This window comes from Pseudanabaena yagii GIHE-NHR1 (assembly GCF_012863495.1).
Classification (GTDB): Bacteria; Cyanobacteriota; Cyanobacteriia; order Pseudanabaenales; family Pseudanabaenaceae; genus Pseudanabaena; species Pseudanabaena yagii.
In genome coordinates this window covers 3,078,187-3,135,388 of the sequence record NZ_JAAVJL010000001.1, presented here as the reverse complement: position 1 = coordinate 3,135,388, position 57,202 = coordinate 3,078,187, and the positions used below count along the sequence as shown (strand labels likewise).

Annotated in this window: 59 protein-coding genes (2 of these 59 running past the window's edge); 30 read left to right on the top strand and 29 right to left on the bottom strand. The window is 42.8% G+C overall.

The genetic code is table 11. The annotated features are described in order from the left end of the window. Positions 1-99, bottom strand: partial view of a hypothetical protein gene (locus HC246_RS14375; RefSeq protein WP_169363972.1) — the 5' portion only. 168 nt of this gene lie to the left of the window's left edge; the window shows 99 of its 267 coding nt (coding positions 1-99); its start codon is at positions 97-99; the stop codon falls past the left edge of the window. Between HC246_RS14375 and HC246_RS14370 the strand changes: the two genes are divergently transcribed. Beyond that, positions 98-313 carry a hypothetical protein gene (locus tag HC246_RS14370; RefSeq protein ID WP_169363971.1) on the top strand — a complete coding sequence of 72 codons (216 nt, stop codon included), beginning with the start codon at positions 98-100 and terminating at the stop codon, positions 311-313. The two genes, HC246_RS14375 and HC246_RS14370, sit on opposite strands and share 2 nt — an antisense overlap. Here HC246_RS14370 and HC246_RS14365 read toward each other — a convergent pair. The 3 genes from HC246_RS14365 to HC246_RS14355 all read right to left on the bottom strand — a co-directional run bounded on the left by HC246_RS14365 (position 304) and on the right by HC246_RS14355 (position 2,967). Beyond that, positions 304-690, bottom strand: coding sequence for a type II toxin-antitoxin system RelE/ParE family toxin (locus HC246_RS14365; RefSeq protein WP_225902960.1), 387 nt, complete (start codon positions 688-690; stop codon positions 304-306). The two genes, HC246_RS14370 and HC246_RS14365, sit on opposite strands and share 10 nt — an antisense overlap. Further along, positions 638-913: a hypothetical protein gene (locus HC246_RS14360; RefSeq protein ID WP_169363970.1), complete on the bottom strand. Its 276-nt coding sequence runs from the start codon at positions 911-913 to the stop codon at positions 638-640. The genes HC246_RS14365 and HC246_RS14360 overlap by 53 nt, the downstream gene beginning before the upstream one ends. Positions 914-1,161: 248 nt before the next feature. Continuing rightward, entirely contained in the window at positions 1,162-2,967 is a 1,806-nt protein-coding gene (locus HC246_RS14355) for a reverse transcriptase domain-containing protein (protein ID WP_169363969.1), read from the bottom strand. A 389-nt stretch (positions 2,968-3,356) separates the two neighbouring features. On the opposite strand from HC246_RS14355, the gene HC246_RS14350 reads away from it, so the two are divergent. The 3 genes from HC246_RS14350 to HC246_RS14340 all read left to right on the top strand — a co-directional run bounded on the left by HC246_RS14350 (position 3,357) and on the right by HC246_RS14340 (position 4,161). Beyond that, entirely contained in the window at positions 3,357-3,569 is a 213-nt protein-coding gene (locus HC246_RS14350) for a hypothetical protein (protein WP_169363968.1), read from the top strand. A gap of 6 nt (positions 3,570-3,575) precedes the next feature. Further along, positions 3,576-3,800 carry a hypothetical protein gene (locus HC246_RS14345; RefSeq protein ID WP_211167713.1) on the top strand — a complete coding sequence of 75 codons (225 nt, stop codon included), beginning with the start codon at positions 3,576-3,578 and terminating at the stop codon, positions 3,798-3,800. Positions 3,801-3,906: 106 nt separating this feature from the next. Then, the gene (locus HC246_RS14340; RefSeq protein ID WP_169363967.1) at positions 3,907-4,161 is read left to right on the top strand and encodes a hypothetical protein; all 255 of its coding nucleotides are present in this window, start codon (positions 3,907-3,909) and stop codon (positions 4,159-4,161) included. Positions 4,162-4,271: 110 nt separating this feature from the next. Here the strand turns inward: HC246_RS14340 and arsB are convergent, their stop codons facing one another. Further along, positions 4,272-5,336: an ACR3 family arsenite efflux transporter gene (arsB, locus tag HC246_RS14335; RefSeq protein WP_211167712.1), complete on the bottom strand. Its 1,065-nt coding sequence runs from the start codon at positions 5,334-5,336 to the stop codon at positions 4,272-4,274. 87 nt (positions 5,337-5,423) lie between these two features. Here arsB and HC246_RS14330 point away from each other — a divergent pair, with 87 nt between their 5' ends. Next, on the top strand, positions 5,424-5,750 hold the full coding sequence (locus HC246_RS14330; RefSeq protein WP_169363966.1) for an ArsR/SmtB family transcription factor: 327 nt from the start codon (positions 5,424-5,426) through the stop codon (positions 5,748-5,750). Between the two features lie 245 nt (positions 5,751-5,995). Here HC246_RS14330 and HC246_RS14325 read toward each other — a convergent pair whose 3' ends face one another. Continuing rightward, entirely contained in the window at positions 5,996-7,024 is a 1,029-nt protein-coding gene (locus tag HC246_RS14325) for an anthranilate phosphoribosyltransferase family protein (protein ID WP_169363965.1), read from the bottom strand. A 112-nt stretch (positions 7,025-7,136) separates the two neighbouring features. Next, positions 7,137-8,066 (bottom strand): LysR family transcriptional regulator, encoded by a 930-nt coding sequence (locus tag HC246_RS14320; protein ID WP_169363964.1) that lies wholly within the window; start codon positions 8,064-8,066, stop codon positions 7,137-7,139. Positions 8,067-8,183: 117 nt separating this feature from the next. On the opposite strand from HC246_RS14320, the gene larB reads away from it, so the two are divergent. Beyond that, positions 8,184-8,933, top strand: coding sequence for a nickel pincer cofactor biosynthesis protein LarB (gene larB / locus HC246_RS14315; RefSeq protein ID WP_169363963.1), 750 nt, complete (start codon positions 8,184-8,186; stop codon positions 8,931-8,933). 138 nt (positions 8,934-9,071) lie between these two features. Here the strand turns inward: larB and HC246_RS14310 are convergent, their stop codons facing one another. Further along, positions 9,072-9,737 carry a 4'-phosphopantetheinyl transferase family protein gene (locus HC246_RS14310; RefSeq protein WP_169363962.1) on the bottom strand — a complete coding sequence of 222 codons (666 nt, stop codon included), beginning with the start codon at positions 9,735-9,737 and terminating at the stop codon, positions 9,072-9,074. Between the two features lie 110 nt (positions 9,738-9,847). Here HC246_RS14310 and HC246_RS14305 point away from each other — a divergent pair, with 110 nt between their 5' ends. After that, a complete protein-coding gene (locus HC246_RS14305; RefSeq protein ID WP_169363961.1) occupies positions 9,848-10,159 on the top strand; it encodes a hypothetical protein in 312 nt (103 codons plus the stop codon). 42 nt (positions 10,160-10,201) lie between these two features. Here the strand turns inward: HC246_RS14305 and HC246_RS14300 are convergent, their stop codons facing one another. Then, on the bottom strand, positions 10,202-10,477 hold the full coding sequence (locus HC246_RS14300; RefSeq protein ID WP_169363960.1) for a MoaD/ThiS family protein: 276 nt from the start codon (positions 10,475-10,477) through the stop codon (positions 10,202-10,204). Between the two features lie 150 nt (positions 10,478-10,627). After that, a complete protein-coding gene (locus HC246_RS14295) occupies positions 10,628-11,077 on the bottom strand; it encodes a hypothetical protein (RefSeq protein ID WP_225902959.1) in 450 nt (149 codons plus the stop codon). A 151-nt stretch (positions 11,078-11,228) separates the two neighbouring features. On the opposite strand from HC246_RS14295, the gene HC246_RS14290 reads away from it, so the two are divergent. Together HC246_RS14290 and HC246_RS14285 are read left to right on the top strand one after the other, a co-directional pair. Next, on the top strand, positions 11,229-11,366 hold the full coding sequence (locus tag HC246_RS14290) for a photosystem II reaction center protein K (protein ID WP_009627037.1): 138 nt from the start codon (positions 11,229-11,231) through the stop codon (positions 11,364-11,366). 201 nt (positions 11,367-11,567) lie between these two features. Then, positions 11,568-11,807, top strand: a complete 240-nt coding sequence (locus tag HC246_RS14285) for a hypothetical protein (RefSeq protein WP_126388071.1) — start codon at positions 11,568-11,570, stop codon at positions 11,805-11,807. 42 nt (positions 11,808-11,849) lie between these two features. Here the strand turns inward: HC246_RS14285 and HC246_RS14280 are convergent, their stop codons facing one another. Beyond that, positions 11,850-12,860: a 2OG-Fe(II) oxygenase gene (locus HC246_RS14280; RefSeq protein WP_169363959.1), complete on the bottom strand. Its 1,011-nt coding sequence runs from the start codon at positions 12,858-12,860 to the stop codon at positions 11,850-11,852. Positions 12,861-12,936: 76 nt separating this feature from the next. Further along, complete coding sequence (gene sppA, locus HC246_RS14275) at positions 12,937-13,947, bottom strand: signal peptide peptidase SppA (RefSeq protein ID WP_169363958.1); 1,011 nt, start codon at positions 13,945-13,947, stop codon at positions 12,937-12,939. 119 nt (positions 13,948-14,066) lie between these two features. On the opposite strand from sppA, the gene bchM reads away from it, so the two are divergent. After that, positions 14,067-14,777, top strand: a complete 711-nt coding sequence (bchM, locus tag HC246_RS14270) for a magnesium protoporphyrin IX methyltransferase (protein ID WP_169363957.1) — start codon at positions 14,067-14,069, stop codon at positions 14,775-14,777. Positions 14,778-14,984: 207 nt separating this feature from the next. After that, a complete protein-coding gene (gene hemC / locus HC246_RS14265; protein ID WP_169363956.1) occupies positions 14,985-15,935 on the top strand; it encodes a hydroxymethylbilane synthase in 951 nt (316 codons plus the stop codon). A gap of 167 nt (positions 15,936-16,102) precedes the next feature. On the opposite strand, the gene rpsI is transcribed toward hemC, so the two are convergent. From rpsI to metG, 9 genes are all read right to left on the bottom strand, one after another. Beyond that, positions 16,103-16,516 carry a 30S ribosomal protein S9 gene (gene rpsI, locus HC246_RS14260; protein ID WP_126388060.1) on the bottom strand — a complete coding sequence of 138 codons (414 nt, stop codon included), beginning with the start codon at positions 16,514-16,516 and terminating at the stop codon, positions 16,103-16,105. 12 nt (positions 16,517-16,528) lie between these two features. Next, complete coding sequence (rplM, locus tag HC246_RS14255; protein WP_169363955.1) at positions 16,529-16,996, bottom strand: 50S ribosomal protein L13; 468 nt, start codon at positions 16,994-16,996, stop codon at positions 16,529-16,531. 67 nt (positions 16,997-17,063) lie between these two features. After that, positions 17,064-17,915, bottom strand: a complete 852-nt coding sequence (gene truA / locus HC246_RS14250; protein WP_169363954.1) for a tRNA pseudouridine(38-40) synthase TruA — start codon at positions 17,913-17,915, stop codon at positions 17,064-17,066. Positions 17,916-17,932: 17 nt separating this feature from the next. Further along, positions 17,933-18,367, bottom strand: coding sequence for a 50S ribosomal protein L17 (gene rplQ, locus HC246_RS14245; RefSeq protein WP_169363953.1), 435 nt, complete (start codon positions 18,365-18,367; stop codon positions 17,933-17,935). 91 nt (positions 18,368-18,458) lie between these two features. Then, positions 18,459-19,412 carry a DNA-directed RNA polymerase subunit alpha gene (locus HC246_RS14240; protein ID WP_169363952.1) on the bottom strand — a complete coding sequence of 318 codons (954 nt, stop codon included), beginning with the start codon at positions 19,410-19,412 and terminating at the stop codon, positions 18,459-18,461. 108 nt (positions 19,413-19,520) lie between these two features. Beyond that, the gene (gene rpsK / locus HC246_RS14235) at positions 19,521-19,916 is read right to left on the bottom strand and encodes a 30S ribosomal protein S11 (protein WP_126388052.1); all 396 of its coding nucleotides are present in this window, start codon (positions 19,914-19,916) and stop codon (positions 19,521-19,523) included. 20 nt (positions 19,917-19,936) lie between these two features. After that, positions 19,937-20,320 carry a 30S ribosomal protein S13 gene (rpsM, locus tag HC246_RS14230; protein WP_169363951.1) on the bottom strand — a complete coding sequence of 128 codons (384 nt, stop codon included), beginning with the start codon at positions 20,318-20,320 and terminating at the stop codon, positions 19,937-19,939. A gap of 397 nt (positions 20,321-20,717) precedes the next feature. After that, on the bottom strand, positions 20,718-21,350 hold the full coding sequence (locus HC246_RS14225; protein WP_169364602.1) for a LabA-like NYN domain-containing protein: 633 nt from the start codon (positions 21,348-21,350) through the stop codon (positions 20,718-20,720). A gap of 433 nt (positions 21,351-21,783) precedes the next feature. After that, the gene (metG, locus tag HC246_RS14220) at positions 21,784-23,358 is read right to left on the bottom strand and encodes a methionine--tRNA ligase (RefSeq protein WP_169363950.1); all 1,575 of its coding nucleotides are present in this window, start codon (positions 23,356-23,358) and stop codon (positions 21,784-21,786) included. 73 nt (positions 23,359-23,431) lie between these two features. Between metG and tadA the strand changes: the two genes are divergently transcribed. Further along, a complete protein-coding gene (gene tadA / locus HC246_RS14215) occupies positions 23,432-23,896 on the top strand; it encodes a tRNA adenosine(34) deaminase TadA (protein ID WP_169363949.1) in 465 nt (154 codons plus the stop codon). 29 nt (positions 23,897-23,925) lie between these two features. Here the strand turns inward: tadA and HC246_RS14210 are convergent, their stop codons facing one another. Together HC246_RS14210 and HC246_RS14205 are read right to left on the bottom strand one after the other, a co-directional pair. Further along, a complete protein-coding gene (locus tag HC246_RS14210; protein WP_169363948.1) occupies positions 23,926-24,579 on the bottom strand; it encodes a Uma2 family endonuclease in 654 nt (217 codons plus the stop codon). Beyond that, entirely contained in the window at positions 24,567-25,016 is a 450-nt protein-coding gene (locus HC246_RS14205; protein WP_169363947.1) for a hypothetical protein, read from the bottom strand. The genes HC246_RS14210 and HC246_RS14205 overlap by 13 nt, the downstream gene beginning before the upstream one ends. A gap of 89 nt (positions 25,017-25,105) precedes the next feature. Here HC246_RS14205 and ilvD point away from each other — a divergent pair, with 89 nt between their 5' ends. After that, positions 25,106-26,791, top strand: coding sequence for a dihydroxy-acid dehydratase (ilvD, locus tag HC246_RS14200; protein ID WP_169363946.1), 1,686 nt, complete (start codon positions 25,106-25,108; stop codon positions 26,789-26,791). Positions 26,792-26,928: 137 nt separating this feature from the next. Here ilvD and HC246_RS14195 read toward each other — a convergent pair whose 3' ends face one another. Continuing rightward, positions 26,929-28,194 (bottom strand): endonuclease NucS domain-containing protein, encoded by a 1,266-nt coding sequence (locus HC246_RS14195; protein ID WP_169363945.1) that lies wholly within the window; start codon positions 28,192-28,194, stop codon positions 26,929-26,931. Between the two features lie 266 nt (positions 28,195-28,460). Here HC246_RS14195 and HC246_RS14190 point away from each other — a divergent pair, with 266 nt between their 5' ends. The 3 genes from HC246_RS14190 to HC246_RS14180 all read left to right on the top strand — a co-directional run bounded on the left by HC246_RS14190 (position 28,461) and on the right by HC246_RS14180 (position 34,900). Beyond that, a complete protein-coding gene (locus HC246_RS14190) occupies positions 28,461-31,211 on the top strand; it encodes a phycobilisome rod-core linker polypeptide (RefSeq protein WP_169363944.1) in 2,751 nt (916 codons plus the stop codon). 159 nt (positions 31,212-31,370) lie between these two features. Then, positions 31,371-32,384: a type I glyceraldehyde-3-phosphate dehydrogenase gene (locus tag HC246_RS14185; protein WP_169363943.1), complete on the top strand. Its 1,014-nt coding sequence runs from the start codon at positions 31,371-31,373 to the stop codon at positions 32,382-32,384. A gap of 563 nt (positions 32,385-32,947) precedes the next feature. Further along, positions 32,948-34,900: a CHASE2 domain-containing protein gene (locus tag HC246_RS14180; RefSeq protein ID WP_169363942.1), complete on the top strand. Its 1,953-nt coding sequence runs from the start codon at positions 32,948-32,950 to the stop codon at positions 34,898-34,900. 55 nt (positions 34,901-34,955) lie between these two features. On the opposite strand, the gene HC246_RS14175 is transcribed toward HC246_RS14180, so the two are convergent. Beyond that, complete coding sequence (locus tag HC246_RS14175; protein WP_169363941.1) at positions 34,956-36,848, bottom strand: hypothetical protein; 1,893 nt, start codon at positions 36,846-36,848, stop codon at positions 34,956-34,958. 177 nt (positions 36,849-37,025) lie between these two features. Between HC246_RS14175 and trpC the strand changes: the two genes are divergently transcribed. Next, the gene (gene trpC / locus HC246_RS14170; RefSeq protein WP_169363940.1) at positions 37,026-37,895 is read left to right on the top strand and encodes an indole-3-glycerol phosphate synthase TrpC; all 870 of its coding nucleotides are present in this window, start codon (positions 37,026-37,028) and stop codon (positions 37,893-37,895) included. A 14-nt stretch (positions 37,896-37,909) separates the two neighbouring features. Here the strand turns inward: trpC and HC246_RS14165 are convergent, their stop codons facing one another. Continuing rightward, complete coding sequence (locus HC246_RS14165) at positions 37,910-38,557, bottom strand: hypothetical protein (RefSeq protein ID WP_169363939.1); 648 nt, start codon at positions 38,555-38,557, stop codon at positions 37,910-37,912. A gap of 127 nt (positions 38,558-38,684) precedes the next feature. Between HC246_RS14165 and HC246_RS14160 the strand changes: the two genes are divergently transcribed. Further along, the gene (locus tag HC246_RS14160) at positions 38,685-39,275 is read left to right on the top strand and encodes a type I restriction endonuclease subunit R (protein ID WP_169363938.1); all 591 of its coding nucleotides are present in this window, start codon (positions 38,685-38,687) and stop codon (positions 39,273-39,275) included. Between the two features lie 27 nt (positions 39,276-39,302). Next, a complete protein-coding gene (locus HC246_RS14155) occupies positions 39,303-40,181 on the top strand; it encodes an alpha/beta hydrolase (protein WP_169363937.1) in 879 nt (292 codons plus the stop codon). Here the strand turns inward: HC246_RS14155 and HC246_RS14150 are convergent. Further along, entirely contained in the window at positions 40,178-40,648 is a 471-nt protein-coding gene (locus HC246_RS14150) for a DUF29 domain-containing protein (RefSeq protein ID WP_169363936.1), read from the bottom strand. The genes HC246_RS14155 and HC246_RS14150 overlap by 4 nt on opposite strands. A gap of 149 nt (positions 40,649-40,797) precedes the next feature. Here HC246_RS14150 and ruvX point away from each other — a divergent pair, with 149 nt between their 5' ends. From ruvX to recA, 4 genes are all read left to right on the top strand, one after another. After that, entirely contained in the window at positions 40,798-41,199 is a 402-nt protein-coding gene (gene ruvX, locus HC246_RS14145; protein ID WP_126388608.1) for a Holliday junction resolvase RuvX, read from the top strand. 252 nt (positions 41,200-41,451) lie between these two features. Then, positions 41,452-41,901: a photosystem I reaction center subunit II PsaD gene (locus HC246_RS14140; RefSeq protein ID WP_169363935.1), complete on the top strand. Its 450-nt coding sequence runs from the start codon at positions 41,452-41,454 to the stop codon at positions 41,899-41,901. A 304-nt stretch (positions 41,902-42,205) separates the two neighbouring features. Further along, complete coding sequence (locus HC246_RS14135; RefSeq protein WP_169364407.1) at positions 42,206-43,498, top strand: NF041680 family putative transposase; 1,293 nt, start codon at positions 42,206-42,208, stop codon at positions 43,496-43,498. 318 nt (positions 43,499-43,816) lie between these two features. Continuing rightward, the gene (gene recA, locus HC246_RS14130; RefSeq protein WP_126389526.1) at positions 43,817-44,971 is read left to right on the top strand and encodes a recombinase RecA; all 1,155 of its coding nucleotides are present in this window, start codon (positions 43,817-43,819) and stop codon (positions 44,969-44,971) included. A gap of 40 nt (positions 44,972-45,011) precedes the next feature. On the opposite strand, the gene HC246_RS26745 is transcribed toward recA, so the two are convergent. Continuing rightward, positions 45,012-47,174, bottom strand: a complete 2,163-nt coding sequence (locus HC246_RS26745; protein WP_169363934.1) for an IMS domain-containing protein — start codon at positions 47,172-47,174, stop codon at positions 45,012-45,014. Positions 47,175-47,574: 400 nt separating this feature from the next. Further along, on the bottom strand, positions 47,575-48,831 hold the full coding sequence (locus HC246_RS14120) for a TetR/AcrR family transcriptional regulator (RefSeq protein ID WP_225902958.1): 1,257 nt from the start codon (positions 48,829-48,831) through the stop codon (positions 47,575-47,577). 123 nt (positions 48,832-48,954) lie between these two features. Here HC246_RS14120 and HC246_RS14115 point away from each other — a divergent pair, with 123 nt between their 5' ends. The 7 genes from HC246_RS14115 to HC246_RS14085 form a co-directional block, all read left to right on the top strand. Then, positions 48,955-49,818 (top strand): acyl-CoA desaturase, encoded by an 864-nt coding sequence (locus tag HC246_RS14115; RefSeq protein ID WP_169363932.1) that lies wholly within the window; start codon positions 48,955-48,957, stop codon positions 49,816-49,818. 243 nt (positions 49,819-50,061) lie between these two features. Then, a complete protein-coding gene (locus tag HC246_RS14110; RefSeq protein WP_169363931.1) occupies positions 50,062-50,532 on the top strand; it encodes a GNAT family N-acetyltransferase in 471 nt (156 codons plus the stop codon). 174 nt (positions 50,533-50,706) lie between these two features. Beyond that, complete coding sequence (gene phoU / locus HC246_RS14105; protein ID WP_169363930.1) at positions 50,707-51,378, top strand: phosphate signaling complex protein PhoU; 672 nt, start codon at positions 50,707-50,709, stop codon at positions 51,376-51,378. A 193-nt stretch (positions 51,379-51,571) separates the two neighbouring features. Further along, the gene (locus HC246_RS14100) at positions 51,572-52,402 is read left to right on the top strand and encodes a carbon-nitrogen hydrolase family protein (protein WP_169363929.1); all 831 of its coding nucleotides are present in this window, start codon (positions 51,572-51,574) and stop codon (positions 52,400-52,402) included. A 206-nt stretch (positions 52,403-52,608) separates the two neighbouring features. Then, the gene (locus HC246_RS14095; protein ID WP_169363928.1) at positions 52,609-53,772 is read left to right on the top strand and encodes a GNAT family N-acetyltransferase; all 1,164 of its coding nucleotides are present in this window, start codon (positions 52,609-52,611) and stop codon (positions 53,770-53,772) included. A gap of 268 nt (positions 53,773-54,040) precedes the next feature. Continuing rightward, positions 54,041-56,629: a cyanophycin synthetase gene (gene cphA, locus HC246_RS14090; RefSeq protein ID WP_169363927.1), complete on the top strand. Its 2,589-nt coding sequence runs from the start codon at positions 54,041-54,043 to the stop codon at positions 56,627-56,629. A gap of 21 nt (positions 56,630-56,650) precedes the next feature. Next, positions 56,651-57,202: the 5' portion of a carbohydrate kinase family protein gene (locus HC246_RS14085; RefSeq protein ID WP_169363926.1), read on the top strand. It continues 426 nt past the right edge of the window; only the first 552 of its 978 coding nucleotides appear in the window; it begins with the start codon at positions 56,651-56,653; its stop codon lies off the right edge, out of view.

Sequence of the window (57,202 nt, the reverse complement as noted above, 5' to 3'; positions counted from 1 at the left end):
GAGTTCAACGGGGACAATTACATCGATTGTTTCGCCTTCGGTGTTGGTGACGTAGCGGATACGGTTATCTGTTAGTGCGTTTGGTGTTGCGATCGCCATGAAGATCATCCTCTTATCATTGTTATATTTTATATCGCTGATCGCTAAATCTAGAGTGCGATCGCCTCTCATCAAACCCAAACAAAATCCAACGATTGCATTGGAACTAAACAATCGGCGATCGCTCTTGCTTGAGGATGCTGATGATGATTTGCCTTCGCTGTCAATGTTACAGAAAATTGCTGGCGCTCTCAATCAGAAACTTTATTCATAGTTAGCCAGAATACGGCGAATCTCTGCGGCTGGGATGTTTGACTGCTCAGATTTTGAGTAAATCGTAACTAGAAAAACCGATGTAGCTGTTTTGACGTAGTAAATGACTCTGTAACCTGCGCTTTTACCTTTTTTGTTGTCTCGATTCTTAATCCGCAATTTGAAAACCGTATAGCCAACGTTAGCTATTTGATCGCCTTGAAAATTTCCTGCTTGGAGGTCGTCAAGAACTGGCTGTAAGTCTGCGCGAATATTACGATACTTTTTTGATAAATCGCGAAGTTTATTTTTGAACTCTTCTGAGAATTTAAGTTCAACTAATGGATCAATCGACATCAATCCCATCCCAAAGATCTGAAATTGGTCTAGTTCTGCCATTCATTACGTCATCCCAACCACGTCGAAAACTTTCTATCGCAGGTTCGAGTTCCTGATAGGTTTCTTGTGAAGGTAGGTTTTGAGATTTTTGTTGAGTTTTGGCAATATCTCGATCTAATAGTTCTCGCAGCTTGATTTTCTCGCGTAGTTCTAGGGAACTCATCATTTCTACGAGAGCTTTGAAAGGAAGAGATAGATTTACTTTTACTTGTGTACGTTTCATATTTATCAGTATCTCTACAATCAATATTTTAGAGTATGGTGATCGCTAAATCTACAATGAGATCGCCTCTCATCAAACCCAAACAAAACCCAATAATCGCGTTGGAACTAAACAATCGGCGATCGCGCTTTGTTTGAGGATGTTGATTATGATGGGCGTTCACTATAAATGTTGTAAAAATTGCTAGTTGTGTCAATCACAAAGTTGTGATTAAGTTCTCGGAAAATAACTTGAGGAGTACTTAATTACTAATGAGTTATATGTTCAGATTTGATATTCTCTTCATGATGTTTAGAAATTCTATTTATAACCTCAAAAATTTCTAAAAATGGATTGAAATCAAAGTCGTTAAAATTAGCCGACTCTTGCAATATATAATTCGCGAAATTATCTTTCGATAATGCTACATTTGTATCATTAGAGTCAAACACATTACTATCGATTATTTTTATCTCATTCTTTTTGATTTTCTTAGTCTCTTGAGTTACCAAATCTCGATCAATAATATGTCTACCGCTAATGGGATTAAACTCATTGCTTAGAAATAACCTTCTACCATCATTATCATGTCTTTTGATTTCTTCATCTTTGTAGTAAAATTCAATACAGATAGAATGATTATCTTTCCGATGTTGAGGAATTGGTATAGCAAATGAATAAACTCCATTATTCCAAGATTTGAAGCCTGTAGTTTCATTATGAACCTTTCTAATTAGGTCAGGTTCATCGCGATCAAAAATTGCAATTATGGGGTTATTTCGTTTTTCTTTACAGAACTGCTCACACATTTTTAGTAACTCAGGACTACCTTGTTTCTGATCATCTAAATCATCTTTGAACTTTATCTCAATTTTATATCTAGTTGTTTTATTATTCTGTAACCACCTATGTGCAGATCTAAGATGTTTTATATCTGTTTTTCCCTCCGTCCAAATAATAACTTGCGGTAAATCCTTTTGCTCCTCAGATGATTCATTTATATTTGCAATATCGAACTTTGTTTTATTTACCAGATCTGGAGCAAGTTTACTTAACCATCTCAAAAGCTTCAAATAAAGATGATCATCTTTTCCTCTTACTGAACCGACATACTCGATTCTACCCCTGATAACTTGCCTAAAAGAATCTGGATTAAATTCCGTATGTCGATGCTTTTCATACTTTTGCCAAAAAATCATTTCAGCATTCTCAAGACCGTATTTTTCCCAAGCATGAAGCACAGCACGAATCTGACGAATATATTTACGTTTAATGTTTAATTTTTCATTTACAGTAATTCCAGTAACTTCTTGATGATTATATCTATTTTGTAATCTAACTTTTGATTCATTAATCTGAAATCCATTCCCTTCAATAATATCTTTTAGTTCGCTACCTATATTTAATTTTTCTGAATCTCTGGAAAACCAAGCTAGATGAGAAGGAAACCTTGAACGTGAGGTAGAAAAAGTAATATCGTCAGCATACCTAGAATAAATACATTGATATTTCTTGGCTAACCTTTGTAGTTGAGTGTCCAACTTTGCACAGATCATGTTTGATATAGTTGGTGAGCTTGGTGCGCCTTGAGGCAACTGTTGGTTATGGCAACAAATTTGTGCAAAAACTGTTGCCACTTCCTCAGTACAATTGTATGGATTTGCCATGAGTAGACCTCTCACTCTTCCAAAGTTAATGGAGGGAAAGAAATCTTTAAGATCGAGGTTTAAGACATATCGCTGTCTAAGATGTTGTTTCGCATTGGTAACAATACTTTTGTTTGATGTAAACCCATGTGTAGAAGGTTTTGGTTTATATACACTTTGAAATAGTTGATTAGATTTATGTTGAATAATTTTAAGAGCAGTTTTAGGTGCTGAGATAGATCTTATCCCTCCAGATTTTTTCTTGATTTCAAATATTACATATGCTTTCTGGGAAGGATTAACATACAAATGATAACGAAGTTGATAATCACTAATTTGAAATAATTTTGCTATATCTTCACGAGTTCTTAACCTGCAAAATTCTTCTCTTAATTCTTCTTCTGAAAGATTTAAAAAGGTCGTATTCATACCAATTAAGCACGATTTTAAAAGCTAAGTACTCGTACCAGATTCTAACTTACTACTAACAGTTCGTAAGGTTGCGTAACAGTGTTATAACGAGGTATATATCGTACCCCTTGATGCATTACCGTCGCAGGATCAACAACGGGAATCAATTTTGCACGAATACCTAGCTTTCAAAATTATAACGTAGTAGTGATAGCATATTCAGGAATTTGTGAATATTGAGATTGCTTGCCATTCATCTTTTTGACTTTACTAGAAAACTTGAGATCGCTTGTTGGTGTGTTTGAGATGATCTCACTTGTAGTTAGATTGGTTAGAGATCGCGTAAATTTACACTTGCAACCATCTTGCTATAATAGCCGCATCACCTTAGCTCACCAAAAACTTCTATGCTCTCTCAACAGCTTGAAGACAAATCTCAACATCTAGAAACTAGAGTAGCCGCATTAGAAACAGAACTCGCACAAATGCGACAAGTGCTATCTGCATTTGTTCAGAAAAAAACACCTTGGTGGTTAAAAGTCGCAGGTAGCTTTGAAAACGATCCCACCTTTGACGAAGCAAATCGCCTCGGTCAAGAATGGCGCAAATCTGCTGAATAGAGCATCATGTATATTTTTGACACCGATCATCTCAGCCTCATTCAGCGCAACGGACAAGAAGGTAAGCGAATCTTAGCCAAACTTGCAGAGATAGAAGATCCTGAAGTTGCCGTTACCGTCATTACCTACGAAGAACAGATTAGAGGAAGACTCGCTTTTTTAGCTAAGGCAAAAACATTAGACGAACAAATCTTTGCCTATCAAGGATTACAGCAACTAGCAATCAATTGATGATTGGTCATGATTTAGCTGTCCAGATCCTACTCAAACCCCAAAATGTCGAGTAAAATCATCATCAATCGGTCTAAGGAAAACTTGCCATGCAAGTAGAAACATTATGACAACTGCCACCGCCCAAATTAACATCCACTTTGATCTACTAGCCGAAGCCGTCACCACCCTAAATATTGAACATAAAATCAAACTATGGAAATTACTAGGTCAAGAAATTGCTGAAGCCCAAAGAGTTAACCGAAATAATGTTGATACCAACGCCATAGACTCTCTCGATCGCTCAGTTGAGAAAATTCTATTAGAAACTGGCATGACCGAAGATGAATTAGTAGAAGCATTTGTCAATCAAGAATCATGATGATATTGATTATTGACACAAATATCCTAATTGCTGAATTACTTCGTCAGCGCGGACGAGAGCTATTGCGTAACCAACAACTGGGTGGGATTAGAGGCGATCGCATCAATTTACTTAGTTCGATCTGCACTATCAAAGAAATTTCGTTTAAACCAAAAAGATAGATTGACAAGACTAATTAAAACGGGAACTTCGATTAAGGGACCAACAACCGCTACAAAAGCTGCTCCCGAATTAATGCCAAATACCCCGACGGCAACAGCGATCGCTAGTTCAAAATTGTTACTTGCTGCTGTAAAAGCAACACTTGCCGCTTTGTCGTAATCCGCCTTGATGAGCCAAGCAAAATAAAAGCTGATTACAAACATCACAACGAAATAAATCAATAATGGAATCGAAATTCTGAAGACATCTAAAGGGATTTTTAACATCAAGTTACCCTTAAGACTGAACATCACCACAATCGTAAACAGCAGTGAAATGAGAGTGATCGGGCTGATTTTGGGAATGAATATGTTCTGATACCAAGTTCTCCCCTTAGCTTTGCTTAGGAAAAAGCGTGTCAAAAATCCTGCGATAAAGGGAATACCGAGATAGATCGAAACAGTCTGTCCAATCTCGATGATGCTCACGTTGACTACAGTGCTTCTTAAACCAAATAGCGGCGGTAATACCGTAATAAAAATCCAAGCATAAAAACTATAGAACATGACTTGGAAGATGCTATTAAAGGCAACTAACCCTGCCGTATATTCGGAATTCCCCTTAGCGAGATCGCTCCATACCACTACCATCGCAATACAGGGCGCAATCCCAATCAACATCAAGCCCACCATATATTCGGGTGAGTCTCGAAAAAAGACGATCGCCAAGAGAAACATGAAACTCGGTGCAACGATCCAACTCTGAAATAGAGCTAGCGCTAAGATTTTGCCATTGCGGAAGACATCGCCTAATTTTTCGTAACGTACCTTGGCGAAGGGTGGATACATCATCAAAATTAAGCCGATCGCGATCGCAATATTCGTAGTGCCAACTTGAAACTGATTGATCACGCGATCAACCGCAGGAAAAAGTGCGCCGATGGTCACACCGATCGCCATCGCCAGAAAAATCCAGACAGTCAAAAAGCGATCGAGTATAGAGAGTTTTTTAATCGGCTGTATATGTGCCATGATTGATTTACCTGATATTGATTAATATCAATATTTATAATAATCGATATTTTGTCACCTCGCATTAATTCATGGCACTATAAGTTTATGAAGCCAAATCAATCGATTACCTGTTGTCCTCCCTTACTAGAAGGTCGCCTCACCTCTGACGATGCCAACTATTTAGCGGCTATATTTCGAGTATTGGGGGAACCTGCACGTTTACAAATCTTGAGCTTAATTGCTGCTCAACCGAGTCAGGAAGTATGTGCCTGTGAATTAGTGGAAACTTTGGGTCTAGCTCAGCCAACGGTAAGCCACCATCTTAAGGTTTTATATGAATCTGGATTACTCACCAAAGAGCGTCGGGGAACTTGGATTTACTATCGCATTTTGCCCGAAAAATTAGCGATGTTACGGGATGCGTTGTCATAAAAAAGCTCTGGTAAGTTAAAGTGTGCGATACTCGTGCAAGCGAGAATCTTCCCCCAAGTAAATCAAAAAGATGGAAAGTAATATAGCAATTTCAAATAACTCCTAGAGGATAGAAAATCTTTTAATTTTTGATTTATGCTATCTACGAATTAAAATCCTCTAGGTTTTAATTGAATCTACTATAAAGAATCGTCTAAATATAGTAATCGCTAATCTATGGTTCTTAATCTTTTCAAGAAAGGAACTTAACCTCGTAAATCCTCTAATTTTTGCAATGCTGCGCCACTGCTGATAATTTCTTGAGCATAGGCGATCTCCTCTGTAATATCTCCATGCAGTCCATAGAGCCAGAGATAAAAGCCACAGTTCCACAATACTGAGTTGAGATATTCGGAAGGTTCATTTTTGAGGGCAGAGATGATTTTAGCAGCAATTTCAGAAGCATCTGCGATCGCAGGATCTTCTGAACTAAAGCCGTAATTTCTTGCCGATAAAGTCAAACGTTCAAAGCGATCGCCTCGGTTAATACCGATAATTGCTGTACGCGATCGCGGTAAATCGATGCTTCCTTCCCAACCTTTTACTGTTGCAAACTCAGTAATGCCATGCTTTGCAAAGGCTTCTCGAATATTTGTCTCAGTGGGTGGATGCACAAATCCCGACACGATTAATTGTTGCCCTTGGTAGGGAGACCACATTAGCTCAATGGTGGCGAAGGGTGGACGTTTACCAATTTGTTCGCGATAGGGAACAATACTTTGAGCAAGGGGAAAATGTTTAGGCAAATAGACAAATCCCAAATGATGCTGTTCTAGATTTTGCTGTACTTGGGCAAGCTCTAAACTTTGCCAATTCAGTCCCAATTCATGCCAGATCTCAATCAATGGCAGCCCTTCCTTGGTAGGCATCCGATCGCCCCCATGCATTAACACAGGAATTCCTGCTGCTGCCAACACAATTGCAGTTGCAGGATTAATAGGCGCAGTCTTTGATCTCCCGTCGTAGGGCAATCCCAGTACTAATACCCTTTTATCAGTAGCGATCGCTGCGACCTTAGCCCCCAAAAATTTATAGGCATCCAGCATTCCCGCCAACTCATCACTAGTTGGACGCTTAATCCGATGGGCGATCATAAATGCCCCGATCTGTGCAGGAGTTGCTTCTCCTTGCAACATCATCACTGTGGCGCGTTCTGCCTCTTGGCGCGTTAAGCTTTTGCTGGTATGTGTACCGCTACCAACTTTACGCAAAAATTCGCGAAATTCTTTACTCATTACTCTTTGGGTGAATTTAATGCAAAAGTCGGTTAGATGTTGAATTATCTCACAGGCTCGCCATTTAAAAAAATGATAATAAGTAGAGCAAAGCTTTACCCATTAACATTTTTTAAGAACTCAAAGCACTTTTTAAGATGACGGGAATTTCCTGTTGCACCATTTCGGCAGCGAGCTTACAAAAATATTGAATCGGCGGAATTTGAATGCGATCGATGGTCGTCACTAACACAATCTCGCGAGTTAAGTTGGGTTCACTGAGCGATCGCACCACCAAGTCAGAATCATAATTTAACTCCACTAAAAAAGTTTCAGGCAACAGCGCAATCAAACTCCCTTGCTTCACCACTCCTCGAAAAGCTTCAAGAGCATTTAGTTCCAAAGCAGCATTCAAGCGAATTCCCTGACGATTGAACTGATCTTGTACTAGGCGCTGTAACCCATAGCCATCCTTAAATACTGCCTGCGGAAAGTTATCGAGATCTCTCCAAGTTATAACCTCTTTTTTGCTGAGTGGATGCTGAGCAGGTAGCAATAATTGAATCTTTTCTTCATATAATCTTGTGATTACCATTTCCGAACTTGCGGTCAAAAATGGATTATTCATCACGATCGCAATATCAATCAAACCGTCTTTGAGAACCTTAAGAGCGCGATCGCTTCCTAATGTCGTTACCCGCAATTGTACGTTTGGATAAGTCCGAGAAAATTTTTGTAATATCGGCGGTAATTGATAGGCACAGGCAGAAGGAATTCCTGCTACACAGAGTTCTGTTTGCTTACCCGCTTGCAAATCAGTTAGCTCCTGCTCGGCAGTTGCCCAGATCTGACAAATTTTCTTGGCATGAGGTAATAGACGATCGCCCCCCAAAGTAAGCTTGGCATTGCCCTGACGATGAAACAACGATAAGCCCACAGTTGCCTCAAGAGACTGCACCTGTCGGCTGATCGTTGATTGACTAACGCCGCACTTCTGGGCTGCCTGTTGAAAGTTTCCCGTTTCTGCCACTGCCAAAAAAGCCTGTAACTGTTCCAAACGCATGAGAGATTAACGCTATTCTAGTTAAGTCTCCCATCATTAAGCCGCTTCTAGGTTTTCGGAAAAGTAGCATCGGTAACAAGCTAGATTAAAAGGTAAACCCACTATTTCTTAATTTCTATGCATGACAACTTAAGGCAACTATTAGAAACAGTTGCAACGGGGGAACTAAGCCCAGAGAAAGCTTTAGAAAAGTTGAAATATCTCCACTATGAATCAGTGGGAGACTTTGCCAAAATTGATCATCATCGCAATTTACGGACAGGCTTTCCTGAAGTAATTTTTGGATTGGGCAAAACCCCTGAACAGATTGTGCAAATCATGCGTGTAATGGAATCCAAAAATCCTCTTGTCATGGCAACTAAAATTTCGGCAGCAGTTTATGCTCAAATTCAGCCATCTTTGCGCGGTTTGCGATATTTCCCCCTCGCCCAAATTTGCTGCCTCGGCGAATCAACGATGAAAAAAGAAGGGACAATTACAATTCTCACCGCAGGTACTGCCGATCTTCCGATCGCCGAAGAAGCTGCGATTACATCAGAACTCTGTGGCTTTACAGTTAAGAGACTTTGGGATGTGGGTGTCGCAGGAATTCATCGCTTACTCAGTCATCGGGATGCGATCGCTAATGCTGATGTGATTATTGTCGTCGCAGGAATGGAAGGAGCATTAGCAAGTGTTGTCGCAGGTCTGGCAGATTGTCCGATAGTGGCAGTTCCTACCAGCATCGGTTATGGCGCAAGTTTTAACGGATTAGCTCCATTACTCACCATGCTCAATTCCTGTGCTACAGGTGTAGGTGTAGTGAATATCGACAATGGTTTTGGAGCCGCCATGCTAGCAGGAAAGATTTTACATCGACATCAATAGAATAAGAACGGCAAGAATCAGTGGTAAGTAGCTAGAAGTAAACTAAAAACCGAGAGTTTTGTTCCGCCCGCGTAGCGGGCGGAACAAAACTCTGGTTTGGGTTTTACTTATGTCTAGCTACTTACCACTGATTCTTGACTAGGAAGAGTGTTGATTAATGCACAAAGCGGCAGCATAACTTGTGCCTAATTCTAATTCTGTACTTAGGAGTTTTAAGTTCCAATCTCCAATCTGCAAAGTTGCACCGATCGCTATTTCTAGTAATGGCGAAACATCTAAACCTTCAAGAATATTGGCAATTCCCTGTCCAGTCGCCTTTCCATAGGCTTCCTTAAGCGTCCATGCTTGATAAAAAGCCTGAATTGCCAAAGATGGATCGCGATCGCCAAGTCCTTTAATTACCTCATACTCTGACGGTGAGAAATATCTCTGGGCAATTCCCTCAATGTCACATTGAGGATTGATATATTCCAAATCGATGCCTACCTCGCGATCGCTACTGACACCATAAATTGCGAAATCTTGAGAATGGGCAAGATTAAAATAAATGCCCTTAGGATTTTGAAGATAGGGTTTACCGCGATCGCTATAGCTGAAATGAATTGCTTTGGGTTTACAACCTAGCCATTGCGCCAAGATGATCCTTAAATTTCCCCTTGCGGCTACAAAATTGCGTCTCAGATTTTCTCGCTTAAACCGATCCGCTCGCGATCGCTCATCCTCAGATAAAAGTTTCCAGAGGCGATCGCACTCAATTTCAGAGATATCAAGCCTCGCTTGATATAGTTGCAAATCTATAGTCATTTGTGAGATTAAATAATTTGGGAGACTGCGCCCCAAAGGGGCGCAGTCTCCCAAATAACTACAGATTTGCTATAGACTCTTGGAATTTGAGATGAATTGAGAAAAACTCTATGAACTTGCCTTTAGTAATCGGAGCATTAGTCGTATCGCTGCTGCTGTTGTGGTGGTTGCTCAGCGTGATTAAAGCTAGTTTTAAAACCGCCTTTCTGGTAGTTGCCGTTATTTTTAGTATCCAAGTGTTAACAGGTATCGGTCCCCAACAAATTTTCGCGCAGGTGGGGCAGTGGTTTAGTGGATTCTTTGGTGGATTGGGCAACTGGCTCCAAAACTGGGGCGGTAAGGGCAAAGTTGACGCTGATCCCAAAAAGCAATCAGCAATTTGGTTATTTCAACTCGCTGTGGAAATGCTTAGCAATATCTAATCTTTTTGGTGTCGCGGCTTGCCGCGACACCAAAAGCTAGGTCTAGCCCCCTGCGATCGCAGGAATGATGCTTACTTCATCGCCATCCTTGAGAGCTGTATCTGCCCCTTCGAGAAAACGAATATCTTCGCTGTTGACATAAAAATTAACAAAGCGGCGAAGATTTCCTTGCTCGTCACAAATACGAGCCTTGATCCCCGGACAATTGTTTTCCAATGAGTCGATGATTTCTTTAACCGAAGCACCAGCACATTCTACGGTGGCTTGGTTATTGGTTAATTGTTGTAGAGGAGTGGGAATTAAAACTTTGACAGCCATATTTTTGTATCGATATCTGAGAACTTTAGACTTGAACTTTAGGGTCGGATTTTAGATTTTGCCATACTGACCGATTTACATTTTAACGCGATCGCTTCCATAAAACAGAGGCAGCGCATTGCGCTGCCTTTGCTTACTTGTGATTCACGATTAACGCCTGACCTTACCTGCAAATCCTGATGCTTTAAATTGTTTTAGCTCTAGTGGTTCAGGTTGATCGGCAGGAACAGCAACCATAATCTGAAAATTACTTGTACCTGTGGGGATCTCTTCAACTGCACCTAGCCTTGCGCGTTCGGGCATAGCATCATTACCATTAGCATCATAAATGCGCCCAAAAATGTCGGCATTGTAAACAACTTTACCTGAAGTATTGTTGGCTTCTCCTTTGATGATGTAGCAGTTAGCCGACATCACCCCGCCGCCTAGCACCATATGCTTACCCACATCACCTGTACATGGCTCATAGGTAACATTAGTCAGCTTGATTTGCACATTTGCCGAAGCGGGATTGCTAAAAGCAAAGGTACAGAGGCAAAGTATCAGGGATAAAGCGCTAACTTGAAAGATTTTGAGCAGTTTTTGCCAAGTTTTTGTCAAAGGTATAAATTGCTCATTTGATATCTTGTGATTTGCGATCGCCATAAATAAACCTATTTTATAAACCCTTGGATAAAAAATTTTCAGAAAAAAGAATGGCTTCTTTGACGTGGTAAAATTCATCTTAGCTCTTGAAGGAGGTCTATTTTTAATGCCACTTAGTCTATTGATTGCAACATTACCTGAAGCGTATAGAATTTTCGATCCACTGGTAAACGTTCTTCCTGTGATCCCTGTATTCTTCTTGCTACTTGCATTTGTATGGCAAGCAGCAGTCGGTTTCAAATAGGTTTCAATTTAAGTCTTGACTTAATCAAAAAAACTTATAACAAACTTTTCGGTACATCTCATACGGTTGTACTGACGCATTTATAAAACAAAAACGATAAAAGCAATCGGGGTGACGGCAACGTTACCCCGATTGCTTTCTAAGAGTGTCACGCGAAGCGACACACTCTTAGAAACTTAAAAATAATATTTTTAATGAACTATGGAAACCATCGGACGTTGGACGAACAAATTTTTGATGTTCAATTTGTTCTTAGTATTTTTCTTTTTTGTATGGCTACTAGTTGCCCTTGGCGGTGAAAGTCTCAAAATCAACCTTGGTCTAGAACTATGGCGACAACTATGGGAACCACTGATTCAGCCAGTATTAGGGATCGTGATGGCTGGGGCGATCGCTAGTGGCGTAATCTCCAAAGTCAAGCAAAAAATCGCCAAACCATAATTACAGGAAAAAGTCACTTTGTGACTTTTTCCTGCCTTTTTTCTAGATATGCCTTACCCAACCATTAATCGTAAATCGACTGTCAGCGAAATATTCCGATGGGCAACTCACGGGCAAAACTTCGTGCATACAGTGGCTAGGGAAAAAGACAATCGTATTATTCTGTGGCTGAATCACCTTATGGGACTTAGCCGCGACGGAAAATCCATTTTCAATTTTGCTGTCATAGATGACTAACTCGCCCCCCGTAAAGGCTTTCGGCTCACGATAGTAATAGTAAACATAGGTCAGGGTGCGTGTTGCCGTATCAGGACTACCACTATCATTATGAATTTTGTAATAATTACCGTGGTTATGGGCAGTCATTTGGGATTCAATTTGCCCGATCGCAAAGTTACTCATCCCCAAATGCGTCAGGATCTGCGGCGTAATTTTCCAAACGAGATTAATCATCAACTCTGAGAATTCAGGAAAATATGGCAGATAGAATGAGCGCCGATAGTTAGGGTCATTTGCCGAATTTGTAGTGGGGACAAATTCAGGTTGTTTATTAATGCTATAGCGCAATAATTCACTGAGTTGAGTTGGGGATAAAAAATCATCAATAAGAGCATAGGGAGAGGGAATGATCTCTTCTGCCGAGACATCTAATAAAACTGATCCCTGATGATTTGATGATGATTGAGGCTCGTTAACTGTAAATACATTTGCCGCCTTTTGTGAAGCATTTAGCGAAGCATGGGATGCAGTCTTTGGTAATAAATCTTGCCGCTCATTAATTAACCAAAAGCCCTTCGCAAATTGTCGCTCTACCAAAGTACATTCAAAATTGCGCCAAAAAAAACTATAGTTCTGCTCCTGAGAGGCAACTTCTAGCTTGAGTTTATCGATAAAGCTATTCTCAAGATTGAGCAATATTGCTAATTCCTCAGTTGATACCCAAAAAGCAGATTTAACAATATGTTGAATATGCTCAATTTGCTTGACTAGACGCTCAACTTGTTGATTACTCTCTTCAGAAATGATTGGCGATTTTAAATGCTGATCTTGCATGATCTTCGACCATTAATTCCCATTAAAAATTTTGAGTTGAGATTTTGCATAAGGCAAAATCTCAACCTTTAATAAGTTAGTTAAACCAACTTGGCATCAGCAAAACTGGTGGATCATAGTTGCCCATTTGCATATTTTGCCCAGCCAATTTTGAAGTTAACTGATCAGCGATCGCGCCAGAGATTTTGCCATTCCCCACAACATCAAAAAATGGTAAAGCAATACTCACCCCAGCCTGATTGAGCAATTGGTCTAATAGTCTTTCAAAGGAAGCAGGCGATTTACGAATTGGTAATTCCTTAGTTTCAGGTAAATTAAACTTCTTCCTTGCCAAGGTTCTTAAATCAACAACGGCTTCATCTAATGTCCCGATCGCATCGACTAGTTTATTTTCCTTAGCTTGGCTACCAGTATAAATCCGCCCATCTGCGAGCTTACGCACCACTTCTAAATCGAGTTTGCGACCTTTAGCGACATCAGTAATAAATTCCTGATAGGTACTTTGCAAGAGGTCTTGCAACAATTGGCGTTCTGGCTCTGATAAATCTCGGAATGAAGAAAAAATATCTTTGTAGGGACCAGTTTTAATCGTTTGTGCTTGAATACCGACCTTACTGAGCAACTCCTTAGCATTGAATCCGCTTAAAATCACACCAATGCTGCCTGTTAAAGTCCCCGCATTTGCATAAATCTTCGTAGCAGAACTCGCTGTGTAGTAGCCGCCACTAGTTGCTTGGTCGAGCATACTCACGACCACAGGTTTTTTCTCGCTCAAGTCCTTAACAGCGGCATATAGCTCTTTACTTGCACCAACGGTTCCCCCCGGACTATTAATCGATAGCAAAACGCCTTTAACAGAGTCTTCTTCGATGAGTTCACGGAGGCGATCGCGTACTGCCATTGCCCCTGAAGCTGAAGCCCTTGTCCCTGTAATTACCCCATCTAAAGAGACAAGTTCAAGGCGATCGCGATCGAGTACTTTCTTTAAATTTAGGGCTTCATCCATTTGGCGGCGCTGAATCCCGAAGGTTGCCGAAATAAAGCAAACAGCGACTAAAACAAGAGCAATGATGCGATTGAGTTGCATAGCAAATTTTTCTGGTATCTGCTTTAGTTTAATATAAAACCCAGAAATGAAAGGCGGCGCAATGCGTCGCCTTTCATTTCTGAGTTAAAATCATTTTTCTGTAACCTTTCTTCACAATCATGGCTAATCAAGCTCTCAATAAGAACTCCACAAAAAAATCTCCCAAAGACAAAGACATAGTTCGCGATTATTTTAATTCCACTGGCTTCGATCGCTGGCGGCGGATTTATGGAGAAGGTGGTGATGTCAACCGCGTCCAACTTGACATCCGCACAGGACATCAACAAACCGTCGATTATGTCTTAGGTTGGTTTAAAAATGACAAAAATGCGGTTGGACATACAATTTGTGACGCAGGTTGTGGCACTGGTAGCTTGAGCATTCCCCTCGCCGAAATGGGCGCAAAGGTCTATGCCAGTGATATTTCCGAAAAAATGGTTGGCGAAGGTAAAAGCCGCGCTACCGATCCTGAAAATCCCGTCTTTGAAGTTAAGGATTTAGCATCATTGTCTGGGGAATATGACACCGTAATTTGTCTAGATGTGTTGATTCATTATCCAGATCAAGATTCTGAAGCGATGATTGCCCATCTTGCTTCCCTTGCTAAATCTCGATTAATCCTCAGCTTTGCTCCTAAAAATCCCTACTATGTACTAATGAAGAAAGTAGGTGACATGGTTCCAGGACCTAGCAAGGCAACTCGTGCCTATTTGCACAAAGAATCCGACGTGCGGCGCGTTCTTGAAGGCTTAGGCTTTAAGATCAAGCGCAAAGAATTTACTGCCACCTCCTTTTATTTCTCACGCCTACTTGAAGCTGTCCGCAATTAGACCAAATCGCTGCCCTAGGGCAGCGATTTGACTCAGGTAAGAATTCTTTACATTTTGCAAGCAGGCGATCGCATCGAAACCGTAGCAAAACCTGTTTGAATAGAAAATGGTGCTTTTACTTCGATTTTTATAATCTTTTTATATCTTAAAAATCTCACCTTACCACCTTCACCCACAAAACTTTTTTAATTATTCACCCTTTGTCCTATGGTTGCATCCTCAACAGTTCGCATTAGTTCTCGCAAAAGTCAGCTAGCACTGGTACAAACGCATTGGGTACAAGCGGAACTAAGCAAAGCACACCCCGATCGCCAGTTTGAAGTCGTCACCATGAGTACACAGGGCGATAAGATTCTTGACGTAGCGCTCGCTAAAATTGGTGATAAAGGCTTATTTACCAAAGAATTAGAAGTATCTATGCTGACCAGAGAGTCAGATCTAGCTGTACATAGCCTCAAAGATTTACCAACTAAGTTGCCTGAAGGTTTAATCCTTGGTGCAGTAACAGAGCGTGAAGATCCCGCCGATGCCCTAGTTGTCCATGAAAAGCTGAAGGACAAAAACCTTGCAACTTTGCCTGCGGGTACTGTTGTCGGCACATCTTCCTTACGTCGGCTCGCGCAGCTCCGCCATTACTATCCTCATCTCACCTTTAAGGATGTACGTGGCAACTTGAATACTCGTCTCCAAAAGCTCGATTCTGGCGAATATGACGCATTGATTCTTGCTGCCGCAGGTTTACGTCGTCTAGGCATGGGCGATCGCGTACATGAGGTCATTGATGCTGAAATTTCCCTCCATGCCGTTGGACAGGGAGCATTAGGCATCGAGTGCCGTGCCGAAGATCCTGACATTTTGGCTTTGTTTGCCCCGATTATCCACTATCCCACCACTCAACGTTGCCTTGCTGAGCGCTCTTTCCTCCGTGAACTCGAAGGTGGTTGTCAAGTTCCCATTGGTGTTCATACTGCTATTACTGGCGACAAGCTAACCTTGAAGGGAATCGTAGCAAGCCTTGATGGTAAAACTTTAGTCAAGGGTGAAGTAACTGGCGATCTCACTAACCCCGAAGCGATCGGTGCAGAATTAGCCGATGATCTCAAATCTAAGGGTGCTCAAGACATCCTCAATAAGATTTTTGCGGAAGTTCGCGCTTAAAAACGTCAGTCCGGCTTAAGCTAGCAAATTTTAAACGACCGTCTCAAATTATTCCGAACTGACCTTACTTAAAAAGCAGAAAAGAGCCAGTTTCTTAAACTGACTCTTTTCTGCTTACAAAAAAAGAGGTGGTACTTTGTACCACCTCTTTTTTTGTAATTGGTTGATTACCGTTTCGAGTATTGAGGAGCTTTACGAGCTTTCTTAAGTCCGTATTTCTTACGCTCTTTAGAACGAGGATCACGGGTGAGATAACCTTCTACTTTGAGAGGCTTACGATTTTCAGGAGCAAGCTCCACCAAAGCACGAGCAACACCTAAGCGAATTGCGTCAGCTTGACCTGTAACACCACCGCCATGAGCATTAACCAAGACATCGTACTCATTTTCCAAGCCTAAGGTTTCCAAAGGAGCCTTCACACCTGAAATGTAGCTAGGATTGAATTGCAAATACAAATCACCGGGCTTGCCGTTGATTACGATTTTGCCTTCCCCAGGGACGAGGCGCACACGGGCGATCGCAGTCTTACGGCGACCAGTACCCCAATACACAGCACGATTAGAACGTTCAGTATCTGACATCGGTTATTTCTCCTACTTCTGCGATGGAATGGTGTTGATGACCAAGGTTTCAGGCTGTTGAGCATCGTGGGGATGGCTCGCACCCTTGTAAACCTTGAGCTTGGTGAAAAGCTGACGACCGAGGGTATTCTTGGGCAACATGCCTTTAACAGCATGTTCAAGAACGCGCTCAGGTACGCGGGCAATTACCTTATCAAAGGTTTCAGTCTTCATCCCACCTGGACGACCAGAATGTCTTCTGTATAGCTTTTGGGTTGATTTCTTACCAGTTACGGCAATTTTGTCAGCATTAATTACCACGACGAAATCACCAGTATCTAAGTGGGGCGTATAGATGGGCTTATCTTTACCGCGCAAGATAACCGCGATCGCGCTAGCAAGTCGCCCGAGGCGCTGACCTTCCGCATCGATAACATACCACTTACGATCTGGATCTTTAGGTAAGTAGCTTTTATTAGGAGTGAGTGTAGTTGTAGTCATTAGTTTCTCTACAAGCGAAATTTATCTATCAAACTTTATTTATCTTGGGAAACTTGAGCTTTAAACTTCAAATCAAGCTAATTGCCCGATCATTGGTTAAACCCAAAGTTTGCTTGCGCGATGCGAACTCAGTGAATGGGTTATCAGCATAGCCGATCGCCAATAGGCAGAGTCCTTGCGGCGGTGCTGCATATTTAACTTCGATACGACGTTTTTCTTGCCATCTACTAGTAAAGGCTTCGACACTGAGACGAGAACGCCCCACATCGATTAGCTGTCCTACTAACAGACGAATCATGCCGTAAAGAAAGCCACTTGCCTGAACTTCCACATGGACAAAATCACCATCTCGCCAACATAGTGCTTCTTGAACCTCAAGACGACTGTGGGGGCGACTCGAACCTGCCCTCTGAAAAGCAGCCATATCATGCTCACCTAACATAGGTTGCAAGGCTTGGTGCATTAGCTTTTCGTTAAGGTGCTCATGGTAGTAATGCCAGCTAAACTGCTTCACAAATAAGTTCGGGATTGCGGCTGTGTAAATCGTGTACCGATAACGTCGCCATGTGGCCGAAAATCTTGCGTGCCAGTCACTCGCTACTTCCGTCGAGCTACAGATCAAGATATCTTCGGGCAAGTAATTATTTAATACCTTTGCCCATTTCTGAGGAGGAATCACACTCGAAGTATCGAAATGCGCTACCTGAGCCGCAGCATGAACACCTGTGTCAGTTCTACCTGCACTATGTATAACGGTTGTATTTCCGCAAATCTGCGCGATCGCTTCTTCAATCGTTTGCTGCACGGAGGGATGATTTAGCTGTCTTTGCCATCCGTAATAATGTGTACCTAGATATTGAATAACTAAAGCCACACGACGAACAGGGTCAGAATCAGCAGACAAAATCACCTCTGGCATCTCAGGAATTGAACTGCTTATACCAGTTGCAAAATCGCGATTTCGGAATTGTCGCCACGACGACTGACCGTGCGAACAATACGGGTATAGCCACCATTACGATCGGCATAACGTTCTTTAGCTTGGCTAAACAGTAAGTCTACTAAGCTAGTAACGCGCTCTTCTTCAGGTAATTGCTCTTGCTTGGTCTTAGTTTGAACGCGATCGCTCACGGGTTCGCCATCCTTAACCGAAATATCGTATAAATAGGCGATCGCTTGGCGACGAGCGTGCAAAGAACCATTTTTAGCAAGGGTAATGATGTGATCGGCAGTAGTGCGAACAGCATTAGCTCTTGCTCTAGTGGTTTTAATTTCGCCTCTGAGGATTAACTCAGTCGTCAAAGCACGTAGGAGAGCTTTGCGCTGGTCAGCAGCCTTATTAAGCTGGGGTGTTTTACAACGGTGACGCATAGGTGTGTACTAGATGAATGTTGAATGCAATATTTGTGAAACTAAAGCTGCCAAATACTGCCATTTTTATAGAACTTTTATAGAGATACTCTTATAAAACTTTAGAAGTCTTAGATTCGGTCAAGGTCAAGCCAAGATGCTGCTTGAGCGCATCCATAACTTCCTCAGCCGACTTCTGACCAAAGTTTTTGATCTCTAGTAGATCGTCTTGAGTGTACTCCAGCAAATCCGCCACAGTATTGATCTGTGCGCGTTTGAGACAGTTGTAAGCTCTGACCGACAGTTGCAATTCCTCAATGTGAATTTGCTTAGTCTCATCCTGCTCATCACGCTCTTGAGGTAATGAAGGCGCAAGAGTGATTTCCTGCAAGGGAGAGAATAAACTCACCAAGACACTAGCGGCTTGGCTAAGAGCCTCTTGAGGTGTAATGCTGCCATTAGTCCAAATATCAATTTGGAGACTCTCTTTATTGATCGCATCACCGATCCGAGCGTCCTTAATCTCATACTTGACCTTACGCACAGGCATAAACACAGCATCAATTTTGAGCGTGTCGATTGGAGAACTGTGGTCTTCTTTAGAGCGGTCTACGGAACGATAACCTTTGCCGCGTTCAATCGTTAGTTCCATTTCCAAGGTTGCACCCTCACTGAGGGTAGCGATGTATTGGTTAGGATTAACGATCTCAATGTCTGAGGGCAAAGAATGAAAACTAGTGGCAGTGACTAGCTTTGGACCACGCTCTACCAAACGAATGATCTGTGGTGCTGAGCTGTAAGACTTCAACACTAGTTCCTTCAGGTTGAGCATCAAATCCAAAACGTCTTCCCGCACGCCTGGAATCGTCGCAAACTCATGGTTGACACCAGCAATGCGAACAGCAGTGACGGCCGCACCCTCAAGATTGGAGAGCAATACCCGTCTGAGCGCATTTCCAATGGTAATGCCTTGCCCCCGCTCTAGTGGTTCCAGTACAAATTGGCTGTACTGGCTATTATCTTTTTCTGTGTGGGATGCAACGCACTCAACCTGAAACTGTGCCATATTTGTACCGACTTAGTCTGCAAGAGTAAACGAAAATCAAAGGGGAAATTAGAGAATTGAGAAATTACGAATTACGAATTTAATTTTTAATTGCTAATTCGTAATTGGTTATACACGTCTGCGCTTAGGAGGACGGCAACCATTGTGAGGGATGGGGGTAATATCACGGATCAAGGTGATTTCCAAACCAGCAGCTTGCAAAGCTCTGACTGCGGTTTCACGACCAGATCCAGGACCTGTTACCATCACTTCAACTTGGCGCATTCCTTGTTCGATCGCTCTTCTTGCAGCAGATTCAGCAGCAGTTTGGGCTGCAAATGGAGTACCCTTCTTCGCACCCTTAAAGCCGCTCGCACCAGCCGAAGACCAAGAGATTACGTCACCTACGGTGTCAGCGATCGTGACGATAGTATTGTTGAAAGTAGACTGGATGTAAGCGACTCCATTAGGAACATTACGCTTATTCTTGCGTGCGCCAGTTCTACGTGTTGTTTGACGAGCCATAGTTTCGTATTAATCCTTAATTACTTCTTACCTGGAGCCTTCTTCTTACCTGCAACAGTGCGACGACCGCCACGACGGGTACGAGCATTGGTGCGAGTACGTTGTCCGCGCACAGGAAGACCCATACGATGTCTACGACCTCTGTAGCAACCGATGTCTACTAGGCGTTTGATGCTTAAACCTTCAAGACGACGCAGATCGCCCTCTACTTGAAAGTTGGATTCTACCTCTTGGCGTAAAGTCGTTACTTCAGGATCAGTAAGATCTTTAACCCTTGTATCAGGGTTTATTTTGGTAGCTGCTAAGATTTTTTTGGCGCTAGTTAGACCGATTCCGTATATGTACGTTAGTCCTATTTCGATGCGCTTGTCACGAGGAAGGTCAACTCCTGCAATGCGAGCCACTATAAGTCTCCCAATTTGTTGTCAGTTTTCAATGTTATGGTTGCCCCAAATCTAAGGTTTGATTAAATTGTGGTTGCTCTAAAAATAATTTTTAGATAAATTTTGAGAGAACCTTTGGGGCGAATGGCTGTACAACTCAATCTTCGTGCGAGCGTGCGTTTTATGCAGTGGGTTAGCTACAATCAGCAAGAGCAAATTACGAAGACAGCATATTTTACAGCGAACTCTATAATATATTGACAATGGCAACTTCTGTCAATATTTTTGCAATTTAGCTTTTCAGAGTTAGCTTGTCGCCAGTACTTATTCCGCTTAAACCTAGTTGCCGTTGCAACAAATGAAAATATCCATAGGTAATTACTAATGATAACTATTAGTTATATTGCAATTACCTTGCCTAGTTGTCGCGATCGCTATCAAGAGCCGCAATACCAGAAATTGGTCGATAGGTATAACTAGCAATAGCTGGTGCGGGACTGGAGGATTGAGGACGCGATATTTTCATAATATCCTCTTTAATGGCTTCGAGATCAACATAGCGATCAGCAACGTTAATCAAATGATCGCTAGTCATCGATCGCAGGCTAACTACCTCAACGCGCACACCTCGATAGCTTGCTGCATCAACCGCGTAGGCGAGATCCCCATCACCGCTAACTAGTACGGCTGTGTCATAGGAGCCGATGAGCGCCATCATATCCACCGCTATTTCCACATCAAGGTTCGCTTTTTTAGAACCATCGGGCAGTTGCACTAGTTCCTTAGAAATTACCCGATAGCCATTGCGCCGCATCCACAACAAGAAGCCTTGTTGTTTTTCATTGGTGCGATCAACCCCTGTATAGAAAAAGGCTCTGAGTAAACGTGAGCCATCGGTAAGACACAAAAGTAACTTTGTATAGTCAATTTCGATCCCAAGTTGGAGCGCTGCGTAGAAAAGATTAGAGCCATCTATAAAGATGGCAACGCGCCCTCGGTTTTCTAAAATTTGGTCTGGCTTAAATCCAGAATCTTGCTCGAAAGGTAACATATTTTTGCCTATAGAACGTTTGTTATCTAGTGCTGTGGGATGAAGCTTTGGTATTAGCATGGATACTTAAAACCGTCCTAAGTGTTTACCTAATTCAGAAGAACCTCTTAAAACTTTTTAATAAACTAACGCATAGTCTATTGGGGACTAGCGGTGGACGTTCAAAGTAACTTTTAACAAGACAATTAGCCTTATCCCAAGACCGTCAAAAATAAATTTTGAATAAATTTTGAATAAATTTTAAAAAAAATTAAAGTGAATCTAAAAATATAAGATGTTTTTTTATAATAAAACTATATTAATAAATAACTTATTTTTATAGCTTATCTTCGATTATACACTATAAGTAAATATACTCATAGGAGTATATTTTGGGGAAATTAATATTGAAAAAAAGTGACAAACAAGACGATGCTCAAGCATTAAAAACTGTCTAAAACCTAGTATTTTCAATACGTTGAAAGATAGGAGTGGGTGTTGCGAGAGGCTGACCTGATTGTAGTATTCCCCAATTTGTATGACTCCAATCAGGTGGATTGGCTTCATCAAAACTTAATCCTAATTGTTGATAGGCAGCAATGCTGAGATTTGATGTAATTGGGGAAAACAGATAGACTGCAATTCTTACAGACTCTAACAAAGTATACAAAGTTTCATTAACTTCTTTTTGTTTTCCTGCTTTAAATTGTTTCCACGGTGTGGTCTCATCAATTAATTTGTTGCAATTCCAGATCAACTCTAAGATTTTTTCGCAAGCAGATCGAAAATTAAGATTTTGATAATCAATTGCCACGCGATCGCCTAAATTTGATGCCTGTTCGATCACTGGTTTAATTAAATTTGATACATCACTGGAATCGCTGGGATCATGTGCAGGTATAGTTCCTTGGCAATATTTATTTGCCATTCCTAGACTGCGATTGAGTAAATTGCCAAGGCTATTAGCGAGATCAGCATTGACAATTGAGATGAATCTCTCTTCGCTAAAGTCACCATCTTTGCCAAATTCAATTTCTTTTAAGAAGTAGTAACGAATGGCATCTGCACCAAAGCGATCGACGAGATCATAGGGATCAATCGTATTGCCTAAGGTCTTGCCCATTTTGAGACCATCCTTTGTCAGCAAACCATGACCAAATACGCGCTTTGGTAAAGATAGTCCCGCCGACATCAACATCGCTGGCCAATAAATCGCATGAAATCTTAAGATATCTTTACCAATGATATGCAAATTGAAGGGATACCACTTCTTGAGAGCATTTTCTAGCGTCGGCTCATCCTCAGGATCGAGCAGAGCCGTCACATAGCCAAGCAAGGCATCAAACCAAACATAAATAGTATGGGTGGGATCGGTAGGAATCGGAAAGCCCCAGTCAAGATTAACGCGAGAGATCGAAAAGTCCTGCAAGCCTTGCTTCATAAAGCCGAGGACTTCGTTGCGGCGGCTTTCAGGCTGAATAAAGTCAGGGTTCGCTTCGTGAAATTGATCGAGTGCGTCTTGATATTTCGATAAACGGAAGAAATAGTTGGGTTCGTCGCGCCATTCGCACACAACATTGGTATGGATTGGGCAATGATGGCTGGCGGGAAGTTCTCGCTCTTCTTTAAATTCTTCGCAAGCGACGCAGTACCAGCCTTTTTGCTGATTTAAGTAAATGTCACCCGAATCGTAGACCCGTTGAAAAAACTCATTCACGATCGCCTGATGTTTGGGTGCAGTGGTGCGCGTGAAGCGATCAAAGCGAATATTAAACTTTTCCCAAAGCACATAAAATTCCGCAACAGTGCGATCGCAATGTTCTTGGGGGGATAGATTATTTTTTTCGGCAGTGCGCTGAATTTTTTGTCCATGCTCATCTGTGCCTGTCACAAACATCACAGGATGACCTTTGAGCCGATAGAACCGTGCAAAAGCGTCGGCAGCGATCGTCGGATAGGCACTGCCAATATGTGGGCGATCGTTGACGTAAAAAAGTGGTGTAGTTAAAGCAATCGGTTCTAAAGACATAGGGTACTCAATTCACGGCTAATACCATTTTGCAAAAAAATGGTGGTAAATGTAACATTTTTCACCAAAAGTAATGAAAAACCTACAAACTCATCAAAATTGGATGGATCAAGCGATCTCCTTGGCACAACAGGCAGGAGAGGCGGGAGAAATTCCTGTAGGGGCGATTATTGTCGATAATCAAGGGAGTATGATCGCCACAGGAGTAAATCGCAAAGAGCGAGATCAAGATCCTACTGCCCATGCTGAGATTGTAGCGATTCGTGAGGCTTCACGCATATTAAGAGATTGGCATTTAACGGGTTGCACCCTCTATGTCACTTTAGAACCCTGTCCCATGTGTGCAGGAGGAATTTTGCAAGCGCGGATTAGTACTTTAGTTTACGGTGCTGATGATTCCAAAACAGGCTCAATTCGGACAGTAGCCAATTTACCCGATAGTCCTGTGTCTTTTCACAAGTTGGAAGCGATCGCAGGAATTCGCGAGAGAGAATGCCAAGAATTATTGCAAGCTTGGTTTAAAAATCTCAGAATTTGATATCGGCGGCACTTTTCTCCGCCAATATCCTAAGAATATGTGGCAATTTGTTGTGAAAACCAGATTGCGGTTTCAGTATTCGTTTTTGTAGCTAACAATTCCACGGTTTGTTCTAACAAGGCGATCGCTAAATTTGGCAAAACATGAGAAACTTCGCATTGTTGATAAACGCCAGTTTCATCTAGTTTAAAAGCAAATAGGCGATAAGCACGAACATCAATCACCCAATATTCAGAAATCCCTAAATCTGCGTACAGTCGCTTCTTTTCATCTAAATCGATCACCAAAGTTGTATCAGAGATTTCACCAACTAAATTAGGCGATCGCCAATTGTCCAGATCAATAAACCGCGATTGACCAGTTTTCCGAGTGGGTACATCTTCACCAACATACACAACAATATCGGGAGCAATCGCTCTACGTCCCTTTTTTTCTAACTGACAGCCGCCAAAAGTACTTAATTTGACATTTGGAAATTTTGCTGCCCAAACAGCAAAAAGCATAGGGATCAAAGCGCTAAATTGAGCATGATTTATTCCTTCTGCTCCTCTTTCTACCCACAAGCGTTGATTATCGAAAAACAATTTACAGCGATCGCTATTTTCCTCATCTCGCAGAGCTTCATAGTCTTGCCAAGTCGCTTGCTGCCATTGCTGAGTAGGTTTTAGGGTTATTTGGCACATAGGGTATTTATCGAATCGACCAAATCGCTCTCCTTACCTGCTGCCGTTTCTAAATCCTGCTTAGCTTTGGTCTGAGCATTAGTATCCTTCGCCTCTACCGCCTTTGCCTGAGCCTTTAGCGCCGATGACACATCCCCATACATACTCAAGAGTTTAGTTTGCAACTCCTTAAGCTGTGAATCCTTAACGGCGATCGCTTGCGTCTCAGTACGAATTTGATCAATTTTGTCCGCAAGCTGCGTAAAGCCTGCCGCATCCTTGGGAGCTACTAAATCTTTGGTTTTATTCGCAACCGTAACAAATTTGTTACATTGAGTAACTCGATTTTCCCCACAACCATATAGGAGTAATCCCATACTCAAAGCAGTCATACCAAGAACATTGTAACGATTGAGCCGACTCGATGAAGTATGGAATGAAGACTTTTGAAGTTGCATTATGGTGATTGCCGATAGTCCAAATTTATTCTGCTGGGGTCTAAAAATTCTAAAATGTTTTAGTTAAGCTAACTCAAGAGATTTGAACTATGTCCGATAATCGCCGCAGTCGTGCAATTACCGAAGGCGTTCAGCGATCGCCTAACCGCGCTATGTTACGCGCCGTTGGTTTCCAAGACTCAGATTTTACTAAACCTATTGTCGGTGTTGCAAGCGCCCACAGCACAATTACCCCTTGTAACATGGGCATTGCCCCCCTAGCGATCCGCGCCGAGGCAGGAATCCGCGCCGCCAATGGGATGCCCCAAGTTTTCGGTACAATCACCATCAGCGATGGGATCTCCATGGGAACTGAGGGGATGAAATATTCTCTCGTTTCCCGTGATGTCATTGCGGACTCCATCGAAACTGCTTGCACAGGTCAGAGCATGGATGGTGTTTTAGCGATCGGGGGCTGTGACAAGAATATGCCAGGGGCGATGATTGCTATGGCTAGAATGAACATTCCTGCATTATTTGTCTACGGTGGTACAATTGAACCCGGACATTTAGATGGTGAAGACTTGACGGTAGTTAGCTCCTTTGAAGCGGTCGGACAATACAGTGCGGGCAGAATTGATGAAGTAAGACTTAATTCTGTTGAGCGTAATGCTTGTCCGGGGGCTGGATCTTGTGGGGGGATGTACACAGCTAACACTATGTCTTCTGCATTTGAGGCAATGGGCATGAGCTTGATGTATTCCTCCACCATGTCCGCCGTTGCACCTGAAAAGGCAACCAATACAGAACTTGCGGGTACGGTTCTAGTAAATGCGATTCGCAATAATTTATTACCTCGCGACATCATCACTCGTAAGTCGATTGAGAATGCCATTTCTGTGGTTATGGCAGTAGGTGGTTCCACTAATGCGGTCTTGCACTTTTTAGCGATCGCCCATTCCGCAGGTGTGGAATGGAACCTCGATGATTTTGAGCGCATTCGTGAGCGTGTTCCTGTTCTCTGCGACCTCAAGCCTTCAGGAAAGTATGTTGCCACCGATCTCCACAAAGCAGGTGGTATTCCTCAAGTGATGAAGATGCTTTTAGTTCATGGATTATTACATGGTGACTGCATCACGATTACTGGTCAAACCGTTGAGGAACTTCTCAAAGATATTCCTGCCGAACCTCGCGCCGATCAAGATGTGATCCGTCCTTGGGATCGTCCTATGTACAAGCAAGGACATCTCGCCATTCTTAGAGGCAATCTTGCTGAAGAAGGTGCTGTCGCTAAAATCTCTGGTGTCAAAAATCCGATCATCACTGGACCTGCTCGTGTTTTTGAATCGGAAGAAGATTCTCTCGCGGCGATTCTCGATAATAAGATCAATCCCGGAGACGTATTAGTTATTCGCTATGAAGGACCTAAGGGTGGACCTGGTATGCGAGAAATGTTAGCGCCTACCAGTGCAATTATCGGTGCTGGTCTAGGTGATTCCGTTGGCTTAATCACCGATGGACGTTTCTCTGGTGGAACCTATGGCATGGTTGTCGGTCACGTTGCCCCTGAAGCCTATGTTGGTGGCACGATCGCTTTAGTCCAAGAAGGCGACTCCATCACGATTGATGCTCATCAGCGTTTGATTCAACTCAATATCAGTGAGGAGGAACTAGCCACACGCCGTGCTAGTTGGAAAGCGCCTGCTCCTCGCTACACCAAAGGTGTTCTGGCAAAATATGCCACCCTTGTTTCAACTAGCAGCAAAGGTGCTGTAACGGATTTAGATCTATTCTAGTTAATTGCAAGTAAAGAGAGGCTTGCGAGTACAAGCCTCTCTTTACTTTTTTTGCATAAAAGTAAAATAGCGATAGCTTTAAGTGGATCAGGTTTTAGCTAAATTACTATTTGTTTGAGGTGCAGTAAAGGCGATCGCTAAAAATTAGATTCTGCCTTGATAATATTCTTCTGGCGACTTTTAGTTAGTCTCTGTAAAGAATGTTCAAGTGCTAATTCTACAAAAGAATTTAAAGAATGAGAATGTGCAGTAAATCCCATTAGATCAAGATAGACATCCGTGGGCATAGCTAGACCTTTCCAATAAGCGCTACGACCTTTTTTCTGTAATTTCACAGGTTTAGTAAATTTGCCCGTTTGAATTTCTTCATCAGTAACAACCAACCAACTTTTTCTCTGGTTTTCTATGTAAGCAATATATTGAACAATGCCATCAACTATCCAAAGTCTCATCATGGCAGTTCTTTTATAACTATCTCTTGTATTCCATTGTCCATTAATAGTTACAAATGGCAACCATAGATAAACAGCAAGACTTTCTCTCTTGTTTTCCCAACCTATCTCAGCAATGGGATTTTGTTTGTTTCTTTCAAACCGAACCCATTTACTATCTGGCTTCTCATAAATTCTATAGTTTAAAGATTGAGCAAATTGATAAATCTGACCACGAATTTCAATAGCCCATATTTTTTCACATTCTGAACAACTCCCTAAAAGATTAACAAAAGCTTTTGGAGGGTCAGGCAAATTAGGTGTAGGTGCAATTTCAGCAGCTATTGGTATGTCTATTTTGGCTATTTCTGTCTTTGTAAGCCATTCATACAATGTAAATATAAATCCTTGATTGCTGCTTTTTACTGCATAAGATAAGAGAGTAAATTTAAGTTTGTGGTGTTTTAATGTTGTTACAGTACGATTCCTATAGGTTGGACAAACAGTGTATAGGTCAATAGGTTTAGTATAATCAATTTGTTCACTAAAGGGCTTTTCTTCGATAAGGGCATCGAAATACGCAGTAATTTGTTCAATAACATGAGAATCTTCAACATTTTTTAACTCTATGATGACGAGTTGATTCTGGTTCCCTTTTGCTAATATGTCACAAATTCCTTCTCTGCAAGTGTACTGACTTTTGAGTGGCTTCAGTCCAATTTTGGGAAGAACTGTATACCAAAAGAACCATTCTAGATGTCGTTCAGTCTCAAACTCTACGCTCTCCCCATAAACACGAAATCTAGGTGATGCTATACTGCCCTGATTTGTCATTTCATAGTTACTAGACCTGCTGGTAAAAATTTTATCAGTTTGGTTGATTAGGTTAGTAGCTAAACCAATACCAGAAAAATATTCCGCACCCGACGAATATCTGCAAGATGAACTTGTTGCCCAATTTCTCGAAGACATAGAAAGCGAAATGCGTTGATCGTAAACTGTATCTTAACCTCAGCTAAGTAAACTAGATTAACTTGCCACATAGACAGCATATATAAAGTATCTATCCAAGCCAAGCTACTTGCTTTACAAAACTTATCGTTAGTTTTGGGTTGAAATACCTGTAAATGCAGCATTTTCTGGTGAGATAGAGTTAGATATTTAAGTTGGAAAACCCTATACTGGGTAGATATTATTTCGACTTTTTACATACCCTTTAAAGATCAAAAGGCAGACACATGAGCGTAACAGCGTCAAGTGGTGCAGTAAATGCCCGCCCTCGTCTATACCAGACCGCTATAACTTCCACAATTTCTCAGATAGAGCAACAGGATCGCTTTGCGACTCGTAGCGAATTATCCGATTTATCTACTTATTTTCAATCTGGACTAAAGCGCATCGAAATTGCCGCAATTTTGACCAAAAATTCGGACAATATTGTATCCAAGGCAGCTAGCCGTATTTTTACGGGTGGCTCAGCAATGGCATTTTTGGAAAAGCCCAAAGATTCTGAAGAGCTAGAGATCGATCGCGCAGGTCGCGTGGTTGATGTCAAGCGTGGCATGGAACTCGGTACAACTATATATACTGAGGCAAGTGAAGGTGGTTTCTTAGGAACAATCAAGAACTTCTTCAGTAATACTGGCATTACAGGCGTTGTTGACCCAGTACCCGCAAGCTTCCGCCCCATCAACATTTCCCGCTATGGTGCAGACCGCATGAAGAAGTCCTTACGTGACTTGTCATGGTTCCTGCGCTATGCCACCTATGCGATCGTTGCTGGTGATCCCAATATTCTTGCTCAGAACGTGCGTGGCTTGCGTGAAATTATCGAAGCAGCCTGCTCGACTGACGCAACCATCGTGGCTTTACAAACCATGAAGCAAGCTGCGGCTAGCTATTTCCTCAATGATGCTGAAGCGATCGAAATCGTTAAGCAATATATGGATGTAGCGATCGCTGAATTCAAAGCACCTACCCCATCGCCTAAAGTTCGTCAGCGTAATTCTCCTGACCTCCAAGGTTTGGCTCTGCCTCAGATTTACTACAACACCGCCGAGCGTCGTCAGAAATTCACAATGCGGGCTGGCTCCACTACTTCTGAGAAAAATGAAGTAGTTAAAGCGGCTTACCGTCAAGTTTTTGAGCGTGATATTGCCTTTGCCTATAGCCAAGGTATTTCTGACCTTGACTCCAAGGTAAAAAATGGTGAAATCTCGGTACGTGAATTTGTCCGCCGCTTAGGTTTATCACCTTTGTATCGTGATCAATTCTTCCTACCTTTCATCAACTCCCGTGCTGTTGAACTAGCATTCAGACATTTCCTCGGACGCTCACCTGAAAGCCGTGAAGAAGTTGCTGCTTACTTTGCGATCGTCTCCAAAGGTGGTCTAGCTGCGCTAGTTAACGCATTAGTTAACTCCAGAGAGTACAGCGACTACTTCGGTGAAGAAACCGTACCTTACCTACGTGGTTACGGACAAGAAGCACAGACTGCTCGCAACTGGGGCGCACAGTTTGACCTGTTCAACTACTCTGCACCTTTCCGCAAGGTTCCTCAGTTCATTACCTTGTTTGCCTCTTATCAAAGTCCATTGCCTGACCAACATGTTTATGGTTCTGGTAATGATCCTTTGGAAATCCAATTCGGCGCGATTTTCCCCAAAGAAAACCGCAACCCCAGCGCCAGCCCTGCCCCATTTGGTAAGGATACTCGTCGGATCTTGATCCGCAACGGTAGTGGTATCACCAACCAACTCAGCAATCCTAGTGCTACTGGTGCGATCGATCCTCTTGGACCTAAGGTATTCAAGCTGGACAACACCCTCCGCGATAACGTCAAGATTGGTAAGGGCGGTAGAACCTCACCCGTAAAAGGCTTGAGCATCACTAACTCCGAAACCTCTACCCAAGCTGTAATTCGCGCCCTGTATCTACAAATTGTTGGCTACATTCCTTACTCTGGTCAGCGTCTCTCTGTCGCTGAAATTAAGCTGGAAAATGGCGACATCTCGGTACGCGAGTTTGTCCGTATGCTTGCCAAGTCTCCTACTTTCCGCGATCGCTACTGGAACAAGCTCTATGTCTGTAAGGCGATCGAGTATACTCACCGTCGCCTCTTGGGTCGTCCTACCTACGGTCGTGACGAAATGAATGCTTACTTTGACCTTGCTGCAAAGAAAGGCTTCTACGCTGTAGTTGACGCGATCCTCGATACCAAGGAATATGAGCAAGCCTTCGGTGAAGACACCGTTCCTTACGAGCGCTATCTCACCCCCGCAGGTGTATCTCTCCGCAACAACCGCGTTGGTACATTGACCGAAGCTAAGGGTTCCAAAGTTGATGCTCCAGCCACACCTAAGTTCATCGAACTTGGTCAAGTCACTGAAGTCCGCTCTGAAGTATCGATCGCTGATCGCATTAACCAAGGTGTTAGCAAGCAACGCGAACAACGCAAGATCTTCAAGCTCACCACCACTAACCCTGTGGAAGCTAATGCCTTGGTACGTGCTGCTTACAGACAAGTCTTCGAGCGTGATATGGATGCCTATGTTGGCAACGATCAGTTCAGCAAAGACACCTCTAAGCTACTCAACAAGGAAATCACCGTTAAGGAATTCATCCTTGCCCTTGGTACATCCGACTTGTACATCAAGGAATTCTATGCCCCATTCCCCAACACCAAGGTAATCGAATTGGGAACCAAGCACTTCCTCGGACGCGCTCCCCTCGATCAAGCTGAAATCCGTAAGTACAACCAGATTTTGGCAACCAGTGGTATTAAGGCAATGGTTACCGACATGGTAAACAGTGCTGAGTTCCTCGAAGCTTTTGGCGAAGATGTTGTACCTTACAACCGCTATGAAACCTTCCCTGCGGCAAACTACCCCAACACCCAAGAACTATATAACCGCTTAACCAAGCAAGACAAATCAATTGTTGTGCCTAGTTTTGCACCAGTTAAATCAAAAGTTCCTACTAATGTTTAAGCATTAATCACAAAAAAGGGGGGCGCGTTGCGCCCCCCTTTTTTGTGATCTCAATCAAAAAAATTTTGCTGGAATAGGGAATAAATTAGGTACGGTTTTTCGGTATCATAGGCATCAGATTAAAGTTAAATGTTAAATTTATATAAAGGGCGATAAGCAGTGACTATCAGGGTAGCGATTAACGGATTTGGACGCATCGGACGTAACTTTCTCAGATGCTGGGCAGGTCGCAAAGAAACAAACATAGAAGTAGTGGGACTTAATGATACTTCTGATCCTAGAACTAACGCTCACTTGCTGAAGTATGACTCCATGCTCGGCAAATTTGATGCCGATGTTAGTGCTGATGACACAACTATCACTGTCAATGGCAAAACTATCAAAACTGTTTCTGATCGCAATCCTGACAATTTGCCTTGGAAAGATTGGGGTATCGATCTAATTATTGAATCTACAGGCGTATTCATTGATAAGGCTGGCGCTAGCCGACATATCAACGCAGGCGCGAAGAAAGTCCTCATCACTGCTCCTGGAAAAAATGAAGATGGCACATTTGTAGTTGGTGTAAACGAAGATCAATACAACCACGACATCCATAACATCATCAGTAATGCTAGCTGTACCACTAACTGCTTAGCACCTGTCGCTAAAGTACTTCTCGAAAACTTTGGCATTGTTAAAGGGGTCATGACCACCACCCACAGCTACACTGGCGACCAACGCTTGCTTGATGCTAGCCACCGCGATTTGCGTCGTGCTAGAGCTGCGGCCTTGAGCATTGTTCCTACCTCCACTGGTGCAGCTAAGGCAGTTGCTCTTGTATTACCTCAGTTGGCTGGCAAGTTAAATGGTATTGCTTTGCGCGTACCAACTCCTAACGTTTCCGTCGTTGACTTTGTTGTTGAAGTTGAAAAGCACACGATCGCTCAAGAAGTAAACGAAGCATTCCGTGCTGCTGCTGAAGGCTCCATGAAGGGTATTTTGGAATACAACGAATTGCCTCTTGTATCCATCGACTATCGCGGTACTGACGCATCCTCCATTGTTGACTCTTCTTTGACCATGGTCATGGGTGGCAACATGGTTAAGGTTGTTGCATGGTACGACAACGAATGGGGCTATAGCCAACGTGTTGTTGACTTAGCTGAAGTTGTTGCTAAGAATTGGAAGTAACCATATAAGCAAGATAGAGTTTCCATGCAAAACTCTATGTACCACTAGAAGAGCAGCAATCGCTGTAAACAAGTAAAAAATCAAATAAAAAAGAGAGCGTGATATACCGAATCACCCTCTCTTTTTTATTGCAAATACAGCTATTTCGCTGATGTATCAGCATAGAAAGATGCAGTTAGATCAGACAGAATCTTGGTAAAAACACTCATAAAACATAGCAATTTGCAAATAAGTGCATACTTATTTGCAACCCAAAATCAATTCCAAATAGGAATCTTAATTAAATGTAGGATTCATTAGGAGTGAAACGTAACTCATCATTGAGTCCAATTGATGAGTTACGCGATCGCTAAACAACTCTACGTTTAATTCCAACAACTTCCCTAGTAAGAGTTTTGAGTTTTGATTTTGCCTATAGCAAAATCAAAACTGCTTAACTAATGCTGATTTGTGAGGAAAAGTGAACTATTTTAACAATCATATTCAGTTGCTATTGTGGTAAGTAAATACCTCGATTTTTTATAAAGGCAATCACAAGGCACTTTTTTCAATCGGCAATCAAAATGAAACTCCCCGCCCCTTTAGTTAATTTTGGTGCTTTCTGTAAACGCAATCATCAGCAACTAGTTGCTGGCTTGATTACTTTCTCTGTGTCTCTAGGAGTTTTAGTATTACGAGACAACGGCACTTTTAAGCAGATTGAACTTTTGAGCTATGACAACTTAATGCGATCGCAACTCAACGAACCAAGCGATCAACGTATTGTCATTGTAGAGATTTCTGAAGCCGATATTCAAAGATTTCGATGGCCATTTTCTGATCGACTTTTTGCCAAACTCATTAATCAAATTGCATCAGCAAAACCCGCAGTAATTGGTATTGATAAATATCTTGATCTTCCTGTACTAGATGGACGGAGTGAGCTAGTTGAAGCAACTAAAAATGCAGGTAATGTCGTTAATGCCACATTTCTTGCCACTGTAAAAGGTAGAAGCAATGTTGAACCTGCCAAAGATCTCGAACAAATTAGCCGTTATGGCTATGTCAATTTATCAACGGATAAGGGGGCAGTTGTACGGCGCTCTGCTATCGTTGGCGACTCAGGTTCCTTTGCTTTTGAAATTACCCAGCTATATTTACAAAAATTGCATAATAAGCAGCAGCTTGTTTTTAATCCAGATGCGATTCAATTTACAGCAGGGAAACAAATCATTCCGCGAATGACAGCCAATTATGGTGCATATCGCAAGGAAGATGATAGTGGATATCAAGTAATGATCCGCTATCGCGGTAAACCACGTTCTTTTCAACATATCAGTGCAAGCGATGTCATTGACGGAAAATTTGCCCCAGAACAATTTCGCGATCGCGCTGTACTGATTGGGATAACTGCGGAAAGCCTCAAAGATAGCTTTGCTACGCCCGTTACTGCTGACGAAGAGGTGATGTATGGAGTGGAGATCCATGCCAATATCGTCAGCCAGTTAATTAGTGCCACTTTAGACGATCGCAAATTTATACAGGTTTGGTCAAACGATCTCGAAAACCTCTGGATTGCAATCTGGGCAATTATTGGTGGTGGACTAGCAACCTTTATTCCCAATGCTTTCAGAAATGTTGGGCTTTTAGCTACTCTTGCGATCGGCTTAACCGTTGGTAGTTATATTGCCTTTGCTCAAGCATTGTGGCTCCCCATCTTTCCTTCATTATTAGGCTTGATATCGGCAAATGTGTTAGTCATGTCATATCAACTTGCCATTCAACAATCGGAGCGCAAAGTCTTAATGGGACTCTTCTCGCGTCACGTCTCCAAAGAACTAGTGGATATAATTTGGAGCAATCGCGAGAAATTTATGGAAGAAGGACGGATCACAGGACAGGAGGTCTATGTAACAGTCTTGTTTACTGATATGCGGAATTTTAGTACTGCTGCCGAAGCTCAAGCCCCAGGAGAAACCTTGAATTGGCTCAATAACTATCTCGGCACGATCGCTAATGAAGTTTTAGCCCATGGTGGCATGGTGGATAAGTACATTGGCGATGCAGTAATGGCGGTTTTTGGTGTCCCAATTCCCCATGCAAATGAAGTTGAGCGTACCCGTGATGCTCAATCGGCTGTCGATGCAGCTTTAGCGATCGCCCGTAAACTTGCCGAGATGAATGATGTCTGGGTAGCTCAAGGATTACCACCTGTTACTACAGGAATTGGGATTAACTCTGGTACTGTGATTGCTGGTAGTTTGGGTAGTGCTGAACGCTTGGAGTATTCAGTTTTAGGAGATGCGGTGAATATCGCTGCCCGTCTAGAAAGTTTTAATAAAGAAGTGGACGGTGGTCCTCACCATATTTTGATTAGTGAAGATACCCATCAGAGGCTAAATAATAATTTCAAGACTGAGTTTGTGGGCAAATATGCTCTCAAAGGGAAAAAGCAAGAAACAGGAATTTATCGAGTATTAGATATTCAGAAAAAAGCGAATCCTGTCGTTTCTTCAGCTTCATCAGAAACTACATAAAAAAGCGACGCAATGCGTCGCTTTTTTATGATTTTGTTTACAGTCAGAAATGAATTTATTTACCTGACTTGGTTAACACTTTAATGGGAGTTGTCGAGCTAGTCGAAATATCTGTCACGACTGGAGCATTGTCTGTAGGCTTAGCTTCAGTTTTAGCATCTGTGACTGCTTTTGCAGAAGGTTCCGCAGATTTAGTCTCAGTCTGTTCTGTGGAATTTGTCCGTCTAAAATTGAAATTTTTGAAGTAATTCTTCAATTTATTTGAGGTATTTTCTAGAACATCACTAGGGGCTTCATCAGACTTGGAATCTGGTTTAGATTTGGTTTCTGTAGAAGTTAGATCCTTAGCTGCTGGCTGACTAATTGGTTCCTTAGTTGGTACAACAACAGGAGTAGTAATGACATTAAAGCTGGGCTTAACCTTGACAGGCTCTACAACAGGTGTAGTCTTGACCAAGGGTACGGTCTTAAACTTCACAGGTTCTATAGAAGTAGGCTTAACTATGGGCGCAGTTTTAACAGGTTCAGGAGTGGCTCTAGGAACGTACTTAGACCTTACAGGCTCTACTGTTGGCTTCACTACAGGCGTTGTCTTGACTGGGATTGGGGTCAATTTCACAGGTGTAGTTACAGGTGCAACCTTAACAGGCTCTGGCGTAGCTTTCACTGGAGTAACCACGGGTTCAGCCTTGACCTTTACTGGAGCGATCAGCGTTGCTTTGACAGGAGCAGGGGTAACAGGAGCAACGGTGGTAGGTACTGGCACTACTACAGGAACCACAGGTACTACCGAAGCTGGAGCAGTTTTATCCGCAGGTTTTACTTCTTCTGTCTTAACTGCGGCTTGCGGTGTCGCTGTCGGAGCAGGTGACACAGGTTGAGGAGTTTCTTCAACCTTAGCAGGAGTCACTACAGGGGCAGGAGTTACCTCAACAGGGGTAGGAGTTGGCACAGGGGTAGGAGTAGGTGGGACATAGTTAGGATCAACGATCGCTTCAATATTGGCAATCTTTTCACCACGCACTAGACGGGAGAGGGTATCAGTACCATTAGGCTGGAAGTTGATTACATGGGCAGTGCTATTAAACACATTGGGAATTGCATCGCCATCATCTTCGAGAAGTTCCAACTTCACCCAGTTTTTACCAGACTTCAAGCCCTTTAAATAAATTGGCTCCCAGCGATCAAAAGTAAAGCTTTGACCATTAATCGTGGCGCGTACTTGCCAGTCATCAATAGTCGGTTCATCCTTGTCCAGTAAGTGCAAAGGCGCATTTTGGAGGTAGAAGTCTAACATTACTGGCTCTGCACCATAGGTTCCAACAGGACGGCTATAGGTAAGCAGGGGTGTTTTTGCGTCAGGAGTATTTTCGCCAGTCTTCGTTAAGACATTAAAGGAAACCTGAGCATAGGCTCCTTTGTTTTTAAAACTTTCATGCCAAGGACGAGAGGCAAAAGCGCGAATTGTATGGGTTCCGGGAGAGAGATTCTCAAAGGTTGCGGTTTGGTTGAGATCGTAAAGCGCTTTGTATTCTTGGTTATCTAAGGTCACATGGATATGGGGACCTAAACCAAAGTCAGCATTTTTGAAAATCGGCAAATTTTTAACGTCAAATTTCACCGCTACTTGGTCACTATTAAGTACCTCATCGGGTTTAGGGCTAACTATGCTTACCTGTGGCTCGTAGCGCTCTAGAAGCCGACTTAAACGCTGAATCTCGGTAGGTGGTGAAACTTCGACAATGTTCGTAGCGACAGTCTCAACTTTTTTGACGGGGGCTTTGCTCACGGGTTTATTATCACCACCGCAAGCTGTGAGGTAAAAGCATAGGGCGATCGCCATTACCAAACTAGTTAACTTTTTCCAAGGGATATTTCGCCAATAAGCTTGAACTCGCGAAGTCTTTGGCTTGTCTTCGGGTTGGTTAGAGTTTGCGATCGCGCTCATAAAAACTATGCTCAACTCAGATTACACAGGCAAATATACCGAAAAATGACCTCTTTGCTTATAAAGAAACTTCATTATTTATAAAGCTATTTACAAAAGTGCTGTCTAGATTAGGTTTTCCATAAATTGGTTTATGCTAAAAATTGTGTCCTTTCACCGTAAGAGCTATTTTCGTCCATGCAAGTACGCCGCCAGTCTGAATTTGCCCAACACAAAGGTTATGCGATCGCCCCTATCACTGATGCGCCCCAAAATATCTTAGAAAAAATTGTCTGGCAAAAAGAGCGTGAGGTGGCGCAAATGTATGCGAACGAGTCGTTAGAGTCGGTAAAAGCTAAACTGGCAAATGTGCCACCAGCGCGAGACTTTTATGGCAGTTTGCAAAATTCCCTTACCCAGCCTGCCTTGATCGCTGAGGTCAAAAAAGCATCGCCCAGCAAAGGCATATTTCGTGAAGATTTTGATCCGCAAGCGATCGCGAAAGCCTATGAAATTGGTGGCGCAAGTTGTCTTTCGGTATTGACCGACTCAGAGTTTTTCCAAGGTGGTTTTGAAAATCTGCAATTAGTACGCCAAGTCGTTGATTTACCGTTACTTTGCAAAGAATTTATTATTGACCCCTATCAAATCTATTGGGGGCGATCGCATGGTGCGGATGCCGCTTTATTAATTGCAGCTATTCTCACTGATGCTGATTTGACTGAGTTACAAGCATTAATTCATCAGTTGGGAATGACGGCTCTAGTTGAAGTCCATACTCCAGAGGAATTAGATCGGGTTGTGCAGATTCCTGATGTGCGCTTAATCGGGATTAACAATCGCAATTTAGAAAATTTTGTCGTCGAGCTTCAGCAGACCAAAGTTTTAATGGATAGACTAGATCCAGAAACTAGAAATCAATATCTCTGGGTAAGCGAGTCTGGTATTTATACCCGTCAAGATTTAGATTTTGTGCAAAATTGTGGAGCAAGTGCAGTACTAGTGGGTGAGTCTTTAATCAAGCAAGAAAATATTAAAGAAGCAGTGAAGAATTTGCTAGGAAATTAAATATCCCCAAACCCTTAGTAATTAGTAAGAGCATATTGTACACATTTTAATCCTAGAGATGAAATACGACATGCTTGTGGTCCATCAACACTTCCACCGAGATGATCCCAAGAACCAACCAAAGGATCATAGGCAAGACCAAGTTGTATCAATCCATAAACAGTAACTTTTACATCTAAGTCTTCCCAACCTAATCTATCTGCAATTTCATGCAACTGGATTTTTGGATCTTTTTGATGTTCTACCTCATATAAAACTTGTAGAACCAGTATTTCCTCATCGGATATTTGTGAGATCACTCGTATGCAAGACTGTTTACCAATATGTTTACTTGTTGGCAAAGTAGCTGAAAACATTAGAGCATTTGCTAAAGCATTGCATTTTATTTCTGAAGAGGTTCTTACTGCTGCATCCAGTGTTTGTAAAATAATGTCCTTAAATTGATCAGTTTCTAAAAAAGCATAATCAATTTTTGATTCCTCAAGAGAAGCAAATTTCTGCTTAACAGATAGAATAAAGTTATTCAAGTTTTTATTTTGCCAAGCAACCATACCAGCAGCTATCGGAGCGCTGATAAAGGCTCCAATAATAGGGACAGAACTAATTAACTCATTAGCTGCTGCAATTAATGGTTCGAGGGATTGTTCTCTCTTATTAGTCATTTTTTTAGTTAGTAACTATACTGGACTTTAGATAGTATTCAAACAAATTTAATCTTTAATTTATGATAAAAAACAAGAAATTATGTCATTAACCGTGCCATATAGCTTGAATACAAAAACTAATTTTTTGGCACAGAAAGCTATTAGCGATCGCTTTTTTAATGAATGGTACGAAGATTTACCAGAGTTGACCGAAGCTGAGAAAGAACGTTGTGATCTATTAAAAGAACGCTATCTTTACCATCGCCATCACGGACATATTAGCGAAGGGCTAGTTAATCAAATCGCGATCGCACCTTTGCTTGAAATGGCAAGTTTTTACGATCCACCTTTCGATATCAGAGCAGAATACCCCGTTCAGATTGAATCAGTAGATGTTGATGACAATGAAGAAACCATCTATCAAGGTCAGATTGATACACTCGTGATTCACAAAAAACTATGGGTACTAGTAATTGAATCAAAAGGACAAGCATTTAGTATCGAATCAGGCATGGCTCAAGCACTTACCTATATGCTGGATAGCCCTAATCAATCACAACCAACCTATGGATTTATTAGCAATGGTGGATTTTCAATATTCCTGAAAGTGCTGAAAGGGGAGATCACTCAATATCAGTTTTCCAATGATTTCTCATTATATAACCGCAAGACTAATGAACTCTGCTCTGTACTTATGATTCTTAAGAAAATCTCTAAATTGTTTCAACAAACTTGATCGCCGATCGCTAATAACAGAGGAAGTATGAGCCAGAATTTGCAACCATTATTTCAAATATTTCAGAAGTTTTTACTACCAGTGATTCGGGTTCTTGTTCTTGCTTATATTGGCTTAGCGATCGCCTTATATTTCGGACAGGCAAACATGGTATTTATGCCAAGCAAAGATGTCCTAGAAACACCAAAATCTATTGGCTTAAAATTTGAAGATATTCAACTAACTACTAAAGATAACGTCAATTTATCTGCTTGGTTTGTACCTGCAAAAGATAACAACCCTATTGGTAAAGCAGTGATTTTGTTTTGTCATGGCAATGGTGGCAATATTGGTAATCGTGTTAGCTATTTACCAATATTTAAAGACTTGGGGCTTGCCACATTTTTATTTGACTATCGCGGCTATGGCAAGAGTGAAGGGCAGCCGAGTGAAGAGGGAACCTATAAAGATGTTGAGGCAGCATGGCAATACCTCACCCAAGAACGCAAAATCCCGCCCCAGAAAATTATTATCTATGGCGAATCTCTCGGTGGGGCGATCGCTTCCTACATTGCCCAGACTACTGCTCAACAAAATCCTCAAAATCCTGCAGCAGGGCTGATCCTTGCCTCGACATTTACCTCAATTAGCGATCGCGCCGCCGAGCTTTACCCATTCCTGCCAATTCGCCTATTATCAAAATTTTCCTACAACTCCATTGAGCGCCTACCGAATATCAAAATTCCTGTATTAATCATTCACAGCAATGAGGATGAGATTATCCCGTTTCATCATGGCGAGAAAAACTTTCAAGTAGCCAATGCACCTAAAAAACTAGTTAAATTGCGCGGTGATCATAATGGTGGCTTTCTAGACTCCCTCGAAACTTACCGCAATGGCATCAACGAATTTGTTCAAAAGATTTAAATTTCTTCCCAAAAATCGATCGCTAAGATTGCTTCAATATCGCGGCTAAATTGCCACGAATCAGGAAAATTGACAGATTTGTAACCTTGATTACGCCTCACTATACGCAACGCATCATGAAACGCATTTTGAAATAATTCAGGATCGTTTACATAATTTTTGAGACTAGGAGATTGCTTGAGGATATCTCTAATTATGTTGCGAGTTCTATCGATAGTCTCTACCCATCCCGCATAGTCATACTCACTCTTGACATAGCAACGCTTTAGCAGATGTTCGATTAGTGTTGTTAATCTTTGCTTCAATTCGCGCCTGTCTCGACCAGCCAAACCTGCTAACTCCTCAATTAAATTTTCAACATCAAGATCCTGTAATTTCCCTTCTTGCAATTGCGCGATCGCATTTTCTAGCCAAAGATTCAGATCTTGCTCGTATAGAGATTGTTTAGTTGCGATTGCTTGGGTCATTTATTTTTCTCCTTTGCTATTAGTGCCATCGTCGCTAGGAAAGCAATATAGCCATTAACAATATAACAAGAGGCTATATTGGTTAGAGAGCAAGAATATTTAAATCTTGACCTAATCTCTAACTAAGTCAATAATCACCAAAATTATCTGTGCTGCTAGGTTTCGATCCCGGAAAACAAAAATGTGGTGTTGCTGTCATGGGCTTAGATCGGAAGCTGCATTTTCAGGCAGTTATCCCCAGCGCTGAGGCGATCGCTAAAGTTGGTAACTTATTAGATAGTTACCCTATATCATTGATGGTGATGGGCGATCAAACCGCATCTAAGCAATGGAAAGCGAAGTTGCAAGCATCATTCCCCGATTTGCGGATCATCACCGTAGACGAGCGTTATAGTAGTGAAGAGGCGCGACAAAGATTTTGGGACATTTATCCTGCAACAGGTTTAATGAAATTAGTCCCCCGTGGAATGCGATCGCCTGACCGTCCCATCGATGACATTGTGGCAGCGATCCTCATCGAAAGATATTTAAGTAGACTAATTAGCTCCTAACTATAGCTGTCGTACAGAAAGCCCCAGAAGATTAGTTGCGGGGCTTCGCGCCGCAACTAATCTTCTGGCTTTATGCCCTAAGCAAAACTTGCTTTGCTATATCAAAAAGCTCAGGCGAAGCGTGAGCTTTTTGAGAAAAGTTTTGTCAAGCTTCGTAAAGTAACATTAAGTAAGCTTGAAGCAGGGGTATGTAGAAATGATATCTTTGCACTTGATATCAAAAGCGTATACGCAATTTGGGAGAACATCTCAATGTCAGAAGAACAAGCAACAGCGAGCTTTACCGCTCCTAAACCTACTGGCAAAACCCCTATCTGGGGCGGTAGCACAGGTGGTTTGCTCAACTCAGCCTTTACCGAAGAAAAGTATCTGATCTCTTGGGACAGCCCTAAAGAGCAAGTATTTGAACTTCCTACTGGCGGCGCTGCAACTATGGTCAAGGGCGATAACTTACTCTACTTAGCAAAGAAAGAGCAAGCACTTGCTTTAGGTACACAGTTGCGTAAATTTAAGATCACCAATTATAAAATTTGGCGCGAATTTCCCAATGGTGACCAAGTGTATCTCCATCCTCAAGATGGTGTATTCCCTGAGAAGGTGAATGCTGGTCGCGTTGCTGCTAATAGCGTCGGACGCAAGATTGGTGACAATCCTAATCCTATAAGCGTTAAGTTTACAGGTAAGGCTACTTACGATGCCTAATTAATAGCCTTGGCTATTACTATTGCTCTCATTCATTTTTATTTTTTGCAAAAGCTACCGCGATCGCTTGATTTCGGTGGCTTTTGTTTTATGAATACGCGATCGCATGAGTCCTACCGTCTCTCCTAAGGCTCATGCTGGTTAGACCCAGAGAAATTTTTCAAAGCACGACTTCGTCGTGCTTTGAAAAATTTCTCTGGGTTTTAATTCAGTCTGGAGTTTAGACTAAAAAAGGTAAAAAAGGCAGAGTAAAAGAGATACAAACTGCCTAAAGTAGATGAAAAGTAAAGAGACATCTACAGCCATGATTATTGATAAACTACAAGACTTTCGTCAACAGGTATATAGATTTTTAGGGAACGGACGGGATGCAATATTTGACTTGATGGATGCAGTATTGACCAGTCCGAGAGTGAAATCATTTGTAGAATTATCGTTATCCGCAGTGTATCGAAGAAAATGGTCAAGTCTGTATGAATCATTAAAAGACAGTCGCCCCAACCGAGGCAGGATAAGACGGTTATGTGTGGAACAAATACCCAAAGACATCCGCCCTTTGCTAGCAGGAGACCATACAGGATGGGGAAGACCCCATGCCAAAACGCTAAAAGACAGGAGTTTTGTGCATCAACCGAATTTGGTAGAAGGGAACAAACCGATCGTGTTAGGGCATGACTACAGCACCTTGGCATGGATACCAGAGATGACAGGGAGTTGGGCAATCCCGTTATGTCACGAGCGGATCAGTAGTTTTGAGACAGCAGGGCAAAGAGCCGCATTCCAACTGAGTCAAGTATGTCGAGATTTAACGGTAAGACCAATCGCTACTTACGACAGTGAATATGGCAGTGCCGTCTTTATGAATTTGACTGAGGATATCCCTGCCGATTTACTAATACGTCTACGTCCTAACCGATGCTTATACAAAGCCCCTGCGCCCTACAGTGGTTATGGTCGTCCTCGTAAGCATGGGGATAAATTCCAACTTGCCAATGCTGATAGTTGGGGAGAGCCATCGGCAACTTTTAGCTTAGAAGATGAGACGGTTGGACAGGTGCAAATCCAGCAATGGTCTAACTTACACTTTCGGCAAGCAGCCCAACGACATATTCAAGTTATTCGAGTTACACATTCTCATTGCTCTGGTTTGTGGTTAGCTTGGGTGGGTGAACAGATGCCGACTTTAGACTCCCTTTGGCGCTTGTACTTACGTCGTTTTGCCATCGACCATTGGTATCGTTTTGCCAAACAAAGATTACATTGGACTCTTCCCCATTTGTTGACTCCTCAGCAAGCTTTGCGTTGGAGTGACCTTATGCCTTTACTCTCTTGGCAATTGTGGTTGGCTCGTCAACTGGTTATTGATACTCCTTTGCCTTGGCAGAAACCTCAAACCAATCTTAATTTTGGTCGAGTCGCTCAGGGCTTTGCCGCACTTTTGGTCAGGATTGGCTCTCCTGCTTGTTCTCCCCAACCTCGTGGTAAGTCTCTCGGTTGGAAATCTGGACGCAAGCGTTCTCCTTTTTCTCGCTTTCCTGTCGTCAAAAAACGAGCTTCTCGCTCGAAAAAGGTCAATCAAGACTACCTTAATTCCTAACTTTCAATATTCTCTTTTTCTCTCTCTTGCTTTTTCTCAGTTCTCCGTTTTCTGGGTCACTTTTTCCTGCTCTTTTTCTGATTCTCTTAATCAACTTAGTCTAAATTCCAGTTCAGTGCAACGCGCTGTATGTATCTCGCTTGCTTGAAAAGTGCGATCAACCTTAAATAAATGTTGCAAATTTTTAGTACAAATATCTAAATTTGAGTAATAGCAAGGTAATCACTTAAAATTCAGTATGAATTAAACAACGCCAACTAAGGAGTATTAGTGTCATAATGATGCAGACTTACTAAACGAAATCAACCTCGAAAGGCAATGGCGAAAAATTCTTCTGCAACGGCAAATAGTCAAGTTGATAAGGCTACCCCGATCGCCCAAGCAGCAAATGCTCAATTAGCAAAGGCGAGCATCAGCCCTGAGAAAAAGAAGGCGCTCGATGCGATCATGCAAAAGATCGAGAAGGATCATGGCAAAGGCTCGATCATGCGCTTGGGTGATGCGACGAACATGCGCGTTGAGACCATTCCTAGTGGCGCATTGCCCCTCGATCTTGCCCTTGGTGGTGGCTTACCCAAAGGGCGGGTGATCGAAGTATACGGACCTGAAAGCTCTGGGAAAACGACATTAGTACTCCACGCGATCGCCGAAGTCCAAAAACGTGGTGGTGTGGCTGCCTTCGTGGATGCTGAACATGCCCTCGACCCTACCTATGCGGCAAGTGTTGGTGTCGATATTAATAACCTGTTAATTTCCCAGCCCGACTCAGGGGAAATGGCATTAGAAATTGTTGATAATCTTGTGCGATCGATGGCTGTCGATATTATTGCGATCGACTCCGTTGCCGCGCTTGTACCCCGTGCCGAAATCGAAGGGGAAATGGGTGCTTCCCATGTTGGTTTGCAAGCTCGATTGATGAGCCAAGCACTGCGTAAAATCACAGCAAATGTGGGGCGATCAAACTGTATTGTCATTTTTCTAAACCAGTTACGTCAAAAGATCGGCGTATCCTATGGCAGCCCTGAAACAACTACAGGCGGTACTGCTCTCAAGTTCTATGCTTCGGTGCGTCTCGATATTCGTCGTATCCAAACCCTCAAAAAAGGCACAGAAGAATATGGGATTCGTGCCAAGGTTAAGGTGGCTAAGAATAAAGTCGCTCCACCCTTCCGTATTGCTGAATTCGACATCATCTTTGGTAAAGGCATTTCCACTCTCGGCTGTCTCGTTGACCTAGCCGAGGAAATGAGTATCATTGTCCGTAAGGGTGCATGGTATAGCTACCAAGGTGACAACATTGGTCAAGGTCGCGACAATACGATCAAGTATATGGAAGATAAGCCAGAATTTGCTCAGGAGGTTGAGCGACAAGTGCGCGAAAAACTCTCCGCAGGTGTAGCGGTTTCAGCGACAAAGGTTGTCCCTGAAGAAATTGAGCCTGAAGATGACGATATTCCACCAGATGATTTCTAAATCAAAAATAAAAAAGCAGCGCTAGGCGCTGCTTTTTTATTTAGAAGACCAACATATCCCGAATCAGCCATTTATTATCTTTTTTCACAAGATCATATTCAACTGTATAGTTTGCGTTGTCCTTTGAGCCACTGCGATCTAGTTCCCCATTATTAAAGTAATTACGGGATTCCGATATTTTTGCAACTACCTTCGCTTTGGTATCTCCGTCGGTCGTCACCTTATCCACTTCACTGGATTTGACCTCATATTGCAAATATGAGTTACTTGCTTTTAAATCCTTAGATCGACTTTTCCAATCACTAAGAGCAGGATCAGTCAGGATTTCTTCTAATAAGTTATCTTCATAGGTTTTGCCTAACGCTTTTGTTTTAGTAAGCTGCCATGTTTCGATGACCTTGGTTGCCGTCTCCTTATCTAGGGGGCCAGGTTGCGCGATCGCTACGGAGTTATTCTCTTTGATGGCTTGTACTATGGGCGCGAGGTTTTTCTCTAGGGGGATGGTTGCCTCGGAGCGAGAGGCTCCAGTCAAGGCGCGTAAAGCCCAAACCATTAGCCAAATCGAACCTGCTAGCAAGGCGATCGCTACGACAATAACAGTAACTAAACGACCAAAATTAAACTTGCGTTTTGATGCTGAATGTCCTGAGTTATGGCTAGAACGATTGATTTCCTTAGCAGCATCATTGATATTTCGATTGTTGCGAACAGAGGGAACGTTACTAGGACGACGCGATCTAGGTAGATCGCGCACGGCATTGCCTCTGCCATTAGTGTTGCTAGTATTGCTATAGTTTGGTCTCTCAAGGACAGGCGTACTCGATCGCTGAAAGCGATTAGGTGCTTCAGGGGAATAGGTCGAGAGTCTTGGCTCGTTGCTAGTAGTGGTTTCCAGATCGCGTCTTGGGGGTGACTCCTCTACAGGTGTAGGTGTAGACCAACCTAAGCGATCGCCACCGACAGGAGATGTCCAGTCCGACGAGGGCGCACCTGTATTTGGCAATTCTTCGAGATAGGCTTGCACCTGCTCATCGGCAAAGTAATCCTTGAGTGACACGATTTGACTCATCAAATCACGGAAATGCGGATAGACCTCTTCTTGAAGCCAACGTTCGCTATAGAGACATAGCCCAGGTAGGAGATCGGGCGCACCCTCAGAATTTTGGCGAATATAGGCAATTTGATCGTCTTCAGAACTATTTTCGATCGCCGCGCTTGCCTCTTCAGTTTGTCCGAGGAGCAAAGCACATACCGCTTTTTCGAGATAAATATCCTGCTTGGCGCTAAGTTTGACCAGCAAGCCCTTTGCTCGCCGAATCAAGGCAGGTTGTCGTTGCGAGAATCCCCGCGCAATTAAGGCATAGACCGCTAAATAGGTTGCTACCGAAGAGGGGCGACGTGCTTCTTCTTCAAACAGAGTTTGCTGCTCGATGGCGGTCATATAGCTGCGTAATTGCTGAATAAAGCGCAAAAAGTCATCAATACCGAGGCTAGAGTAGTCATTGCCTGAGCCATCAATACCGCGACGCGCCTCAAGCATTTCCTGCAATAGTGACATCCCTTTGCGATGTTCATTGGTATGATTGTCAGGGGATGCTAACAATTCAAGAATCCGATAGGGACGTAAGCGGAAGAGATCAGCTTGGATCTCACTACGAATGCTGAGAAATAGTCCTTCTCGCAATAGCAGGTCTTGGGCAGATTCTAGGGACGACGCAGCAGCTTCATATTGACCTTGTTTCCAATATTCCCGACCGAGATCAAGAAAAGACAGAGATACCGAAAGCAATAGGTCGGGGTCATGGGGCGAGATCCTTGCCGACTGGTATTCGGCTTCTTCGGGATCGTAATAGGGTTTAGCAAGGGAAAGGACTTTCTCGGATTCGCCGAGTTCGTACAAAATTAGTAATAGTCCTGCAAAGTCTTTTTCGTCAGCTTCGACTTGTGGCGGTAGGGTTGTGACTGGACGATCATTAGGGCGATCGCTGATTTCATCAGAAATGCTATCTTTAGGGGCACTAATATGCTCGATTAAAAGTTCGTAAGCTTTATCGATGATGCGTTTGCGAGAGGCGATCGCCGCATCAGAATATTCCCGCCTTGGCATAGAAAGCAGGCGATCTCTGTGGGCTTGCTGGATTTTGTCTAGCCCTGATAGGTGTGTTAAACCAAGAATGCGGTAACAGTCTAGGGGAACTCTCACTTTGCTTTTCTACCCAAAACTTCAATTGGAAATGTCGATCTAAGCGCCGATAATACCAACCTGTTTGCCTCTCAAAAAAGATGCTCCGTAACTAACGCATTAAAATGCATTAATAGCGCATTAATAAAGTATGCATATGCAATTCTGAATACTCCAAAAATGGAGTACATAGAACGCCCGAATTATACACTAAGTTGATTATCTTGGCGAAAGTAGCTAAAAAAGTAAAAAGCCCATAACAAAACGTTAGTTCGGGTTAAGCTGGCAAATTTTGGGCTTTGAGAGAGGGTTTGCTACGTAAACCCTCTCTCAAAGCCTGTTTCAAATTATCTAGAACTCGCGTTAACAGAAAATAAGGAATCAATTTTTTGTGGTGCGTCAAAGCCGCATTACAAAAAAATTAAGAGTCAAGGGCGATCGCTTTATCGATTGCTAATTTCTCGTTCAAACGGGTTTGATAGGCTTTGAGTTCTTTGGGTTTAATGCCACTAATGATGCAAAAACTATCCGCATCCATGCCTCGCGCTAGCATTTCGATGCACCAAGTATATCTGGCTTGGGCGATCGCTAAGGATGAGCCATCTAGATTGCAATAGGTTTGCGTCCAGCTTGTCCACATTTGCTCGATTTCTTCTAAAGATAAGGGTTGAAGGTCGCCACTCAAAAACATTGCCTCTCTATGATCAAGAGTCTGAGCATCTTCCTTTTGATCACCTTTATATCTCTCCTTAATCTCCTGTCTACGGCTCTTCAAATAGGCACTGAGGGGATTATTAGTTGCCGATCCGTAGCGATGCCCCAATATTTTTTGATTCACAGGCACTGAGCGCACCTGATCAGCCACATCTTTGGTGCGTAAAATTCCGTGATTGGCTTGAATTTGATAATCCTTAACTCTTAATCGCGTAATATCAATTGCCGTCAGTCCTGCCCCAAACAATAAATAGGCGATCGCATAATCTTTTGCACCACATTTCTTGGCTTGCAGGAGAATTTCGCGTACCGTCTCCGCAGGAATATCGATTATGGGATGGGCGGGTGTTAACTGGCTGACCTCTTGGACAAACATATCAACTAGAGTATTGACAAAATCATCGCGATCGCGCCAGATGGTATGCACATCACTAGTCAAAGTAATGACGGCATAGCCCAAGATGCAAGTATTTAATAGGTTAGCCAGTTTAATCGGTGGCAAAGTATATTGCAGTCGCGAATTTGCCAAGACATCATTAATTGCCGTGGCGATCGTTTGATTGACCTGATTAATACCTTGGGCAAGGGCTTGACGACTCTCGGCGGGATATTGTCCTGCTTCGCCAACGAGCGATCGCACTAACTCAGGCACACTTTCGAGCGCCCGCAAAGAACTCTGGATGTAGTATTTGAGAAAGCGACGCAAGTCGCTCTGACTAGAAATATCAGACACCATCAAGGACTCCCCTACTTGAGCCAGTACCAAATATTTTTGCAAACATTCTTGCAATACCGCTAACAATAAACCATGTTTATTCCCAAAATGGCGAAATAGAGTTACTTCATTAACTTGAGCGAAATCAGCGATTTGGCGAGTAGTGGTCTCGGTAATTCCCTTGCTAGCAAACAGCTCCAGTGCTGTGTTAACAATGCGTTGGCGAGTGGGAATTCGAGATACAGACATGGGAGCATGTACCATTGAGATGATTTGCAAGTGATACTTGCATTATTACTTAAAAAACAGTTAGACTTGATATAACTGTAAGTGATACTTGCATCTCCTCACCACCCCTTAAGTTGTTATTTCATGACCGCCACTACTGAAGCCATCTCAACTACCCCAAAACTGAACTGGACAAATGTTGCCTTTTTCAGTGCTTTTCATATTGCTGCCCTCGCCGCTCCTTTTTATTTTTCATGGCAAGCTGTGATCCTCACGATCTTCTTGCATTGGTTCCTTGGTAGCATTGGGATTACCCTAGGTTATCACCGATTACTGAGTCATCGCAGTTTCCAAGTCCCTCAGTGGTTGGAATATATCATTGCTACCATCGGCGCATTAGCCATGCAGGGTGGTCCTGTATTCTGGGTGGGTGGACATCGCCAGCATCACGGTTTTACAGAAGATAATCAAAAAGATCCCTATTCGGCAAATAAAGGTTTTTGGTGGAGCCACATCATGTGGATCATGTACTCTAAGCCTGAGCATTTCAAGAGTACTTACTACAACAAGTTTGCCCCCGATCTCGCTAGCGATCCTTACTATAGATTCCTCGATAAATACTTCTTGCTTTTGCAAGTACCCTTCGCTGCATTGCTCTATGTAATTGGCGAGAAGTTATTCTCTGGACTCGGCATGTCCTTCTTGGTTTACGGCATGGCTGTGCGTTCAGTCTTTCTATGGCATAGCACTTGGTTGATTAACTCTGCTTGTCATAAGTGGGGCTACAAGAACTTTGCAGAAACCCCTGACCATTCCACCAATCTCTGGTGGGCAGCAATTTTGACCTACGGCGAAGGCTGGCACAACAACCACCATGCTTATCCTAAGTCTGCTCGCTCTGGTTTGAAATGGTGGGAAATTGATCCAACTTGGGGTGTGATTAGTTTGCTGCAAACATTGGGCTTAGCACAGAAAGTTTACATAGCTGAGCCTTGGCAGGCTAAGTAACAGATAAAGGGCGCTAAGAGCGCCCTTTATCTGTTTTTAAGGGTAAATTGATGCAAGTAGCAAAAACAGATACATTGATGCGATCGCTAATATGTCACCCTTATTTCAATGGGTGATACCAAGTCCGTAAAGTGTAGCCATACTGCATCGGCTTAAAAGTAATACCCATTCAGATTTTAAAATCCTCAAAATAGATGGCTCTATTTTGGGGATTAATATTAATACATGCGGGAAATCAAGCATATGGATCATCGCCACATTCGCTTTAGCGATCGCCACGAAGATGTCGATTTAGAGCAATTACAAGAATTATTCAAAATGGGGGCATTTTGGGCAAAAGATCGCACTGTGGCAGGTTTAGCGATCGCGATCGCCAACTCCAAACCGGTTGTAACGGTATGGGATGGCGATCGCCTGATCGGACATGCCCGTGCCACTAGTGATGGTGTTTACCGAGCCAACATCTGGGATGTGGTGATCAATCCTGATTATCGCGGTGCAGGGCTAGGTCGCAAATTAGTCCAAACAGTATTAGCCCATCCCCATGTTTGCAATGTGGAACGGGTATATTTAATGACCACCCATCAGCAAAAGTTTTACGAGCATATTGGGTTTGAGCAAAATTCTTCAACGACCTTAGTTTTATTTAACAAGGATTTAGATAGCGATCGGCAATTAATGGCTACGGAACTAACTCAAGCTAATGCCTACTAAAAATATGTGGTGCTTCACACCACATATTTTTTATTTAAAAGCATCTTTTAATTGATTGATTAGTATTTGCAAATACTGCTAAGTATTACAACCTATGTAACGATGTAATATAAGTATGTGAAATATACATTACTTTATTTCTTTTATTATCCCATTTAATTTTGGTGGGAGTCCATGGTCGAAACATCGTATCGAGAACAAAAACGTACAAGAAGTGAATTTGAGCGCCAATTACATCGCCTCGAGCAAGATACTTTGCGAATGGGCGCACTTGTCGAAAATTCCTTTCTTTTGGCTCATTCCGCCCTATTTGAACGCGATCTAGAAGCTGCTACTCGCATCGATCCTCAAGACAAGCAGATTGATCAGATCTATCGCCAAATTGAAATGGATTGCATCAATTTAATTGCTTTACAGTCACCAGTCGCTCGCGATCTCAGATTATTGAGTGCTTTGATGCAACTAATCCGTGATATTGAACGCATTGGTGACTATGCCGAAAACCTTGGTGATATCGCGATTAAGCTTTTCCCTTATGCACCATCTCCTTATTTAGGTGAATTACAAACCATGTCTAATCGCTGCCGAGCTATGCTTGCCATGAGCTTAGAAGCGTTAGCTAACCTTGATGAAAATATTGGGCTGGAGATCAAGGCTAAAGATGATGCCGTTGACTATGACTATCAAAACATCTATAACCTCCTCGCTTCCCAAAGAGTATTTGGTGAACCCATGGAACCTGTAATGCTGATGGTCTTAGCAATTCACCATTTGGAAAGAATGGCGGATCATGCAACTAATGTGGGGCTGAGGGTTGCTTATATTGTGACGGGAAAACTTGGCTAATTAGCTAAAAATCAAAAAAGGCTGTGGCTTAAGCCATAGCCTTTTTTGATTGACGGATAGTTTTGACACATGCTCTTAATCAATTTTCCCCAATTGTTTTTTGTTAGAGCGTAAAGCGCTATAGCGCGGTAATCTAGATTAGGTGTTATACAGCACTTAATCTAGATTACGTGGGAAAGTTTTAAGGATTGCAATGAAGTCATATTTGGCGGCCGCCGTACAAATGACCAGTGTCTCGGATGTAGACAAAAATCTTGCTCAGGCAGAAGATTTGATCCAACTGGCAGTAAATCGAGGAGCAGAATTAGTCTGTTTACCTGAAAACTTTCCGTTTTTGGGCGATGAAAGTGAAAAGATCAGGCTTGCTACAGAAATTGCGGAAAAAAGCGAAAAGTTTCTGATTACGATCGCTCAACGCTATCAAATCCTGCTACTTGGTGGTGGTTTTCCAGTACCAGTATCTAATGCTAGTAATGGTCATGCAGGCAAGATGTACAACACGGCTCTGTTAGTTGGTCGTGAGGGTGAAGAACTCGCCCGCTATCGCAAAATGCATCTATTTGATGTCAATTTACCTGATGGTAATACCTATCAAGAATCAGCCACAATTCTCGCTGGTGAAGAAGCACCACCTGTTTACTACTCTGAGCAATATGGCAATCTAGGGCTATCGGTCTGCTACGACGTGAGATTTCCTGAACTATATCGCCACTTGTCTAAGAATGGCGCAAATGTCCTGTTTGTGCCTGCTGCCTTTACAGCCTTTACAGGTAAAGATCATTGGCAGGTCTTATTGCAGGCAAGGGCGATCGAAAATACCAGCTATGTCATTGCTCCTGCTCAGGTGGGAATGCATACCCCACGTCGTCAGTCTCATGGACATGCAATGATCATTGATCCTTGGGGCATTGTCCTAGCTGATGCTGGCGATCGCACAGGTGTAGCGATCGCGGAAATTCAACCATCGCGCATCGATCAAATCCGCCGCCAGATGCCATCCTTGCAACATCGCACTGTTTTATAAAGCCTATGACTCACGCTGCGCGTGAGCCATAGGCTTCAACTCAGCTATTCATCAAGATTATGTTGCTGAACAAGAAGCATAATCTTCTTTCTGAAGACTTATAGCTTTTCGGACTGGTTCTAGTGGATATGTATTAAGATCATTTCATTAGATGTCGAGCTAACAATCCCTAAGCTTCACCAAATTTCTTTCTAGCACGAGCAGTTATGCAATCTTTCCCAGTGCTTGGTAACACGATCCGTCCGCTTCAACATCGAGATCTAGAGTTTATCCAGCGATTTGCTTCGCCCCAAGATCTCGAACAGATTGCTGTCAGCGATCTTAGTGGATGTCGCAGTCGTCAGAAAATTAATTTGCATCAGCTCGCTAGCTGGTTGCCTGCACCTGTACAAGTCCTCCTTAAGCCCTATGTAAGAGCCTATGTCTCAGAATGCAATGGGGTTATTCAAGGCTTTATTCGGGTTTCACCTTTTAATAACAACAGCAGTACTTGGAAGATCGATCGCGTGGTGGTTTTACCTGAAGCCCATAACGGTCAGACCAATGTCGGTACACAACTAATCCGCTATTGCCTAGAGTCTTGCTTAGAGGCGAGGACATGGGTCTTGCAGGTTGATATCAACCAAAAAGACATGATTGCCCTCTATCGTCAAAATGGATTTCAACCGCTCGCTCAATTTACAGATTGGGAGATCAGTGCTGAGAGCCTAAAGGAGCTAGCACAGCATTCTCCTGATTTGCCCAATTTGATGCCCGTTAGTAATGCTGATGCGAGTTTACTCTATCAACTAGATACGGCGGCGATGCCACCACAGATTCGTCAGGTTTACGATCTCAATGTTGATGATTTCCGAGCTAAGGTGATCGACAAACTGATTAATCATGGTTCCTTGCTGATTAACCAGTTGCAAGATGTCTCTGGCTATGTCTATGAGCCTCAACGTAAAGCAGCGATCGGTTACTTTTACTTACTATTACAACGTCCTGCCGCAAATCAATCCAGCGAAAAGCTTGTCCACCATTGCCAGCTTACGGTACATCCTGCCTATACATGGCTTTATCCTGAACTAACTTCGCAAATTGCCCAAATAGTTACCAAGCAATCTCCTGAAGGATCAAGCTTGCAACTGTCCTCGGCAGACTATCAGCCTGAGCGCGAAGATTATTTAGAAAGAATTCAGGCTCAACGTCAAGGTCATTCTTTACTAATGGCGCGATCGGTATGGCATAAAATCCGTGAGACTAAGCCTGTGCTCGATGGCTTACAACTATCGCGAATGTTGTCAGGTTTACAGCCAAACCAAAAGCCAATTCCCGGACGCATTGAGACATTGCCTCAACAGCATCAGCATACTGATGAGCCTCTCTAGTATTCAGATAGGTAAAGCCACTGTCTGAATATATGGCGCTTTTCTAGGAGGCGAGGTGCAGTGGTTTGTTTCCCTGTTGAAAGCAAGGAAACAAACCACTACTTCACTAGACTAGGAAACGCTACCTATATTTAATTAGGATATTTTCAGTGTCTACGATGCTGAAAATAATAATTTGGTTCAATTTATACAAAATGATGATCCATAAGATCGCTAGGATTAGATACTCGAAACTTAGGCATTGGATGCACCTTAAAGACGCTTGACTATGAAAATTCTCAAAATCCAAACATTACGGGGTCCAAACTATTGGAGTATTCAACGGCATCAGCTTGTAGTTGCACGCCTAGATTTAGAGGGTTTTCAAGTACAACGGGCTAGTTTTTATCAAAACCTAACTAAGGTTTTGCCAAGTCTAGCGGGGAAAGATATTGCTCAACATCAAAATCTAAGTGATGCTGACTTTTTAGCAGAAGTCGTGAAAGACATTGCGATCGCTTTGCAGGGCTATGTCGGCATGAAGGTCGAGTTTGGTGCAATCCGAGCAACGGTTGAGCCAAATGTTTATCAAGTGGTCTTTGAATATCAAACCGAACAAGCGGGACGTTATGCAGCGCGGGCAGCAGTCAGGATTTGCACGAGTATTCTGGAAACGGGAACCTATGCCACCAGTGAGCTACAAGAGGATCTCAAGGATTTAAGGGATATTCGTCTTGACGGTCAATTAGGTCCAAGTACCGAGTCGATAGTTGCTGAGGCGAAGGCAAGAAATATCCCTTGGTTAGAGCTAGGTAGCCGAGCCATGATTCAATTGGGCTATGGTGTGCATCAAAGCCGTATTCAAGCAACCTTGTCTAATAAAACAGGAATTTTAGCGGTTGAACTAGCCTGCGATAAAGAGGGAACTAAACAAATTTTGCGGGATTCGGGCGTGCCTGTGCCGAGGGGAACGACAATCCGATCGCCTAAATATTTAGAAGATGCGATCGCCGAAGTTGGCGGTTTTCCGATCGTGATTAAACCGCTCAATGGTAATCATGGACGCGGAATCACTATTGATGTACGAACGATTAAAGAAGCGATCGATGCTTTTGACATGGCGCAGGAAGTCTCAGAGGAAGTAATTATTGAGCGCTTCCATACAGGTCGGGATCATCGCGTCTTGGTAATTAATGGCAAATTTGTAGCTGTGGCTGAGCGTGTGCCAGCAAATGTTACTGGTGATGGCGTATCCACGATTTCGCAATTAATTGAAATTACCAATCAAGATCCTCGTCGTGGAGATGGTCATGATAATGTGCTTACCCGTATTGAAATTGATCGCACGAGTTTAGATATTCTTGCCAGACAAGGCTTTACCCTCGAATCCGTACCTCCTAAAGGACAGGTTTGTTATCTCAAGGCAACTGCCAACCTCAGTACAGGAGGCGTATCTGTAGATCGCACCGATGAGATTCACCCAGAAAATGTTTGGTTGGCGGAACGAGTTGCTCGCATTATCGGACTCGATATCGCAGGGATTGATGTCGTTACTGAAGATATTTCCTTACCAGTACGCGAAACAGATGGCGCGATCGTCGAGGTCAATGCTGCCCCCGGATTTAGGATGCATACAGCGCCGAGCATCGGTACACCGCGTAATGTTGCTGCGCCTGTAATTGAGATGTTATTCCCCCCGAGTTCGCCGACGAGAGTTCCCATTGTGGCAATTACGGGTACAAATGGTAAAACTACGACCACACGCTTGATTGCTCATATTTTCAAACAAACAGGTAAGCGGATTGGCTATACCACTACCGACGGTATTTACATTGGCGAATGCTTAGTCGAAAAAGGCGATACGACTGGTCCCTATAGCGCTCAAGTGATTCTGCGCGATCCTACCGTCGAAGTCGCTGTACTCGAAACTGCGAGGGGGGGCATTTTGCGATCGGGCTTAGGCTTTGATGGTTGTGATGTCGGGGTAGTGATGAATGTGGAAGCGGATCACCTTGGTATTGGTGACATTGATACCATTGACGATCTCGCAAGGTTGAAGAGTGTCGTTGTCAGAACTGCTTTACCCAGTGGCTATGCGGTGCTCAATGCCGATGATCCATTAGTTGTGGCGATGGCAAAAGAAGTACAAGCCAAGGTTGCTTACTTCAGCATGAATACTGACAATCCTTTGATTACCTCCCACATTGCCCAAGGTGGACTTGCAGCCATTTATGAAGAAGGATATCTCACCATTCTCAAGGGTGACTGGAAACTACGGATCGAAGAAGCGGTAAATGTACCTTTAACCCTCGGTGGTCGTGCTGCATTTAATATTCAAAATTCTCTCGCCGCGAGCTTAGCCGCCTTTACACAAGATGTCCAGATCGAACAAATTCGTCAGGGCTTAGCCACCTTTGTTGCCTCCAGCGCCCAAACCCCCGGACGGATGAACTTGTTTGACTTGGGTAAATATCACGCCTTAGTTGACTATGCTCACAACCCTGCGGGATTTAAAGCGATCGCCGATTTTATCCAAAAGTGGGAAGGTGAAGCGATCGGTGTCATTGGTGCACCAGGCGATCGCCGTGATGAGGACATCATTGAACTGGGGCAACTAGCGGCAGGTATGTTTAGTCGCATTTTTATTAAAGAAGACAAAGACTTACGGGGACGTAAGCCTCGTGTGGTAGCGGATCTCCTGCGTCAAGGTGTGGAGGAAGTAAATAGCAATATTCCCTGTATTACAATTCTTGATGAAGCGGAAGCCCTCACAGCAGCTTTGGATAGCGCCCCTCAGAGCAGTCTCGTTGTTGTATTCCCCGATAAAGTGGATGCAGCTATTGCTATCATTGAAGCGCGAAAGTCTAAATTGCAATAATAACTGCGATAAAATCCGCCTATGCCGCGTGTAATTTGCCTTGGCGAAGTCTTAATCGATCAAATTGCTGAAGATGCGGGTGTTCCCTATGACCAAGTGAATACTTGGAAACCCTATTTAGGTGGAGCACCTGCTAATGTTGCCTGTGGCTTAGCCAAGCTGGGAACACCAGTTAGTTTAATTAGTGCTGTGGGACAAGATGCCACAGGAGCCGACTTACTTAAGCAATTGGGGGTCGCAGGTGTAGAAACTTCGGGGGTACAGGTGCATCCTGAAGCTGTCACCCGTGAAGTATATGTCACCCGTGATGCTAAGGGCGATCGCCATTTCAATCGTTTTAATGGTGATGCTCAGACCGTATTTGCTGATACTTTACTATCGGCAGAGCATTTGCCAGCGCATTTATTTGTCGATGCCAAGTTCCTTGTATTAGGTACTCTGGGGCTAGCTAATCCTCAAACTTCAAGGGCAATCGGTCGAGCACTCAAGCTTGCCGAAGAGAATTTTGTAAAGGTCATCGTTGATGTGAACTGGCGAGCCATGTTTTGGAAGCATCCTGAACAGGTGGCTAAG

What these genes read in the sequence shown, in the direction of transcription:
- rpsI (WP_126388060.1), bottom strand. Translation starts at nt 16,516, where the DNA reads ATGTCAGATACTGAACGTTCTAATCGTGCTGTGTATTGGGGTACTGGT.
- trpC (WP_169363940.1), top strand. Translation starts at nt 37,026, where the DNA reads ATGCAAGTACGCCGCCAGTCTGAATTTGCCCAACACAAAGGTTATGCG.
- HC246_RS14120 (WP_225902958.1), bottom strand. Translation starts at nt 48,831, where the DNA reads ATGTCTGTATCTCGAATTCCCACTCGCCAACGCATTGTTAACACAGCA.
- rplQ (WP_169363953.1), bottom strand. Translation starts at nt 18,367, where the DNA reads ATGCGTCACCGTTGTAAAACACCCCAGCTTAATAAGGCTGCTGACCAG.
- HC246_RS14180 (WP_169363942.1), top strand. Translation starts at nt 32,948, where the DNA reads ATGAAACTCCCCGCCCCTTTAGTTAATTTTGGTGCTTTCTGTAAACGC.
- HC246_RS14205 (WP_169363947.1), bottom strand. Translation starts at nt 25,016, where the DNA reads ATGCAACTTCAAAAGTCTTCATTCCATACTTCATCGAGTCGGCTCAAT.
- tadA (WP_169363949.1), top strand. Translation starts at nt 23,432, where the DNA reads ATGAAAAACCTACAAACTCATCAAAATTGGATGGATCAAGCGATCTCC.
- arsB (WP_211167712.1), bottom strand. Translation starts at nt 5,336, where the DNA reads ATGGCACATATACAGCCGATTAAAAAACTCTCTATACTCGATCGCTTT.
- hemC (WP_169363956.1), top strand. Translation starts at nt 14,985, where the DNA reads ATGGTTGCATCCTCAACAGTTCGCATTAGTTCTCGCAAAAGTCAGCTA.
- HC246_RS14225 (WP_169364602.1), bottom strand. Translation starts at nt 21,350, where the DNA reads ATGTTACCTTTCGAGCAAGATTCTGGATTTAAGCCAGACCAAATTTTA.
- HC246_RS14110 (WP_169363931.1), top strand. Translation starts at nt 50,062, where the DNA reads ATGGATCATCGCCACATTCGCTTTAGCGATCGCCACGAAGATGTCGAT.
- HC246_RS14100 (WP_169363929.1), top strand. Translation starts at nt 51,572, where the DNA reads ATGAAGTCATATTTGGCGGCCGCCGTACAAATGACCAGTGTCTCGGAT.
- metG (WP_169363950.1), bottom strand. Translation starts at nt 23,358, where the DNA reads ATGTCTTTAGAACCGATTGCTTTAACTACACCACTTTTTTACGTCAAC.
- HC246_RS14240 (WP_169363952.1), bottom strand. Translation starts at nt 19,412, where the DNA reads ATGGCACAGTTTCAGGTTGAGTGCGTTGCATCCCACACAGAAAAAGAT.
- rplM (WP_169363955.1), bottom strand. Translation starts at nt 16,996, where the DNA reads ATGACTACAACTACACTCACTCCTAATAAAAGCTACTTACCTAAAGAT.
- HC246_RS14195 (WP_169363945.1), bottom strand. Translation starts at nt 28,194, where the DNA reads ATGTCTTCGAGAAATTGGGCAACAAGTTCATCTTGCAGATATTCGTCG.
- HC246_RS14365 (WP_225902960.1), bottom strand. Translation starts at nt 690, where the DNA reads ATGGCAGAACTAGACCAATTTCAGATCTTTGGGATGGGATTGATGTCG.
- HC246_RS14345 (WP_211167713.1), top strand. Translation starts at nt 3,576, where the DNA reads ATGTATATTTTTGACACCGATCATCTCAGCCTCATTCAGCGCAACGGA.
- HC246_RS14340 (WP_169363967.1), top strand. Translation starts at nt 3,907, where the DNA reads ATGACAACTGCCACCGCCCAAATTAACATCCACTTTGATCTACTAGCC.
- sppA (WP_169363958.1), bottom strand. Translation starts at nt 13,947, where the DNA reads ATGCAACTCAATCGCATCATTGCTCTTGTTTTAGTCGCTGTTTGCTTT.
- recA (WP_126389526.1), top strand. Translation starts at nt 43,817, where the DNA reads ATGGCGAAAAATTCTTCTGCAACGGCAAATAGTCAAGTTGATAAGGCT.
- HC246_RS14150 (WP_169363936.1), bottom strand. Translation starts at nt 40,648, where the DNA reads ATGACCCAAGCAATCGCAACTAAACAATCTCTATACGAGCAAGATCTG.
- HC246_RS14165 (WP_169363939.1), bottom strand. Translation starts at nt 38,557, where the DNA reads ATGACTAATAAGAGAGAACAATCCCTCGAACCATTAATTGCAGCAGCT.
- HC246_RS14300 (WP_169363960.1), bottom strand. Translation starts at nt 10,477, where the DNA reads ATGGCTGTCAAAGTTTTAATTCCCACTCCTCTACAACAATTAACCAAT.
- HC246_RS14280 (WP_169363959.1), bottom strand. Translation starts at nt 12,860, where the DNA reads ATGCAAGATCAGCATTTAAAATCGCCAATCATTTCTGAAGAGAGTAAT.
- HC246_RS14290 (WP_009627037.1), top strand. Translation starts at nt 11,229, where the DNA reads ATGCCACTTAGTCTATTGATTGCAACATTACCTGAAGCGTATAGAATT.
- HC246_RS14370 (WP_169363971.1), top strand. Translation starts at nt 98, where the DNA reads ATGAAGATCATCCTCTTATCATTGTTATATTTTATATCGCTGATCGCT.
- cphA (WP_169363927.1), top strand. Translation starts at nt 54,041, where the DNA reads ATGAAAATTCTCAAAATCCAAACATTACGGGGTCCAAACTATTGGAGT.
- truA (WP_169363954.1), bottom strand. Translation starts at nt 17,915, where the DNA reads ATGCCAGAGGTGATTTTGTCTGCTGATTCTGACCCTGTTCGTCGTGTG.
- HC246_RS14210 (WP_169363948.1), bottom strand. Translation starts at nt 24,579, where the DNA reads ATGTGCCAAATAACCCTAAAACCTACTCAGCAATGGCAGCAAGCGACT.
- HC246_RS14305 (WP_169363961.1), top strand. Translation starts at nt 9,848, where the DNA reads ATGAACTTGCCTTTAGTAATCGGAGCATTAGTCGTATCGCTGCTGCTG.
- bchM (WP_169363957.1), top strand. Translation starts at nt 14,067, where the DNA reads ATGGCTAATCAAGCTCTCAATAAGAACTCCACAAAAAAATCTCCCAAA.
- ilvD (WP_169363946.1), top strand. Translation starts at nt 25,106, where the DNA reads ATGTCCGATAATCGCCGCAGTCGTGCAATTACCGAAGGCGTTCAGCGA.
- HC246_RS14285 (WP_126388071.1), top strand. Translation starts at nt 11,568, where the DNA reads ATGGAAACCATCGGACGTTGGACGAACAAATTTTTGATGTTCAATTTG.
- HC246_RS14190 (WP_169363944.1), top strand. Translation starts at nt 28,461, where the DNA reads ATGAGCGTAACAGCGTCAAGTGGTGCAGTAAATGCCCGCCCTCGTCTA.
- rpsK (WP_126388052.1), bottom strand. Translation starts at nt 19,916, where the DNA reads ATGGCTCGTCAAACAACACGTAGAACTGGCGCACGCAAGAATAAGCGT.
- HC246_RS14175 (WP_169363941.1), bottom strand. Translation starts at nt 36,848, where the DNA reads ATGAGCGCGATCGCAAACTCTAACCAACCCGAAGACAAGCCAAAGACT.
- HC246_RS14360 (WP_169363970.1), bottom strand. Translation starts at nt 913, where the DNA reads ATGAAACGTACACAAGTAAAAGTAAATCTATCTCTTCCTTTCAAAGCT.
- HC246_RS14155 (WP_169363937.1), top strand. Translation starts at nt 39,303, where the DNA reads ATGAGCCAGAATTTGCAACCATTATTTCAAATATTTCAGAAGTTTTTA.
- HC246_RS14350 (WP_169363968.1), top strand. Translation starts at nt 3,357, where the DNA reads ATGCTCTCTCAACAGCTTGAAGACAAATCTCAACATCTAGAAACTAGA.
- HC246_RS14115 (WP_169363932.1), top strand. Translation starts at nt 48,955, where the DNA reads ATGACCGCCACTACTGAAGCCATCTCAACTACCCCAAAACTGAACTGG.
- HC246_RS14355 (WP_169363969.1), bottom strand. Translation starts at nt 2,967, where the DNA reads ATGAATACGACCTTTTTAAATCTTTCAGAAGAAGAATTAAGAGAAGAA.
- HC246_RS14140 (WP_169363935.1), top strand. Translation starts at nt 41,452, where the DNA reads ATGTCAGAAGAACAAGCAACAGCGAGCTTTACCGCTCCTAAACCTACT.
- larB (WP_169363963.1), top strand. Translation starts at nt 8,184, where the DNA reads ATGCATGACAACTTAAGGCAACTATTAGAAACAGTTGCAACGGGGGAA.
- HC246_RS14325 (WP_169363965.1), bottom strand. Translation starts at nt 7,024, where the DNA reads ATGAGTAAAGAATTTCGCGAATTTTTGCGTAAAGTTGGTAGCGGTACA.
- HC246_RS14135 (WP_169364407.1), top strand. Translation starts at nt 42,206, where the DNA reads ATGATTATTGATAAACTACAAGACTTTCGTCAACAGGTATATAGATTT.
- HC246_RS14320 (WP_169363964.1), bottom strand. Translation starts at nt 8,066, where the DNA reads ATGCGTTTGGAACAGTTACAGGCTTTTTTGGCAGTGGCAGAAACGGGA.
- HC246_RS14310 (WP_169363962.1), bottom strand. Translation starts at nt 9,737, where the DNA reads ATGACTATAGATTTGCAACTATATCAAGCGAGGCTTGATATCTCTGAA.
- phoU (WP_169363930.1), top strand. Translation starts at nt 50,707, where the DNA reads ATGGTCGAAACATCGTATCGAGAACAAAAACGTACAAGAAGTGAATTT.
- HC246_RS14095 (WP_169363928.1), top strand. Translation starts at nt 52,609, where the DNA reads ATGCAATCTTTCCCAGTGCTTGGTAACACGATCCGTCCGCTTCAACAT.
- HC246_RS14330 (WP_169363966.1), top strand. Translation starts at nt 5,424, where the DNA reads ATGAAGCCAAATCAATCGATTACCTGTTGTCCTCCCTTACTAGAAGGT.